This is a genomic window from Bordetella sp. 2513F2, from assembly GCF_054642735.1.
Window position 1 is genome coordinate 1 of sequence record NZ_CM137755.1, and the last position, 54,204, is coordinate 54,204.

53 protein-coding genes and 1 riboswitch (1 of these 54 only partly in view) are annotated in these 54,204 nt (G+C 69.6%); of the genes, 34 read left to right on the plus strand and 19 right to left on the minus strand.

The annotated features are described in order from the left end of the window. The 3 genes from dnaA to gyrB all read left to right on the plus strand — a co-directional run bounded on the left by dnaA (position 1) and on the right by gyrB (position 5,104). Positions 1-1,455: a chromosomal replication initiator protein DnaA gene (dnaA, locus tag ACYBYQ_RS00005; protein WP_459616322.1), complete on the plus strand. Its 1,455-nt coding sequence runs from the start codon at positions 1-3 to the stop codon at positions 1,453-1,455. Between the two features lie 2 nt (positions 1,456-1,457). After that, positions 1,458-2,567, plus strand: a complete 1,110-nt coding sequence (gene dnaN / locus ACYBYQ_RS00010; protein WP_459616323.1) for a DNA polymerase III subunit beta — start codon at positions 1,458-1,460, stop codon at positions 2,565-2,567. 83 nt (positions 2,568-2,650) lie between these two features. Beyond that, complete coding sequence (gene gyrB, locus ACYBYQ_RS00015; RefSeq protein ID WP_459616324.1) at positions 2,651-5,104, plus strand: DNA topoisomerase (ATP-hydrolyzing) subunit B; 2,454 nt, start codon at positions 2,651-2,653, stop codon at positions 5,102-5,104. Positions 5,105-5,170: 66 nt separating this feature from the next. On the opposite strand, the gene ACYBYQ_RS00020 is transcribed toward gyrB, so the two are convergent. Then, on the minus strand, positions 5,171-6,157 hold the full coding sequence (locus tag ACYBYQ_RS00020; RefSeq protein WP_459616325.1) for a Bug family tripartite tricarboxylate transporter substrate binding protein: 987 nt from the start codon (positions 6,155-6,157) through the stop codon (positions 5,171-5,173). Positions 6,158-6,246: 89 nt separating this feature from the next. Here ACYBYQ_RS00020 and ACYBYQ_RS00025 point away from each other — a divergent pair, with 89 nt between their 5' ends. Then, positions 6,247-6,423 carry a L,D-transpeptidase gene (locus ACYBYQ_RS00025; protein ID WP_459616326.1) on the plus strand — a complete coding sequence of 59 codons (177 nt, stop codon included), beginning with the start codon at positions 6,247-6,249 and terminating at the stop codon, positions 6,421-6,423. Between the two features lie 15 nt (positions 6,424-6,438). Here the strand turns inward: ACYBYQ_RS00025 and ACYBYQ_RS00030 are convergent, their stop codons facing one another. Next, positions 6,439-7,164 (minus strand): ribonuclease activity regulator RraA, encoded by a 726-nt coding sequence (locus ACYBYQ_RS00030; RefSeq protein WP_459616327.1) that lies wholly within the window; start codon positions 7,162-7,164, stop codon positions 6,439-6,441. Between the two features lie 82 nt (positions 7,165-7,246). Continuing rightward, a complete protein-coding gene (locus ACYBYQ_RS00035) occupies positions 7,247-8,224 on the minus strand; it encodes a tripartite tricarboxylate transporter substrate binding protein (protein WP_459616328.1) in 978 nt (325 codons plus the stop codon). Positions 8,225-8,363: 139 nt separating this feature from the next. Between ACYBYQ_RS00035 and ACYBYQ_RS00040 the strand changes: the two genes are divergently transcribed. The 5 genes from ACYBYQ_RS00040 (at position 8,364) to dctP (ending at position 13,691) form a co-directional block, all read left to right on the plus strand. Further along, on the plus strand, positions 8,364-9,329 hold the full coding sequence (locus ACYBYQ_RS00040; protein WP_459616329.1) for a LysR family transcriptional regulator: 966 nt from the start codon (positions 8,364-8,366) through the stop codon (positions 9,327-9,329). 26 nt (positions 9,330-9,355) lie between these two features. Continuing rightward, a complete protein-coding gene (locus tag ACYBYQ_RS00045) occupies positions 9,356-10,744 on the plus strand; it encodes an amidase (RefSeq protein WP_459616330.1) in 1,389 nt (462 codons plus the stop codon). An 89-nt stretch (positions 10,745-10,833) separates the two neighbouring features. Beyond that, positions 10,834-11,349, plus strand: coding sequence for a TRAP transporter small permease (locus ACYBYQ_RS00050; protein WP_459616331.1), 516 nt, complete (start codon positions 10,834-10,836; stop codon positions 11,347-11,349). A 1-nt stretch (position 11,350) separates the two neighbouring features. Then, entirely contained in the window at positions 11,351-12,670 is a 1,320-nt protein-coding gene (locus ACYBYQ_RS00055; RefSeq protein WP_459616332.1) for a TRAP transporter large permease, read from the plus strand. Positions 12,671-12,716: 46 nt separating this feature from the next. Further along, positions 12,717-13,691 (plus strand): TRAP transporter substrate-binding protein DctP, encoded by a 975-nt coding sequence (gene dctP, locus ACYBYQ_RS00060; RefSeq protein WP_459616333.1) that lies wholly within the window; start codon positions 12,717-12,719, stop codon positions 13,689-13,691. A 37-nt stretch (positions 13,692-13,728) separates the two neighbouring features. Here the strand turns inward: dctP and ACYBYQ_RS00065 are convergent, their stop codons facing one another. Then, positions 13,729-14,022 (minus strand): acylphosphatase, encoded by a 294-nt coding sequence (locus ACYBYQ_RS00065; RefSeq protein WP_459616334.1) that lies wholly within the window; start codon positions 14,020-14,022, stop codon positions 13,729-13,731. Between the two features lie 201 nt (positions 14,023-14,223). Here ACYBYQ_RS00065 and ACYBYQ_RS00070 point away from each other — a divergent pair, with 201 nt between their 5' ends. Next, complete coding sequence (locus ACYBYQ_RS00070; RefSeq protein WP_459616335.1) at positions 14,224-15,387, plus strand: alpha-hydroxy acid oxidase; 1,164 nt, start codon at positions 14,224-14,226, stop codon at positions 15,385-15,387. A gap of 84 nt (positions 15,388-15,471) precedes the next feature. Continuing rightward, positions 15,472-16,311, plus strand: coding sequence for an AraC family transcriptional regulator (locus tag ACYBYQ_RS00075; RefSeq protein WP_459616336.1), 840 nt, complete (start codon positions 15,472-15,474; stop codon positions 16,309-16,311). 16 nt (positions 16,312-16,327) lie between these two features. Here the strand turns inward: ACYBYQ_RS00075 and ACYBYQ_RS00080 are convergent, their stop codons facing one another. The 5 genes from ACYBYQ_RS00080 to ACYBYQ_RS00100 are packed head-to-tail and all read right to left on the minus strand — an operon-like array spanning position 16,328 to position 22,248. Continuing rightward, positions 16,328-17,599, minus strand: coding sequence for an amidohydrolase family protein (locus tag ACYBYQ_RS00080; RefSeq protein ID WP_459616337.1), 1,272 nt, complete (start codon positions 17,597-17,599; stop codon positions 16,328-16,330). Between the two features lie 51 nt (positions 17,600-17,650). After that, positions 17,651-18,601: an ABC transporter permease gene (locus ACYBYQ_RS00085; protein ID WP_459616338.1), complete on the minus strand. Its 951-nt coding sequence runs from the start codon at positions 18,599-18,601 to the stop codon at positions 17,651-17,653. Positions 18,602-18,611: 10 nt separating this feature from the next. Continuing rightward, positions 18,612-19,682: an ABC transporter permease gene (locus ACYBYQ_RS00090; RefSeq protein WP_459616339.1), complete on the minus strand. Its 1,071-nt coding sequence runs from the start codon at positions 19,680-19,682 to the stop codon at positions 18,612-18,614. Then, positions 19,679-21,220, minus strand: a complete 1,542-nt coding sequence (locus tag ACYBYQ_RS00095; RefSeq protein ID WP_459616340.1) for an ABC transporter ATP-binding protein — start codon at positions 21,218-21,220, stop codon at positions 19,679-19,681. Before ACYBYQ_RS00095 ends, ACYBYQ_RS00090 begins: the two co-directional genes overlap by 4 nt. Then, complete coding sequence (locus ACYBYQ_RS00100) at positions 21,217-22,248, minus strand: BMP family protein (protein WP_459616341.1); 1,032 nt, start codon at positions 22,246-22,248, stop codon at positions 21,217-21,219. The genes ACYBYQ_RS00095 and ACYBYQ_RS00100 overlap by 4 nt, the downstream gene beginning before the upstream one ends. Positions 22,249-22,554: 306 nt before the next feature. Between ACYBYQ_RS00100 and panE the strand changes: the two genes are divergently transcribed. The 3 genes from panE to ACYBYQ_RS00115 are packed head-to-tail and all read left to right on the plus strand — an operon-like array spanning position 22,555 to position 24,554. Next, entirely contained in the window at positions 22,555-23,484 is a 930-nt protein-coding gene (panE, locus tag ACYBYQ_RS00105; RefSeq protein WP_459616342.1) for a 2-dehydropantoate 2-reductase, read from the plus strand. Further along, complete coding sequence (locus tag ACYBYQ_RS00110) at positions 23,481-24,053, plus strand: flavin reductase family protein (RefSeq protein ID WP_459616343.1); 573 nt, start codon at positions 23,481-23,483, stop codon at positions 24,051-24,053. Before panE ends, ACYBYQ_RS00110 begins: the two co-directional genes overlap by 4 nt. Next, positions 24,054-24,554, plus strand: a complete 501-nt coding sequence (locus ACYBYQ_RS00115; RefSeq protein WP_459616344.1) for a nucleoside 2-deoxyribosyltransferase — start codon at positions 24,054-24,056, stop codon at positions 24,552-24,554. A 78-nt stretch (positions 24,555-24,632) separates the two neighbouring features. Here ACYBYQ_RS00115 and ribB read toward each other — a convergent pair whose 3' ends face one another. The 3 genes from ribB to ACYBYQ_RS00130 all read right to left on the minus strand — a co-directional run bounded on the left by ribB (position 24,633) and on the right by ACYBYQ_RS00130 (position 26,679). After that, positions 24,633-25,313, minus strand: coding sequence for a 3,4-dihydroxy-2-butanone-4-phosphate synthase (gene ribB / locus ACYBYQ_RS00120; RefSeq protein WP_459616345.1), 681 nt, complete (start codon positions 25,311-25,313; stop codon positions 24,633-24,635). A gap of 111 nt (positions 25,314-25,424) precedes the next feature. After that, a riboswitch (FMN riboswitch) is annotated at positions 25,425-25,575 on the minus strand. A 57-nt stretch (positions 25,576-25,632) separates the two neighbouring features. Beyond that, entirely contained in the window at positions 25,633-26,160 is a 528-nt protein-coding gene (locus ACYBYQ_RS00125; RefSeq protein ID WP_459616346.1) for an SET domain-containing protein, read from the minus strand. Positions 26,161-26,193: 33 nt separating this feature from the next. Further along, on the minus strand, positions 26,194-26,679 hold the full coding sequence (locus ACYBYQ_RS00130) for an Lrp/AsnC family transcriptional regulator (protein WP_459616347.1): 486 nt from the start codon (positions 26,677-26,679) through the stop codon (positions 26,194-26,196). Between the two features lie 94 nt (positions 26,680-26,773). On the opposite strand from ACYBYQ_RS00130, the gene ilvB reads away from it, so the two are divergent. Further along, entirely contained in the window at positions 26,774-28,600 is a 1,827-nt protein-coding gene (gene ilvB / locus ACYBYQ_RS00135; RefSeq protein ID WP_459618667.1) for a biosynthetic-type acetolactate synthase large subunit, read from the plus strand. A 46-nt stretch (positions 28,601-28,646) separates the two neighbouring features. Here ilvB and ACYBYQ_RS00140 read toward each other — a convergent pair whose 3' ends face one another. Then, positions 28,647-29,411, minus strand: coding sequence for an IclR family transcriptional regulator (locus tag ACYBYQ_RS00140; RefSeq protein WP_459616348.1), 765 nt, complete (start codon positions 29,409-29,411; stop codon positions 28,647-28,649). A gap of 224 nt (positions 29,412-29,635) precedes the next feature. Between ACYBYQ_RS00140 and ACYBYQ_RS00145 the strand changes: the two genes are divergently transcribed. From ACYBYQ_RS00145 to ACYBYQ_RS00165, 5 genes are all read left to right on the plus strand, one after another. Further along, complete coding sequence (locus ACYBYQ_RS00145) at positions 29,636-30,910, plus strand: NAD(P)/FAD-dependent oxidoreductase (protein ID WP_459616349.1); 1,275 nt, start codon at positions 29,636-29,638, stop codon at positions 30,908-30,910. Between the two features lie 37 nt (positions 30,911-30,947). Further along, positions 30,948-31,970 carry a dipeptidase gene (locus ACYBYQ_RS00150; protein ID WP_459616350.1) on the plus strand — a complete coding sequence of 341 codons (1,023 nt, stop codon included), beginning with the start codon at positions 30,948-30,950 and terminating at the stop codon, positions 31,968-31,970. A gap of 18 nt (positions 31,971-31,988) precedes the next feature. Next, the gene (locus tag ACYBYQ_RS00155) at positions 31,989-32,966 is read left to right on the plus strand and encodes a tripartite tricarboxylate transporter substrate binding protein (RefSeq protein ID WP_459616351.1); all 978 of its coding nucleotides are present in this window, start codon (positions 31,989-31,991) and stop codon (positions 32,964-32,966) included. Between the two features lie 82 nt (positions 32,967-33,048). Further along, complete coding sequence (locus tag ACYBYQ_RS00160; protein WP_459616352.1) at positions 33,049-34,050, plus strand: Bug family tripartite tricarboxylate transporter substrate binding protein; 1,002 nt, start codon at positions 33,049-33,051, stop codon at positions 34,048-34,050. Between the two features lie 13 nt (positions 34,051-34,063). After that, positions 34,064-35,821 carry a gamma-glutamyltransferase family protein gene (locus tag ACYBYQ_RS00165; protein ID WP_459616353.1) on the plus strand — a complete coding sequence of 586 codons (1,758 nt, stop codon included), beginning with the start codon at positions 34,064-34,066 and terminating at the stop codon, positions 35,819-35,821. An 11-nt stretch (positions 35,822-35,832) separates the two neighbouring features. Here ACYBYQ_RS00165 and ACYBYQ_RS00170 read toward each other — a convergent pair whose 3' ends face one another. Continuing rightward, positions 35,833-37,125: an amidase gene (locus ACYBYQ_RS00170; protein WP_459618668.1), complete on the minus strand. Its 1,293-nt coding sequence runs from the start codon at positions 37,123-37,125 to the stop codon at positions 35,833-35,835. A gap of 157 nt (positions 37,126-37,282) precedes the next feature. On the opposite strand from ACYBYQ_RS00170, the gene ACYBYQ_RS00175 reads away from it, so the two are divergent. From ACYBYQ_RS00175 to ACYBYQ_RS00220, 10 genes are all read left to right on the plus strand, one after another. After that, complete coding sequence (locus ACYBYQ_RS00175) at positions 37,283-38,356, plus strand: LacI family DNA-binding transcriptional regulator (protein WP_459616354.1); 1,074 nt, start codon at positions 37,283-37,285, stop codon at positions 38,354-38,356. Beyond that, entirely contained in the window at positions 38,353-39,363 is a 1,011-nt protein-coding gene (locus ACYBYQ_RS00180; RefSeq protein ID WP_459616355.1) for an ABC transporter substrate-binding protein, read from the plus strand. Before ACYBYQ_RS00175 ends, ACYBYQ_RS00180 begins: the two co-directional genes overlap by 4 nt. 1 nt (position 39,364) lies before the next feature. Next, a complete protein-coding gene (locus ACYBYQ_RS00185) occupies positions 39,365-40,180 on the plus strand; it encodes an ABC transporter permease (protein WP_459616356.1) in 816 nt (271 codons plus the stop codon). 10 nt (positions 40,181-40,190) lie between these two features. Then, the gene (locus ACYBYQ_RS00190; protein WP_459616357.1) at positions 40,191-41,024 is read left to right on the plus strand and encodes an ABC transporter permease; all 834 of its coding nucleotides are present in this window, start codon (positions 40,191-40,193) and stop codon (positions 41,022-41,024) included. Continuing rightward, on the plus strand, positions 41,021-42,007 hold the full coding sequence (locus ACYBYQ_RS00195) for an ABC transporter ATP-binding protein (protein WP_459616358.1): 987 nt from the start codon (positions 41,021-41,023) through the stop codon (positions 42,005-42,007). The genes ACYBYQ_RS00190 and ACYBYQ_RS00195 overlap by 4 nt, the downstream gene beginning before the upstream one ends. Before the next feature lie 9 nt (positions 42,008-42,016). Next, entirely contained in the window at positions 42,017-42,838 is an 822-nt protein-coding gene (locus ACYBYQ_RS00200) for a phosphodiesterase (RefSeq protein WP_459616359.1), read from the plus strand. 101 nt (positions 42,839-42,939) lie between these two features. Then, on the plus strand, positions 42,940-43,980 hold the full coding sequence (locus tag ACYBYQ_RS00205) for an ABC transporter ATP-binding protein (protein WP_459616360.1): 1,041 nt from the start codon (positions 42,940-42,942) through the stop codon (positions 43,978-43,980). A 55-nt stretch (positions 43,981-44,035) separates the two neighbouring features. Beyond that, positions 44,036-45,328: an ABC transporter substrate-binding protein gene (locus tag ACYBYQ_RS00210; RefSeq protein WP_459616361.1), complete on the plus strand. Its 1,293-nt coding sequence runs from the start codon at positions 44,036-44,038 to the stop codon at positions 45,326-45,328. A 15-nt stretch (positions 45,329-45,343) separates the two neighbouring features. Further along, on the plus strand, positions 45,344-46,219 hold the full coding sequence (locus tag ACYBYQ_RS00215) for a carbohydrate ABC transporter permease (protein ID WP_459616362.1): 876 nt from the start codon (positions 45,344-45,346) through the stop codon (positions 46,217-46,219). Continuing rightward, entirely contained in the window at positions 46,216-47,016 is an 801-nt protein-coding gene (locus ACYBYQ_RS00220) for a carbohydrate ABC transporter permease (protein ID WP_459616363.1), read from the plus strand. The genes ACYBYQ_RS00215 and ACYBYQ_RS00220 overlap by 4 nt, the downstream gene beginning before the upstream one ends. A 9-nt stretch (positions 47,017-47,025) precedes the next feature. Here ACYBYQ_RS00220 and ACYBYQ_RS00225 read toward each other — a convergent pair whose 3' ends face one another. Next, the gene (locus ACYBYQ_RS00225; protein WP_459616364.1) at positions 47,026-47,343 is read right to left on the minus strand and encodes a hypothetical protein; all 318 of its coding nucleotides are present in this window, start codon (positions 47,341-47,343) and stop codon (positions 47,026-47,028) included. 92 nt (positions 47,344-47,435) lie between these two features. Then, a complete protein-coding gene (locus ACYBYQ_RS00230) occupies positions 47,436-47,777 on the minus strand; it encodes a DUF1840 domain-containing protein (protein ID WP_459616365.1) in 342 nt (113 codons plus the stop codon). A 207-nt stretch (positions 47,778-47,984) separates the two neighbouring features. Here ACYBYQ_RS00230 and argS point away from each other — a divergent pair, with 207 nt between their 5' ends. From argS to ACYBYQ_RS00245, 3 genes are all read left to right on the plus strand, one after another. Next, positions 47,985-49,670 (plus strand): arginine--tRNA ligase, encoded by a 1,686-nt coding sequence (gene argS, locus ACYBYQ_RS00235; RefSeq protein ID WP_459616366.1) that lies wholly within the window; start codon positions 47,985-47,987, stop codon positions 49,668-49,670. A 17-nt stretch (positions 49,671-49,687) separates the two neighbouring features. Further along, complete coding sequence (locus tag ACYBYQ_RS00240; RefSeq protein WP_459616367.1) at positions 49,688-50,347, plus strand: SPOR domain-containing protein; 660 nt, start codon at positions 49,688-49,690, stop codon at positions 50,345-50,347. Positions 50,348-50,439: 92 nt separating this feature from the next. Next, complete coding sequence (locus ACYBYQ_RS00245; RefSeq protein ID WP_459616368.1) at positions 50,440-51,072, plus strand: thiol:disulfide interchange protein DsbA/DsbL; 633 nt, start codon at positions 50,440-50,442, stop codon at positions 51,070-51,072. Positions 51,073-51,147: 75 nt separating this feature from the next. Here ACYBYQ_RS00245 and metC read toward each other — a convergent pair whose 3' ends face one another. After that, positions 51,148-52,347, minus strand: coding sequence for a cystathionine beta-lyase (gene metC / locus ACYBYQ_RS00250; protein WP_459616369.1), 1,200 nt, complete (start codon positions 52,345-52,347; stop codon positions 51,148-51,150). 49 nt (positions 52,348-52,396) lie between these two features. Then, positions 52,397-53,095: a nitroreductase gene (locus ACYBYQ_RS00255; protein WP_459616370.1), complete on the minus strand. Its 699-nt coding sequence runs from the start codon at positions 53,093-53,095 to the stop codon at positions 52,397-52,399. 97 nt (positions 53,096-53,192) lie between these two features. On the opposite strand from ACYBYQ_RS00255, the gene ACYBYQ_RS00260 reads away from it, so the two are divergent. Further along, positions 53,193-53,819, plus strand: a complete 627-nt coding sequence (locus ACYBYQ_RS00260; RefSeq protein ID WP_459616371.1) for a LysE family translocator — start codon at positions 53,193-53,195, stop codon at positions 53,817-53,819. 27 nt (positions 53,820-53,846) lie between these two features. Here ACYBYQ_RS00260 and ACYBYQ_RS00265 read toward each other — a convergent pair whose 3' ends face one another. Continuing rightward, positions 53,847-54,204, minus strand: the final stretch of a protein-coding gene (locus ACYBYQ_RS00265; protein WP_459616372.1) for an MBL fold metallo-hydrolase. Its footprint extends 701 nt past the window's final position; 358 of the gene's 1,059 nt are visible here — the last part of the coding sequence; its start codon lies beyond the right edge, outside the window; it ends in the stop codon at positions 53,847-53,849.

Sequence of the window (54,204 nt, forward strand, 5' to 3'; positions counted from 1 at the left end):
ATGAAAGAATTCTGGCAGACCTGCGTCAGTCGTCTTGAGCAGGAACTCCCCCCTCAACAGATCAGTGCCTGGATACGGCCGCTGGTGCCGCTCGCCTACGACGAGGCGCAGGCGGTGTTGCGCGTCGCCGCGCCCAACCGCTTCAAGCTGGACTGGGTGCGCAAGAACTTCTCGCACCAGATCGAGGCCCTGGCCACCGAGTGGTTCCAGCGGCCGGTGCAGGTGATGTTCGAGCTTCCCGGAACCGCGGCCGCCCCGCGCATGCCGCAGGCGCCGCGCGCTGCTGCGCCGGCGGCGGCGCCCGTTGCCGCCGCTGTCCCGTCCGCCCCGGCTCCTGCGCCGGCAGCCGCGCCTGTGGCGGCGCCCCCTGCGCCGGCTGCCGCTGCGCCGGGCGCTGGCGCGGCCGTGGATGCGGCGAACATCGTATACGAGCGTTCCCGGCTCAACACCGATCTCACCTTCGACAACTTCGTCACCGGCAAGGCCAACCAGCTGGCCCGCGCGGCGGCACTGCAGGTGGCCGAGAATCCCGGCATCTCGTACAACCCGCTGTTCCTGTACGGCGGCGTGGGCCTGGGCAAGACCCACCTGATCCACGCCATCGGCAACGCCATGGTGGCGGCCGGCACGGGCGTGCGCGTGCGCTACGTGCATGCCGACCAGTACGTTTCCGATGTGGTGAAAGCCTACCAGCGCAAGGCGTTCGACGACTTCAAGCGCTACTACCACTCGCTCGACCTGCTGCTGATCGACGACATCCAGTTCTTCTCCGGCAAGAACCGTACCCAGGAAGAGTTCTTCTACGCGTTCGAGGCCATGGTGGCCCAGCGCAAGCAGATCATCATCACCAGCGACACCTATCCCAAGGAGCTCTCCGGCATCGACAGCCGCCTGATCTCGCGCTTCGATTCGGGCCTCACGGTGGCCATCGAGCCGCCCGAGCTGGAGATGCGCGTGGCCATCCTGCTGCGCAAGGCCGAATCCGAAGGCGTGCCCATGCCCGAGGAAGTGGCCTTCTTCATCGCCAAGCACCTGCGCAGCAACGTGCGCGAACTCGAAGGTGCGCTGCGCAAGGTGCTGGCCTACGCCCGCTTCCACGGCCGCGACGTGCTCACCGTGGATGTCTGCAAGGACGCCCTGAAGGATCTCCTGTCGGTGTCCAACGGCCAGATCACGGTCGAGAACATCCAGAAGACGGTCGCCGATTTCTACAAGATCAAGGTGGCCGACATGTACTCGAAACGGCGACCGGCCAATATTGCGCTGCCGCGCCAGGTGGCCATGTACCTGGCCAAGGAGTTGACCCAGAAAAGCCTGCCGGAGATCGGCGACCTGTTCGGCGGACGCGACCACACCACCGTGTTGCATGCCGTACGCAAGATTTCCGATGCCCGCGCCAAGCAAGCGGAACTCAACCATACCCTGCACGTGTTGGAACAAACTCTAAAAGGATGAACATGCAACTCGTACAAACCACACGCGATGCATTGCTGAAACCGCTGTCGACCGTGGCGGGCATCGTCGAAAGACGCCATACCCTGCCCATCCTGGCGAACATCCTTATGCGCAAAGAGGGCAACAAGGTCTCGTTCATTGCCACCGACCTCGAAGTCCAGATCACCACGCATGCCGATTTCGGCGTCGGCGCCGACGTCGAGTCCACCACCGTGGCGGCCCGCAAGCTGCTCGACATCCTCAAGGCGCTGCCCGACACCGGCGACGTCAAGCTGGCGCTGGCCAGCAACAAGCTGTCGGTGCAGTCCGGCAAGAGCCGTTTCGCGCTGCAGACGCTGGCGGCCAGCGAGTTCCCCACCGTGGCCCAGCCCGAACAATGGGACGTCTCGCTCACCATGCCCCAGCGCATGCTGCGCCATCTCTTCAACATGGTGCACTTCGCCATGGCCCAGCAGGACATCCGCTACTACCTGAACGGCATGCTGCTGGTCTTCGAACCGGGCCGGGTGCGCGCCGTGGCCACCGACGGCCACCGCCTGGCGCATTGCGCCACCGAGGCCGACGGCATTCCGCAGCGCCACGAAGTCATCGTGCCGCGCAAGACCGTGCTCGAGATGCAGCGCCTGCTCGAGGACTCCGACGAGCCGGTCTCGCTGGATGTGGCGCCGGGCCAGATCCGTTTCCGCTTCGGCGACGTCGAGCTGGTCTCCAAGCTGGTCGAGGGCAAGTTCCCCGACTTCTCGCGCGTGATCCCCACGAACTACACGCGTCATTTCAACGTGAGCCGCGAGGCCCTGCAGGGCAGCCTGCAGCGCGCGGCCATTCTCACCACCGACAAGTTCAAGGGCGTGCGCCTGCAGTTGGCGCAGAACCAGATGAAGATCTCGTCCTCGAACGCGGAGCAGGAAGAAGCCCAGGAAGAGATCGACATCGACTACGGGCACGAACCGCTCGACGTGGGCTTCAACGTGAGCTACCTGCTCGACGTGCTGGGCAACGTCAAGACCGAGAACGTGCAGTGGTCCGTGATGCCGGACGCCAACGCCTCGGCGCTCATCACCCTGCCCGACGACGACCAGTTCAAGTACGTCGTCATGCCCATGCGCATCTGATTCCGGTGCGCACACCGCCGCGGGCATCCGGCCCGCCGCGGCCCGGCCGAGAGGCCGCATTTTGAAGGCTTGAAGAATTCGATATGTCTGACCAACAGAACACCTCTGCCCAGAACGGCGACTACGGCGCCGACTCGATCAAGATGCTCAAGGGGCTGGAAGCCGTGCGCAAGCGCCCCGGGATGTACATCGGCGATACGTCCGACGGCACGGGCCTGCACCACATGGTGTTCGAAGTGGTCGACAACGCCATCGACGAGGCGCTGGCCGGTTACTGCGACGACATCGTCGTCACCATCCACACCGACAACTCGATCTCGGTCACCGACAACGGCCGCGGCATTCCCACCGACGTGCACAAGGACGACGAGTTCGGGCGCAGCGCCGCCGAGATCGTCATGACGGAGCTGCATGCCGGCGGCAAGTTCGACCAGAACTCGTACAAGGTGTCCGGCGGCCTGCACGGCGTGGGCGTGTCGTGCGTGAACGCCCTGTCCGAGTGGCTGCGCCTGACCATCCGCCGCGACGGCAAGGTGCACCAGATGGAGTTCCGCCAGGGCGAGCGCGTGGCGCCCCTCACCGTCACCGGCACGACCGACAAGCGCGGCACCGAAGTGCGCTTCCTGGCCGATCCGGTCATCTTCAACAACATCGAATACCACTACGAGATCCTCTCCAAGCGCCTGCGCGAGCTCTCGTTCCTGAACAACGGCGTGAAGATCCGCCTGGTCGACCAGCGCCAGGGCAAGGAAGAGAATTTCGCATTCTCCGGCGGCGTGAAGGGCTTCGTGGAGTTCATCAACCGCAGCAAGACGGTGCTGCACCCCAACGTCTTCGCGGTCGCCACCGAATCCGCCGCCGGCGGGGTGCCGGTGGGCGTCGAGGTGGCGATGCAGTGGAACGACACGTACTCCGAGAGCGTGCTGTGCTTCACCAACAACATCCCGCAGCGTGACGGCGGCACCCATCTCACGGGCCTGCGCGCCGCCATGACGCGGGTGCTGAACAAGTACATCGGCGACAACGAACTGGCCAAGAAGGCCAAGGTCGAGACCACCGGCGACGACATGCGCGAAGGGCTGGCCTGCGTGCTGTCGGTGAAGGTGCCGGAGCCCAAGTTCAGCAGCCAGACCAAGGACAAGCTGGTTTCCAGCGAGGTGCGCCCGGCCGTCGAGGACGCCGTGGCCCGCGCGCTGGAAACCTGGCTGCTCGAGCATCCCAACGACGCCAAGGCCCTGTGCGGCAAGATCGTCGAGGCAGCGCGCGCGCGCGAGGCGGCGCGCAAGGCGCGCGAAATGACGCGCCGCAAGAGCGTGCTGGAGGGCGCAGGCCTGCCCGGCAAGCTGGCCGACTGCCAGGAAAAGGATCCGGCGCTGTGTGAGCTGTACATCGTGGAGGGCGACTCGGCCGGCGGCTCGGCCAAGCAGGGCCGCGACCGCAAGTTCCAGGCCATCCTGCCGCTGCGCGGCAAGGTGCTCAACGTGGAAAAGGCGCGCTTCGACCGCCTCATCGCCAGCGAGCAGATCGCCACCCTGATCACCGCCCTGGGCACGGGCATCGGCCCGGACTTCAACGTCGACAAGCTGCGCTATCACCGCCTCATCATCATGACCGACGCCGACGTCGACGGCGCGCACATCCGCACCCTGCTGCTCACCCTGCTGTATCGCCAGATGCCGGAGCTGGTGGCGCGCGGCCACGTCTACATCGCCCAGCCGCCGCTGTACAAAGTGAAGGTGGGCCGCGAAGAGCGCTACCTGAAGGACGACATCGAGGAAGCCCAGTTCATGCTGCAGCTGGCGCTGAAGGATGCCGAGCTGATACCCAGCGAGGGCGCTGCCCCCATCAAGGGCGAGACGCTGGCCGAGCTGGCCCGCCAGTACGTGCTGGCCGACACGGTGATCTCGCGCCTGGCGCGCGTGTTCGACGTCACGGCGCTGTCGGTGCTGGCCGAAGGCGTGGAAGTCAATCTCGATGACGAGGCCTCGGCACGCGCCTCGGCCGAACGCCTCACGCAGGCCCTGGCCGGCGCCGAGCCCGGCAGCGCCGTCCAGGTCGTCGCGGAGTTCGACGAGGCGGCCGAGAAATACCGCCTGCTCGTCAAGCGCCTGCACCATGGCAACGTGCGCGTCAGCGTGATCGACGCCGACTTCGTGCGCGGCGCCGACTATGCCGTGCTGGCCAAGTCGGCCAAGACCTTCCTGGGCCTGATCGGCCCGGGCGCCATCGTGGCGCGCGGCGAGGGCGACAAGCGCAAGGAGCAGGCCGTGTCCGACTTCCGCGAGGTCATGCAGTGGCTGCGCAGCGAGGCCGAGCGCGGCATCAGCAAGCAGCGCTACAAGGGCCTGGGCGAGATGAACCCCGACCAGCTCTGGGAAACCACCATGGATCCCAAGGTGCGTCGCCTGCTGCGCGTGCAGATCGAGGATGCCATCGCCGCCGACGAGGTCTTCACCACCCTGATGGGCGACGACGTCGAGCCGCGCCGCGCCTTCATCGAGACCCACGCGCTGTCGGCCGGCAATATCGACGCCTGAGCGACGCTGCATGCGGCAACGGCCGACCCACCGGGTCGGCCGTTTTTGTCTGGGCGGGCCTACTGGCTATTGCACCGCGATCCCCGCCTGCCGTGCCAGGGTGTTCCAGGCCGGCACCTCGGTGCGCACGATGCGCTCGAGCTCCTCCGATGAACTGCCCACGGCAACGGCGCCCTGGGCCAGGAAAGCGGCCTGCACGGCTGGATCCCGCGCGGCGGCGGCGATGGCCGACTGCACGCGGGCCACGACGGCCGGCGGCGTTCCCGCGGGCGCGAATACCGCGTACCAGGAATCCACGTTGAAGTCCGGCACGGTCTCGCCCACGGCGGGCACGTCGGGCAGCACCGGCGTGCGCTGGCGGGTGGACACGGCCAGGGCCTTGAGCCGGCCCTGCCTGATGTGGCTGGTCACCGATGGCAGCGAGACCCACAGCAGCGGGATCTGGCCGCTCAGCACGTCGACGGTGGCCGGCCCGCCACCCCGGTACGGCACGTGCATCAGGGGCAGGCTGGTGCGCAGCCTGAGCAGTTCGCCGGCGATGTGGCTGGGCGAGCCCGTACCCGCGGAACCGTAGGGCACCTGGCCCTGGCTGCGGGCGTATGCGATCAGGCCCGGCAACGTGTCTGCAGGGAAGGCCGGATTGGCCACCAGCACCTGGGGGGCGGAGGCCACTAGCGACACGGGAGAGAAGTCGCGCAGCGTGTCGAACGGCAGGTCGCGATAGATGGCCGGATTGATGGTGTGCGACGACAGCGTGATGAGCAGGGTGTAGCCATCGGGGCTGGCCTCGGCGACGTGGCGGGTGGCGATCGTGCCGCCTGCGCCGCCGCGGTTCTCGATGACCAGGGGCTGGCCCAGGGAGCGCGACAGCGGCTCCTGCAGGATGCGCGCAGCCACGTCCACGCTGCCTCCGGGCGGATAGGACACGACCAGGGTGATGGGCCGGCTCGGGTAGTCGCCGGCGGCATGGCTTGCCGCCGCGATCCACGGCAGCGCAATGGCCGCGGCGATGCGCGCCAGCCGGGCCAGGCGGGAACGAAGGGAAGGCAGCATGCCGATGGGCTCCGGTATGGAAACGGCGGCGAGCCGCCAACCCGTCGATTCTGCGCAGCAATGTTCCTCCGGCTAAGTATTTGATGGTCATGTCCATATGCCGCGGGCGGGTGTCCTCGCGCTATGTTGGCCAGGACGCCGGCACGGCGCAGGAGTCCTTGCTGGGCACGCCGGCCTCGCATGGCTGCGTGCGCATGGGCAGCGCCGACCTGATCGAGCTGTTCGGCCAGGTCGGCGTCGGCACGCGCGTACACATCGCCGAATGACGTCGGCGAGCCGCCTCAGCGCTGCTGGCTGCGGCGCCAGGCTTCGTAGCGGGCCTTGTTCTCGTCGTTGGGCGGGTAGAGCCCGGGCAGGGGCTGGCCCTGCTCGACCTGTTCCATGATCCAGGCCTCCTGGCGTTCCTGCTCGACGGCGGCCTCGACGACCTCGGCGAGCAGGGCGTCGGGGATGAGCACGGCACCGTCGGCATCGGCCACGACCACGTCGTTGGGGTAGACGGCCACGCCGCCGCAGCCCACGGGCTCCTGCCAGCCGACGAAGGTGAGACCGGCCACGGAGGGCGGCGCGGCGGCGCCGCGGCACCAGACGGGCAGGCCGGTGCGCAGCACGCCTTCGAGGTCGCGCACGACGCCGTCGGTGATCAATCCGGCGACCTGGCGCCTGGCCATGCGGGCGCAGAGTATGTCGCCGAAGATGCCGGCGTCGGTGACGCCCATGGCGTCGACGACGACCAGGCAGCCCGGCGGCATGGCCTCGATGGCGGCGCGCGTGGAGATGGGCGAACTCCAGGAGGCGGGCGTGGCGAGGTCTTCGCGGGCGGGCACGAAGCGCAGGGTGAAGGCGCGTCCGACCAGGCGGGGCTGGTCGGGCCTCAAGGGGGCGGCGCCGCGCATCCAGACGTTGCGCAGGCCCTTCTTGAGCAGCACGGTGGTCAGCGTGGCGGTGGTGACGCCGGACAGGGCCTGCACGACGGCCGGGTCCAGTGGAACGGGGGCTATACCCATGATGGCTCCAGTAGCGGGGGCGGCAGCGCCGCCCGGAGCCTCATAGCATACGGCCGCGGACCGGCGCGGGAAACGCCGCCGGCTACTTCGCCGCCAGGCCCAGCCGCTCGATCAGGGCGCGGTCTTTCTCGAAGGTCTGGCTGGCCCAGGCGCGGAAATCGTCGCCGTTCATGTAGGCCGCCTCCTGGTTCAGCTGCTGCATGACGGCCAGGCTTTCGGGATCGAACAGCGCTTTCCTGAAGGCGTCGTGCAGGATGCGCACGACCTTGGGGTCCATGCCTTTGGGTCCGGCCAGGCCATAGGGCGAGGTGGACACCACGCCATAGCCCAGTTCCTTGGCGGTGGGAACGTCGGGCCAGCGCTTGGTGCGCGCCTCGCCGAAGGTCACGAGCAGCCGCATCTTGCCGCTGTCGACGAACTGGTCCCAGCCCGCCGCGTCGCTCTGGGCCATGATGTGGCCGCCCAGCAGCGCCTGCTGCATGTCGGCGTTGCCCTTGAACGGCACGTGGTTGAGCCTGACCCCGGCGTTGATGGCCAGCTCTTCCATGAGCAGGTGCGGCGAGGAGCCCACGCCGGTGGAGCCGTAGTCGACTGAACCGGGCTTGTCGCGCGCGGCCTGGATGTACTGGTCGAAGGTCTGGAAAGGCGAGTCGGACCGCACCGTGAGGCCGAAGGTATAGCCGGACAGGCCCATGATGAAGCTGAAGTCGTCGATGGGGTGCCAGGGCGTGCGCTGCATGTGCGGCACGCGCAGCAGCCCCAGCGGGAACTGGCTGATGGTGTAGCCGTCGGGCTTGGCCGACATGGCCATGTTGCTGGGGCCGAGCGTGCCGCCGGCGCCGGGCCGGTTCTCGACGACCACCGGCTGGCCCAGGTGCTGGCCGGCAATCTTGGCCAGCACGCGGAAATGGCGGTCGGTGGAGCCCCCGGCCGGAAACGGCACGATGAGCGTGATGGGCTTGCTGGGGAAAGCGTCCTGCGCCTGTGCGGCGGGGGCCAGGCCGGCGAAGGCCGCGACAGCCAGCAACAGCCCGGCGCAGCGGGATCGGAAGCGGATCATGGGGTTGTCTCCTGGGCGCCGCTCGCGTGGAACGGCGTCTTGTGTGATTATTCGAGGATTCTTTACCAGTAAGCCATGCTTGACAATTTCAGCTTCCATTGACAGGCTGTCTACAAATTTTTGACAAAGGCTGGGCTGCATGGACCTGAAGTCCCTCACGCTGCTGGTGGAGATCCTGGACGCCGGCAACCTCAGCGCCGCGGCGCGGCGGCTCAAGATGACGCGCGCCAACGTCAGCTATCACCTCAGCCAGCTCGAGCGCGCGGTCGGCATGCAGCTGGTGCGCCGCACCACCCGGCGGGTCGAGCCCACGGAACTGGGGCTGCGGCTGTATCGCCACGGGCGCAACATCCAGGAAGAGCTCGCCGCGGCGCAGGAGTCGGTGCAGACGCTAGGCAATACGCCGCAGGGGCGGGTGCGGCTGAGCGTGCCCAGCGGCTACGGCCACTTCGTCATGGCGCCATGGCTGCTGGCGTTCAAGCGCGCCTACCCGCGCATCGTGCTCGATGTGATGTTCAACAACAGCGTGGACGATCTGTTGCGCGACGAAGTCGACATCGCCGTGCGCATCATGTCCACGCCCCCGCCCACGCTGGTGGCGCGCGAGCTGGGCGCCATGCGCTACGTGGCCTGCGTGTCGCGCGAGTACGCGGCCACGCATCCCCTGCCGCAGCATCCCGACGACCTGGCCCGGGTGCCGCTGATATGCGCCACCGTGATCGGCAGGCCGTCCCGCGTCTCGGCCTACCAGGGCGATACGCGCCACCTGGTCACGCTGGAGCCCACCCTGATCTCGCGCGACTATCCCTTCCTGCGGCAGGCAGTGCTGGACGGCATGGGCGTGGGGCTGGTGCCCGACTATGTCGTGCAGCGCGACATTGCCGGCGGCGACGTGGTCACGGTGCTCGACGACTGGCGCCTCAGCATCTACGGCCGCGGCATGTACATGCTGTACATGCCCAACCAGAATCATCCGCGCGCGATCGCCATGCTCATCGAGTACATCCTCGCCTGCGCACGCGGCCAGGCGGGGCCCCAGCCGGCGCACGCGCCCTGGCCAACGCCGGCAGAGGGCGATATCGTGGCGGGCATGCAAGGGGAATGAACATGGAATCCATGTCGATTTGCTGCATGACGGCCCGCGAGATGCGCGCCGAGATCGCTGCCGGCCACCTCAGCGCGCGCGAGGTGGTGCAGGCGCACCTGGATTGCATCGCGCAGCGCAATCCCGTCGTCAACGCCATCGTCACGCTGGACGCCGAGCAGGCGCTGCGCCAGGCTGCCGAGGCCGATACGCTGCAGGCGTCGGGCGCTCCGCTGGGCCTGCTGCACGGGCTGCCCGTGGCGCACAAAGACACTTTCCTGACGGCCGGGATGCGCACCACCTATGGCTCGCCGGTGTTCCGCGATTTCGTGCCGGAGCGCGACAGCCTGGCCGTGGCGCGCCAGCGCGCCGCAGGCGCCATCCGGCTGGGCAAGACCAACATGCCGGAGTTCGGCGCGGGCTCGCAGACCTTCAATCCGGTGTTTGGCCCCACCCGCAATCCCTACGACCCGGCCATGACCGCCGGCGGCAGCAGCGGCGGGGCGGCCGCCGCGCTGGCCGCGCGCATGCTGCCGCTGGCCGACGGCACCGACATGGGCGGGTCGCTGCGCAATCCGGCCAGTTTCTGCAACGTGGTGGGGTTGCGCCCCTCGCCGGGACGCGTGCCGCAATGGCCCAGCGCCACCCCGTTCAGCCCCCTGGGCGTGGCCGGGCCGATGGCGCGCACCGTGGCCGATGCCGCCCTGCTGCTGGCCGCGCTCGCCGGCCCGGATCCGCGCGACCCGCTCAGCATCGACCAGGATCCGCACCTGTTCCTCGCCCCGCTGGAACGGGACTTCGCCGGCACCCGCGTGGCGTTTGCGTGGACCTGGGGCGGCCTGCCCGTGGAGCCCGCCGTGGTGCGCGCGCTGCAGGCGCAGCTGCCGGTATTCGAGCGCCTGGGCTGCCGGGTGGAAGAGGCCTGCCCCGATTTCGCCGGCGCCGACGCGGCTTTCCACGCGCTGCGTGCGCAGCAGTTCGCCATCTCCCAGGGCGAGACGGTGCGCCGCCATCGCGACCTGGTCAAGGCCACGGTGATCTGGAACACCGAACTGGGCCTGACCCAGTCCGCCGAGTCGGTCGTCCGCGCCGAGCGCGAGCGGGCCGCATTGTTCGGGCGCATGCATGCCTTCATGGCACGCCATGAATTCCTGATCGGGCCGGTGAGCCAGGTGCCGCCGTTCCCGGTCGACCAGGAGTACGTGCGCGAGATCGACGGTACGTCCATGCAGAACTACATCGACTGGATGCGCTCCGGCTATTACATTTCCCTTACCGGCCATCCCGCGATCTCGGTGCCCTGCGGCTTCACCGACGAAGGGCTGCCGGTCGGGCTGCAGATCGTCGGCCGCTACCGGGACGAGCGCGGCGTCCTGGAACTGGCCCATGCCTTCGAGCAGGCCACGCAGTTCTGGCGCCGCATGCCGCCGCTGTAGCCCCGTCCGGGCGGGCTATCCCGCGTAGACACGAAACTTCAGGCCTGATATTTTTAGATCTAAACAATTTGATCTGCGAGGGGTCTGCGATGTCCATGCAGGAAGCGGCTGCGCCGGAATGCCCGGGCAGCCGTTGGTACCGGGGCCTGATGGCTGCCTGCGGCGCTGCGTCCGCCGTGCTGTTCGGGGCCATGGCGCTGCTCGTTTGCGCCGACGTGCTCATGCGCAATACGGGGTTGGGCACGCTGCCCTGGGCCGTGGAAGGCACCGAATACATGCTCATGGTGGCCACTTTCCTGGGCGCCCCGTGGCTGCTGCACCAGAACGGCCACATCGGCATCGACATGCTGGTCAAGTCCCTGCCCGCGGCCGCCGCGCGGTGGCTGGACGCCGTCACCGATTTCCTGGGCCTGGCGATCTGCGCCGTGCTGGCCTGGCAGGCCGTGCGCGTGGCCCAGGATGCCGCCGAACAGGGCGGCCTGGTCTTCAAGGTGCTGGTGTTTCCCGAATGGTGGCTGAACCTGCCCATGCTGGCGGCATGCGTGCTGCTGGCCGTCGAATTTGCGCGGCGGCTGCGGCACAGTCTTGGTGCCGGAGCAGCCTGACATGCCCTGGGAATCGGCTCTCTTCCTCATGCTGGGGCTCATGGCCCTGCTCATGGTGTCCGGCCTGCCCGTGGCCTTCGCCTTCCTTGGCGTCAACCTGGTGGGCGCGTGGGTATTCCTCGGCGGCGAAGCCGGGCTGGGCCAGCTGGTGCGCAACTCGGTCAGCGCCGTGGGCAGCTTCTCGCTCACGCCGATTCCGCTCTTCGTGCTCATGGGCGAGGTGCTGTTCCAGTCGGGCCTGGCATTTCGCGCCATCGAGGCGATCGAGCGGCTGATCGCCCGGGTGCCGGGCCGGCTGGCCGTGGTATCGGTGCTGGGCGGCACGGCCTTCGCCACGCTGTCGGGTTCCACCATCGCCAACACCGCCATGATGGGCGGCACCCTGCTGCCCGAGATGCTGCGCCGCGGCTATGCGCCTTCGCTTTCCATGGGGCCCATCATGGCCGTGGGCGGCATTGCCATGCTGATTCCGCCGTCGGCCCTGGCGGTGATGCTGGGCTCGCTGGGCAACATCTCCATCGCGCAGCTGCTCATCGGCGGCATTGTGCCGGGGCTGCTGATGGCCGCGGGCTTCCTGGGCTACGTGGTGCTGCGCAGCCGGTTCGATCCAGTCGCGGCGCCTGCCGGCGACGATGCCGCAGGGCAGCTGCGCGGCTGGGCGCGCTGGAAGCCCTTCTTGCGCGACGTGGTGCCGCTGTTCGCGATTTTCGCCGCCGTGGTCGGCAGCATGCTGGCGGGCTGGGCCTCGCCCACCGAATCGGCGGCCATCGGCGCGCTGGCCTCGGTGATCGCCACGCTGTGCTATCGCACGCTCTCCTGGCGCGTGCTGTGCCGCTCGCTCACGGAAACCGCCCGCGTGTCGGTGGTGATCCTGTTCGTGCTGGTCGCGTCCACCACCTTCTCGCAGCTGCTCAGCTTTTCGGGGGCGACCTCGGGGCTGTTGTCGCTGATCGGCGGCATGTCGCTGTCGCCGCTCATGCTGGTGCTGGGCATGCTGCTCATCCTGCTGGCGCTGGGCTGCGTCGTCGACCAGGTCAGCATGATGATGATCACCCTGCCTTTCTTCATGCCGCTGGCCCATGCCGCGGGCATCGATCCGGTGTGGCTGGGCGTCATGATGCTGATCGCCATCGAGATGGGCCTGCTCACGCCGCCGTTCGGCCTGCTGCTCATGGTGATGCAGGGCGTCTGCCCGCCGCACATCCGGCTGCAGCAGATCTACGCCTCGGCGGCGCCCTACCTGCTGATCGAACTGGCGGTGCTGGGCGCCATCGTGGCCATTCCCACGCTGGCCGTCGGCCTGCCCCGATTGATGAACTGACCGGCGCACGATCCGGCGCTTCCGGCAACGACTCCGAGGAACATCCATGAACATCAAGCGACACGCCGCACACCTGGCAATGGGCCTGGCCGCGGCCCTGGCAGCCAGCGGTGCCCAGGCTGCCGAGATCACCCTGCGGGCGGTCACCGCTTTCGGCCAGGACACCTTCTTCAACCAGCGCTTCAAGGCCTTCGTGGAGAAGGTCAACGCCGAGGGCAAGGGCCTGATGAAGATCCAGGTGGTGGGCGGCCCGGAATCCATGCCGCCCATGGAGGTAGGCAATGCCGTGCGGGCCGGCGTGGTGGACCTGGCCAACAGCACCGGCGTGTTCCATGCCAACCTGGTGCCCGAGGCGCTGGCCATGACGCTGGCGCAGCGGCCCATGTCCGAGCTGCGCGCCAACCGCGGCTATGCGCTGCTGGACCAGATCCATCGCCAGAAGGCCAACATGGTGTGGCTGGCCCGCATGTCCGACGGCCTCGAATACCACATCTACACCACCAAGCCTGTGGACGGCGGCAATTTCTCCGGCATGAAGCTGCGCAGCGTGCCCGTGTACCGCTCGTTCTTCCAGGCGCTGGGCGCCGCGCCGCTGCAGGTGCCGCCCGGCGAGGTCTATACCGCGCTCGAGCGCGGCGTGGTCGACGGCTACGGCTGGCCTTCGCTGGGCGTGTTCGACCTGGGCTGGCAGGACAAGACGCGCTATCGCGTCGAGCCGGGTTTCTACAATGTGGAGGTCGGCCTCTTCATGAACCAGAACACCTGGAAGAAGCTGGACGACGCGCAGCGCGCCTTCCTGGAAAAACAGGTGGCGTGGGTCGAGGCCCAGAACGCCGGCGATGCCGCTCTGGCCCAGGCCGAGAAGAAGCGCCAGGCCGAGGCCGGCATCCAGACCGTCACGCTTGCGCCGGAGCAGGCCGCGACCTTCCGGGCCCAGGCCTACGAGGCGGGCTGGAAAGGCATCGAGGCCGCCAGCCCGCAGAACGCGGCCAAGCTGAAGCCGCTGTTCTCGGCGCCTTGAATGGCAGGCCCGCCGGGCCGCCCCCGGGTGGCAGGCGCTACAGCTGCTGGAAGCTGCCGTAGCGTTTGTCGGTGTATTCCACCTGCATGCTGATGTCGCGCACGACGGCCGCGGGCGGCCCCTGGCGCAGCCATTCCAGCATGCGGTCCACCTGGTCGGGGGTGCCCTGGACCAGCGCCTTGACCGTCCCGTCTTCCATGTTCTGCACCCAGCCCGTCACGCCCAGCAGGTGGGCGCGGCGCACCGCGGCATGGCGGTATCCCACGCCCTGCACCTTGCCCTCTATGGTGACGAGCAGGGTTTCGACGTGGCCATTGGGGTCTTGCGTCATGCGTAGTGTCCTCGATCCATGCAAACCTGGGCGCCCGCGGCCGGTGCGCCCACGGGCCATACCTTAACGCGTATCGCGGGCGCGCCCAACACGTACGCTGCAAAGCAGCATGGCCCGGCCCAGGCGGCTGCCGGGCTCGCGCGTATACTGGCGTCGCCCCGCCGCCGGCCCGGCGGCCAGGATCCTATCAATCACGCTGCCATGACATCGAATCTCGCCACGATCACCTGCATCGAAGACCTGCGCGTGCTGGCCAAGAAGCGCGTGCCCCGCATGTTCTACGACTACGCCGATTCCGGCGCCTGGACCGAAGGCACCTACCGCGCCAACGAGGCCGATTTCCACAAGATCAAGCTGCGCCAGCGCGTGGCCGTGGACATGGAGGGACGCTCCCTGCGCACCACGCTGGCAGGCGAGGACGCGACGATGCCGGTGGCGCTGGCGCCCACGGGGCTCACCGGCATGCAGCATGCCGACGGCGAGATCCTGGCGGCCAGGGCGGCTGCCGACTTCGGCGTGCCCTTCACCCTGTCCACGATGAGCATCTGCTCCATCGAAGACGTGGCGCAGGCCACGGGCAAGCCGTTCTGGTTCCAGCTGTACGTGATGCGCGACCGCGAGTTCGTCGCGAACCTGATCGACCGCGCCAAGGCCGCGGGCTGCTCGGCGCTGGTCCTCACGCTGGACCTGCAGATCCTCGGCCAGCGCCACAAGGACATCCGCAACGGGCTGTCGGCGCCCCCCAAGCCCACCCTGCGCAATCTCATCAACCTCGCCACCAAGCCCCGCTGGTGCCTGGGCATGCTGGGCACCAAGCGCCGCACGTTCGGCAATATCGTGGGCCACGCCAAGGGCGTCACGGACCTCTCCTCGCTGTCCTCCTGGACGGCGGAGCAGTTCGATCCGCGGCTGAGCTGGGCCGACGTCGAATGGATCAAGCAGCGCTGGGGCGGCAAGCTGATCCTCAAAGGCATCCTGGATCCGGAAGATGCCCGGCTGGCGGCCGACAGCGGCGCCGATGCGCTGATCGTGAGCAACCACGGCGGCCGGCAGCTCGACGGCGCGCAATCCGCCATCAGCGTGCTGCCCTCGGTGGTGCAGGCCGTGGACAAGCGCATCGAGGTCTGGATGGACGGCGGGGTCCGTTCGGGGCAGGACGTGCTCAAGGCGGTGGCCCTGGGCGCGCGCGGCGCCATGATAGGCCGCGCCTTCCTGTACGGCCTGGGGGCCTATGGCCAGGCGGGCGTGCGCCGCGTGCTGGAAATCCTCTACCGCGAGATGGACGTGACCATGGCCCTGTGCGGCCACAAGAACATCCACAACGTCGACCGCAGCATCCTGGTGCCGGGCACGTATCCGGAGTAGCCGTCGTTTCGGGGTGAAGGGGGGCCGCAAAATGCGCAAGAACGGCAAAGCCGGCCCCGCTACAGTGCGATCCGAGGAGACCGCATGAAGCCCACGACCCGACGCCATTACGTGCAACGGCTGCTGCCCGTGCTGGACTGGCTGGCGCAGCATCCCGATGCGTCGCCCGACCTGTACCGCCTGGCCGAGCTGGCCTGCCTGTCGCCGTACCACTTCCACCGCGTCTATCGCGCCCTCATGGGCGAGACGGTGGCGGCCACGGCCCAGCGCATGCGCATGGCTCGCGCCTCGGCAGCCCTGGCCCGCAACCAGGGCACGCTGGAACAGGTGGCCAGCCGTGCCGGCTACGCGTCGATCGCCGCCTTCAACCGGGCTTTCGGATCGGCATTCGGCGTTCCGCCGGGGCGCTATCGTGCGCAACGCTCCTCCCCTCGTGTCCTTCAGGAGCCTGCCATGTACCCCATCCATATCGAGCACTTTCCCGGCCTCACGCTGGCCGCCCTGCCGCATCGCGGCGATTACCAGGCCATCGGCCAGGCCTTCGACCGGCTGCTCATGCTCGCGGCCGCCGCAGGGCTGCAGCAACCGGGCATCGAAGCCCGCAGCATAGGTGTGTATTACGACGATCCGGCACAGGTGCCGGTGACGCAGCTGCGTGCGCATGCCGGCATGGCGATGCCGGCCGGCCAGACCGCCGCTGCGGGGCTGGAGACCTTGCACATCCCTGCAATGCGCTGCGCGGTGCTGGCCTACACCGGCCCGTACAGCGACCTGGAAAGCGCCTATGCCTGGCTCTTCGGCACCTGGCTCCCCGCCAGCGGCGAGACGCCGGGCGACTTCCCGGTATTCGAGGAGTATGTGGACGACCCCAGGCATACGCCGGCGGCCTCGCTCCGCACGCTGATACGGTTGCCGCTGGCGTAGTGCGCTACGGCCATGTCTAACGCCGGAAATCCACGCTGCCGGGCCGGCCTTCCAGGTGCAGGGTGGCCTGCGCCGCAGGATTGCTGGCTACCAGCTTGCCGCCCCGCCACACCATGAGGCGGGCGGCGCGCAGCCGGATCGCCTCGACGGGGTCGCCGGCCTGCAGCAGCACCAGGTCGGCGCGCTTGCCCACCTCCAGGCCCGTGTCGTCCAGCCCGAGGATGCGTGCGGGGGTGGTGGTGACGGCCTCGAAGCAGGCCTGCATGGCCTCGCGCCCGGTCATCTGCGCCACGTGCAGCCCCATGTGCGCCACGTCGAGCATGTCGCCCGAACCCAGGCCGTACCAGGGGTCCATCACACAATCGTGGCCGAAGGCCACCGGCACGCCGGCGGCGAGCAGTTCGGGCACGCGTGTCATGCCGCGGCGCTTGGGATAGGTGTCGTGCCGGCCCTGTATGGTGATGTTGATCAGCGGGTTGGCGATGGCCGACACGCCTGCTTCACGGATCAGCGGGATCAGCTTGGACACGTAGTAGTTGTCCATGGAGTGCATGGACGTGAGATGGGAGCCCGTCACGCGGCCCTGGAGCCCCAGGCGCTGCGCCTGGTACGCCAGGGATTCGATGTGGCGCGACAGCGGGTCGTCGGTCTCGTCGCAATGCATGTCCACGCGCAGGCCGCGCTCGGCGGCCAGTTCGCACAGGATGCGCACCGACTCGGCGCCGTCGGCCATGGTGCGCTCGAAGTGCGGGATGCCCCCCACCACGTCCACGCCCATGTCCAGGGCGCGCCGGACGTTGTCCAGCGCGCCCGGCGAGCGCAGCAGGCCGTCCTGCGGGAAGGCCACGAGCTGCAGGTCCAGGTAGGGCTTGACGCGCTCGCGCACGTGCAGCAGCGCCTCCACGGCCAGCAGGCGCGGATCGCACACGTCCACGTGGGAGCGGATGGCCAGCAGGCCCCGGCCCACGGCCCAGTCGCAGTAGGCCAGCGCGCGCTCGACCAGCGCTTCCTGCGTGAGCAGCGGCTTGAGTTCGCCCCATAGCGCAATGCCCTCGAGCAGCGTCCCGGACTGGTTCACGCGCGGCAGGCCGTAGGACAGCGTGGAGTCCATGTGGAAGTGCGCGTCGACGAATGGGGTGGAGACGAGCTGGCCGGCAGCGTCGACGACGGTGCCGGCGTTGCGGGGCAGCGCCGGCTCGATGGCGGCGATGCGGCCGCCGGCGACGCCGATGTCCACGGGGCCGCGGCCGTCGGGCAGCATGCAGCGGGTGATGAGCAGATCGAACATGTGTAAACCTCGGTGATCGGAATGGGGCCGCGCACGGCCCGTTGACACGCCCTAGCGTTCGCCCTTGCGATAGGGCTTCATCAGTGCCTGCGGATAGCTGGCGCGCCGGGCCACCACCACGAGGGCAAGGATGGAAAGCACGTACGGCAGCATCAGGTAGACCTGGTACGGCAGTGCCGGAAGGCCGGGCAGCGCGGCAGCGCCCTGCTGCAGGCGCAGCTGCAGGGCGTCGAAGAAGGCGAAGACCAGCGCGCCAGCCAGGGCCTTGCCGGGCCGCCAGGAGGCGAACACCACCAGCGCCACGCAGATCCAGCCGCGGCCGTTCACCATGTTGAAGAAGAAGGCGTTGAACGCGGCCAGCGTGAGAAAGCTGCCTGCCACGCCCATGAGGGCGGAGCCGGCCACCACGGCGCCGGTGCGCAGCCGCGCCACCGACAGCCCCTGGCCCTCGGCTGCGGCGGGATTCTCGCCGACCATGCGCACCGCCAGGCCCAGCGGGCTGCGGTTCAGCACCCAGGCGATCAGCGGCACGGCGGCGAGCGCCAGCAGCGTCATGGCGGTCTGGCCGGCCAGCACCGGCCCGATCAGCGGGATGTCGGCCAGCCCGCGCAGTTCGGCAAAGGGCTGGATGGTGGGCGGCGCGTTGACGCTGGGAAAAGTGACGCGGTACGCGTAGTAGCTGAGGCTGGTGGCCAGCATGGTGACGCCCAGCCCGGACACGTGCTGCGACAGGCCCAGGCCCACGGTGAGGCCTGCATGCAGCAGGCCGAAGGCCGCGCCGGCCGCGGCCGCGGCCAGCACGCCCACGGGCAGCGGCGCGCCCAGGTAGACGGCCAGCCAGCCGGTGAATGCGCCAGCCACCATGATGCCCTCGATGCCGAGGTTCAACACGCCGGCGCGCTCGCACAGCAGCACGCCCAGCGTGCCCAGGATGAGCGGCGTGGCCAGGCGCAGCACCGCCACCCAGAAAGCCGCCGAACTCAGGAGATCCATCCATTCCATGGTGTCGGCCTCAGGACTTGCGGCGCAGCCGGTACTGCGCGAACAGGGTTGCGACCAGCATGGCCAGCAGGGCCACGGCCACGATCACGTCGGCGATGTAGTTGGGCACGGCCACCGCGCGGCTCATGCTGTCGGCGCCGACCAGCATGCCGGCCACGAACACGCTGGCGGCGATCACCCCCAGCGGATGCAGGCCCGCCAGCATGGCGACCACCACGCCGCTGTAGCCGTAGCCCGGCGACATGTCGAGCGTGACGTAGCTGGTGCGGCCCGCCACTTCGATGGCGCCTGCCAGGCCGGCCAGCGCCCCGGACAGCATGGCGGTGCACAGCACCACGCGCTGCACCGGCAGGCCGAGGAAGCGCGCGGCATGCGCGTTGGCGCCCACCGAACGCATCTGGAAACCGAAGACGGTGTACCGGTTCACCAGCCACAGCGCCACGGCCAGGCCGACGGCCCACAGCAGCCCGGTGTGGGCGCGCGTGCGGGCGATGAGCTTGCCGAGTTCGAGCTCGCCATCGAGCGCCACGGACTGGGGCCAGCCCATGGCCATGGGATCCTTCATGGGCCCGTCCAGCATCATGGAGACGAACAGGAGCACGATGAAATTGCCCAGCAGCGTGGTGACCACCTCGTCCACGCCCAGGCGCGTCTTGAGCAGCGCCGGCACCAGCAGCAGCAGGGCGCCGGCCAGCGCGGCGGCGGCCATCATGCCGGCGAACAGCACCGGGGTGGGCAGGTCGAATGCCGCCCCGCCATGCATCCCGCCCACGGCCACGGCAGCCAGCGCGCCCAGGTAGAGCTGGCCTTCGGCGCCGATGTTGTAGAGGCGCGCACGGAACGCCACGGCGCAGGCCAGGCCGGTGAGCATCAGCGGCGTGGCGCGCGTGAGGGTCTCGGAAAGTGCGAAGCGCGAACCGAATGCGCCTTCGAACAGCAAGGCGTACGTGCGGCCGATTGGGGCGCCGGCCCAGGCCACCAGCAGCATGCCGGCCAGCAGGGTGGCGCCCACCGCGGCCAGCGGGGCGAGCGCCATGGCGAGCCGGCTCGGGTCGGCGCGGCGTTCCAGGATCAGTTTCATGCGGCAGGAGTATCGAGAGAAGCGCCCGTCATGGCCAGGCCCACCGTGGCGGGGGTCCATTGCGCGACGGGGCGGTCGGCCACCACGCGGCCGGCGCACAGCACAGCGATGCGGTCGGCCAGGGCGAAGATTTCTTCCAGGTCTTCGGAGACCAGCAGGATGCCGGCGCCGCGCGCCCGCGCCGCCAGCAGCTGTTCGCGCACGTAGGCCACCGCGCCGATGTCCAGGCCCCAGGTGGGCTGGTCGGCGATGATCAGCCTCGGATCGCGCGACAGCGCGCGGCCCAGGATGAGCTTCTGCATGTTGCCGCCCGACAGGCTGCGCGTGCGCACGTCGAGCGAGGCGGCGCGCACGTCGAACTGGCGGGCCAGCTGCGCGGCGTGGTCGCGGCCCGCGCGGCTGCGCACCACGCCCCAGCGGGCGAAGCGCGGGTCGGCCAGGTCTTCGACGATGGCGTTTTCCCAGACGGGGTTGTCGCCGATCATGCCTTCGTGGTGGCGGTCTTCGGGAATGCGGCCTACGCCGGCGCGCGTCCAGCCGGCCGGCGTGGACGGCGCGAGGGCGGCTTCGGCGCCCAGGCGTATGGCGCCGTCGGAAGGACGGCGCATCCCGGTGAGCACGGACACCAGCGCCTGCTGGCCGTTGCCGGCCACGCCGGCGATGGCCACGATCTCGTGGGCATGCACGGTGAGGTCCAGCGCGTCGAGCAGCGGCACGCCGCCGCGCGGATCGGCCAGGCTGACCTGGGCCAGGCGCAGCACGGGCGCGGCGCCCGGGCCGTGATGGTGTGCGGCCTGGGGCATGACGACCTTGCGGCCCACCATCAGCTCGGCCAGCTCGGCCGCATGGGTGCTTGCGGTGGCGCGCTCGGCCACCAGGCGGCCGGCGCGCAGCACGGCCACGCGGTGCGACACTGCCATGACCTCGTCGAGCTTGTGCGAGATGAAGATCACCGCCAGGCCCTGCGCGACGAACTCGCGCAGCGTGGCGAACAGCGCCTGCGCCTCCTGCGGCGTGAGCACCGCGGTGGGCTCGTCGAGGATCAGCACGCGGGCGCCGCGGTAGAGGGCCTTGAGTATTTCCACACGCTGCTTCTCGCCCACGGAGAGCGAACCCACGCGTGCGTCGGGATCCACCGCGAGGCCGAAGCGCCGGCCCAGCTCGAGCAGGCGCGCGCGCGCCTGGCGCCGGCGCGAGGCCGGCCGCCAGAGCGGTTCGGTGCCTACCATGACGTTGTCGAGCACGGTCATGTTGTCGGCCAGGGTGAAATGCTGGTGCACCATGCCGACGCCGGCGGCCAGCGCAGCGTCGGGCCGGCCCGGCGGCAGCGGTTCGCCGTGCACTTCGATGCTGCCCGCATCGGCGACGTAATGGCCGAACAGGATAGAGACCAGGGTGGACTTGCCCGCCCCGTTCTCGCCCAGCAGGGCCAGGACCTCGCCCTCGGCCAGCTGCAGCGAGATGTCGTCGTTGGCCGTCAGGCTGCCGAAGCGCTTGGTGATGCCCTGCAGGCGCAGGGCGACCCGGGGACCGCTCATTTGGCCGTGGACTTGGGTTCGCCGTTGTTCACGTCGACAGTGAAGCTGCCGTCCAGCATGGCCTGCCGCTTGGCCTGCACCTTGGCCATCACCTCGGCCGGCACCTTGCCCTCGAAGGTGCCGAGGGGGGCGAGGTCCGAGCCCTTGTGCTTCATCAGCGAATACTGGCCGTAGTCTTCGGCCTTGAAGCCGCCGGCGCGCACCTGGGCCAGCGCATGGTCGATGGTGGGCTGCATGTCCCAGAGGGCAGAGGCGACCACGGTTTCGGGGTACTGCTCCTGCGTGTTGACCACGTTGCCGATGGCGAGCTTGCCGCGCTCCTTGGCCGCATCGGACACGCCGAAGCGCTCGGCATACAGCACGTCGGCGCCCTGGTCGATCATGGCGAAGGCGGCCTCCTTGGCCTTGGGCGGATCGAACCACGAGCCGATGAAGCTCACGGTGAACTGCACCTGCGGGTCGATTTCGCGGGCGCCCGCCATGAAGGCGTGCATGAGCCGGTTGACCTCCGGGATGGGGTAGCCGCCCACCAGGCCGATGCGGTGGGTCTTGGTCATGCCGCCGGCGATCATGCCGGTGAGGTAGGCCGGCTCCTGGATGTAGTTGTCGAACACCGAGAAATTGGGCGCCTGCGGCTTGCCGGACGAACCCATCAGGAAGGCGGTGTCGGGATAGTCCTTGGCCACCTTGCGCGCGGCCGATTCCACCGCGAAGGCCTCTCCCACGATGAGCTTGTTGCCCTGCTCGGCGTACTGGCGCAGCACGCGCTCGTAGTCGGCGTTGGTGACGTTCTCCGAATAGGCGTATTCGATCTCGCCGCGGTCGCGGGCGGCGTTGAGCGCCTTGTGGATGCGCGAGACCCATTGTTGTTCCACCGGCACGGTGTAGACGGCGGCGACCTTGGTCTTGGCCGGGGCCTGTGCCTGCGCGGCGCCGCTGGCGGCAAGCAGCACGCCGGTGGCGACGCCCAGCTTCAGCAAGGCACGGCGCGCCAGTCCGGGCGCGGAATGGGGGAACCGGGATGTCATGGAGTAAGGCTCCTGGAAGAGAGTATCTGGAACGGCCGGAGTGGGCCTGTCCATTGAAAAGCAAGTTGCATGCCATCGTGCGCGGGCCGGCACGCTGCATGCGCCGCAAGAGTGCCGGCGCGGCTGCACCGCGGCGGTGAATCATACGACGGGATGGCACCATTGCTGTACGAGCGGCGCACCAATTGCGTGCGTTCTTGCGTGGCCGCGGCGTTCAGCGCGCTGGCGCAGACGTGGGGGCATAATGCCAGGCAGTCACGCCCGCCGATGCGGCGGGCGCTCTTCCCGAGTGGCATGGAGAAAGCAATGCGCATGTTGATTCTGGGCGCCGGCGGCACCGGCGGCTATTTTGGCGGGCGGGCGGCGCAGGCCGGCGTCGACGTCACTTTCCTGGTGCGCGAGGCGCGTGCCGACAAGCTGCGGCGCGAGGGCCTGCGCATCCGCAGCCCGCGGGGCGACGCCACCGTGCAGCCCCAGCTTGCCACCGCCGCCGAGCCGGGCGGCCCGTATGACGTGGTGGTGCTGAGCTGCAAGGCCTACGACCTGGACAGCGCCATCGAGGCGATACGGCCCGTGGTGGGCGAGCAGACCACGATCCTGCCCATCATGAACGGCGTGCGCCAGTACGACGTGCTCGACCAGGTTTTCGGCGCGCACCGCGTGCTGGGCGGCCTGTGCCAGATCATGGCCATGCTGGGTCCGGAGGGTGAAGTGCTCCACATGGGTTCGCATGCCAATTTCGTGTTCGGCGAGCGCGCCGGCGAACCGCGCAGCGAGCGCTGCGTGGCCATCGAGCAGGCCCTGGCGCCGGCGGATTTCACCAGCCGCCTGAGCGAGGACATCTACCAGGACATCTGGGAGAAGTACGTGTTCCTGACCTCGTTGGCCGCCGGGACCTGCCTGATGCGCGGCCCGGTGGGCCGCATCGTTTCCTCCGACCATGGCGAGGAGGTGCTGCGCGGCCTGCTGCACGAATCGCAGCAGGTGGCCGCCGCGCATGGCCACCCGGTACGACCCGAGGCAGACGCCGCGGCACTCAAGGTGCTCACCGATCCCGGCTCGCCTGCCACGGCCTCGATGTTCCGCGACCTGAGCCAGGGCGGCCGGATCGAGGCCGACCACCTCGTGGGCGACATGGTGCACCGCGCCGGGTCGGTCGGGCTCGACACCCCGTATCTGCGCGTGGCGTATGCGCACCTGCAGGTCTACCAGGCCCAGCTCGAGGACCGGCCATGACGGGTTTCGTCCCGGTAGACCTGCAGCGCGCCTACCTGCTGATGAACCACGGGCCCACCGTGCTGGTCACCAGCGCGCATGCCGGCCGGCGCAACGTGATGGCGGCGGCGTGGGCCATGCCGCTGGATTTCGACCCGCCCAAGGTGCTGGTGGTGATCGACAAATCCACGTATTCCCGCGGCCTGATCGAGGCCTCCGGCGAGTTCGTGCTCTGCATCCCGCCGCGCGAGCAGGCGGAGGCGGTGGTCAAGGTGGGCACCGATTCGGGCCGCGACGAAGACAAGTTCCAGGCTTCGGGCCTGCAGGCCCTGCCCGCCAGCATCGTCGGTGCTCCCCTGGTGGCCGGCAGCCTGGCCTGCGTGGAGTGCAGGGTGGTTCCCGAGCCGCACAATGAGCAGGCCTACGACCTGTTCATCGGCGAGGTGGTGGCCGCCTGGGCGGATCCTGAGGCGTTCTCCGGCAACCGCTGGCATTTCGAGAACGAGGCGCGCCGTTCGCTGCACTATGTGGCGGGCGGGTCGTTCTTTGCCACGGGCGAGGCGTTCTCCACCCGCAACGAGGGGCCCTGAATGGCGGCCCGGATATACCTGGCGGGCTTCGACGTGTTCCGTCCCGACGCCGTGGCGCGGGGGGAGTATCTGAAGCAGCTGTGTCTCGACCACGGCTATGCAGGCCTGTTTCCGCTGGACAACCGGATTCCGCCCGGGCTGGACCTGCGTGCCCAGGCCGAATGGATCTACCGCGAGAACACGGCGTTGATCCGCAGCGCCGACCTGGTGATGGCCAACCTGAATCCCTTCCGCGGCGCGGAGCCGGACTCCGGCACGGCGTTCGAAGTGGGTTATGCGGTGGCCCTGGGCATCCCGGTATGGGCCTACACCGGCCAGTCGCACGACCTCGTGGCCCAGGTAGGCGCCGGCAGCAATCCCGCCGTGCATGGCGGCATCGTGGACGCGCAGGGCTACATGGTCGAGAACTTCGGCCTCAACCTGAACCTGATGCTGGCGTGCAGCTGCACGGTGGTCGTGGGCGATGCGGCCGCATGCCTGGCGCGCATAGCGGCCGGGTGAGGCTGGGGCGGATGCCGGAACCACGATGCGCGCCGGCGGTATCCGCGCCGACGCGGGCGTGCGGTGCCGCCCCCCGCTTCAGGCCGCCGCCGCCAGCGGCGCGGCCGCGTCGTGCAGCGCGCGCAGGTGATCGGCCAGCTCCGCGATGGTGAGCGCAACCAGTCCGTGCGTCGCGGCGTAGCGCTCGAGCGCTGCGCCCCGCATCATGGTGCCGTCGGGATTCATCAGTTCGCACAGCACGCCGGCCGGGCTGAGGCCGGCGAGGCGGGCCAGGTCCACCGAGCCTTCGGTGTGGCCGCGCCGCGCCAGCACGCCGCCCGCGCGCGCGCGCAGGGGGAACACATGGCCAGGGCTCACCAGCTCTGCGGGATCCTGCGCCGAGAGCGCGGCGCGGATGGTGGTGACGCGGTCGGCCGCGCTCACGCCGGTGGACACGCCCGTGCGCGCCTCGATCGAGACGGTGAAGGCGGTGCCGTGCCGGCTGCCGTTGCTGGCCACCATGGGCGGCAGGCCGAGGCGGTCGAGCGCCTCGCCGGGCAGGCAGAGGCAGACGATGCCGCTGCCGTCGCGTATCAGCTGGGCCATCACGGGCACGGTGATCTTGTCGGCGGCCACGATCAGGTCGGCTTCGTTCTCGCGATCGAAGTCGTCCATGAGGATGATGGGCCGGCCCAGGCGCAACTGGTGCAGCGCGCGCGACAGGCGCGTGGCGAACGGCTGGGCGTAGAGGGGCGAAACGGAGGCTGGTTGTAGGGACATTGAAACGCTCTCGCAGGAAGTCGTGGCGAAGAACGTTCCAGGGCTGCTGACAGCCGGGCCCGCACAGGCGGCGCGGACGCATGCGTGCGCCCGCGGCGGCGGAACGGGCCGGCACATCTTCTCTCATCCGGACTATGACCGTCGGCCCTGGCTTCTCACCAGGTCTGCTGACCCTGCCTGCATGGTGCAGGCAGGCGCTCGCGGGCTCGCCGCATTGCGGCATACCGCCGGTGGGGAATTGCACCCCGCCCTGAAGACGTACTGCGGGGCGGCGGACCGCCCGCCACCCAGCAGGCATTGTACGCCCGTCCGCGCCGGTTCAGGCAGCGGCCTTGTCCTCGCCCGGGGCCTGCTTCTTGCCGCGGGCCTTTTTCTTCTTGGGCAGCGCGAGCATGGTGCCGCGGCACGAAGGCGAGCCGCAAAGGCAGGCGTAGCCCTGTCTGAGCGCCTTGGTGATGCGTCCGTCGAGCACCAGGCCGTAGTCGTAGAACAGTTCTTCGCCGCGGGCGATGTCGCGCAGCGCGACGATATAGACGCGCTTGCCGTGGCGCCCTTCCTGCGCTTCGCAGTTGGGCTCGCACGAATGATTGATCCAGCGGGCGTCGTTGCCGTGGTCGCCGCCGTCGATGACCTTGCCGGAGCTCAGCGCGAAGAAGAAGGTGTGGAACGGATCGTCGGGGTTGGTGGGATGGCGCCGGTCGGCTTCTTCCGGGCTGATGCGCCGGCCGCCGTATTCGATGATGCGCGTGCCTTCGGGAATCTTGCGGGCGGCGAAGACGCCATTGCCGTGCAGTTTGGAGCGGCGCACGACGTACCAGGGTTTGGCGGGGGCGTCTTCGATGGGCATGAGGCGTGGAGCGTGGGCGGATGAGACAGGCGATTATATCGATGCCCCGCGGTCCGCAGGGCCGGTGAGCGGCAGGCGCGCTTCCTTGAGGCTGCGCAGCACGAAGCCCGATTTGCTGTGGCGGATGCCGGGAATGCGGTAGAGGCGTTCGCGCAGCAGGCGCTCGTAGTCGCGGGTGTCGCGCACCGCGATGCGGATGTAGTAGTCGTAGTCGCCGGATACCAGGAAGGCTTCCAGCACTTCGGGTATCTCGGCCAGCGCGCGGCCGAATTCGTACAGGGTCTCTTCGCTGTGGCTCTCCAGGGTCACGTGCACGATCACGGTGTCCATGAAGCCGAGGCTGGCCGGATCGATGTCCACCGTATAGCCGCGGATCACGCCGGCCTGCTCCATGCGCTTGATGCGGTTCCAGCATGGGGTGGAGGACAGGCCCACCGCGGCGCCGATCTCGTTCAGGCTGGCCCGGGCGTTGTCCTGCAGTACCTTGAGGATGGCGAGGTCGAACTTGTCGAGTTGCATTTTTCTGCGCTTCCGTGAATATGAGGGAAAATTTACTGCAGAAACACGGCAAGTATGGAAAAGAAGATAAAAATTCCCGCGGAAGCCCGATAAGATAGGTGGCATGAACGACCGTCTGCATCCCCAGGCCCTTGCCGCCCTCGACCCCCCTGCATCCCCGGCCGCCAACGGCGCCCGGCTGTTGCTCGAAACCCTGATTGCGCGGGGGGTGGACACCATTTTCGGCTACCCGGGCGGCGCCGTGCTGCCGCTCTACGACGCCCTGTATGCCGAACCCCGGCTGCGCCACGTGCTGGTGCGCCATGAGCAGGCCGCGGTGCACGCGGCCGAAGGCTATGCCCGGACCACCGGCAAGCCTGGCGTGGTGCTCGTCACGTCGGGGCCAGGGATGGCCAACACCACATCGGGTCTGCTCGATGCGATGTGCGACTCGATCCCTGTGCTGTGCATCAGCGGGCAGGTGGCCACGTCGGCCATCGGCACCGACGCGTTCCAGGAGTGCGACGCCATCGGGATTTCCCGTCCGGTCACCAAGTGGAATACGCAGGTGCGCAGCGTGGACGACGTGGTGCAGGTGGTGGGCCGCGCCTATGACCTGACACGCCAGGGGCGGCCTGGTCCGGTGCTGGTGGACATGCCCAAGGATGTGCAGCTCGCCGCGCCCGGCCCCGCCGACGCCTCGTGCGAGGCGGCCGACCGGGCCGGCGTGGCCGCGCTGCGCGCGCGCCGCCAGGGCGCCAAGAGCGCGTTGCGCCTGCCGCAGGGCGCGCTGCGGCGTGCCGCGGCGCTGATCGCGCAGGCCCGCCGTCCGGTGTTCTATGGCGGTGGCGGCCTGGTGAACGCAGGCCCGCAGGCCTGCGCGGCCTTCTCCGGACTGGTGCGCGCCACCGGCGCACCATGCACGCTCACGCTCATGGGCCTGGGCGCCTTCCCCGCTTCCGACCCGCGGTTCGTCGGCATGCTGGGCATGCACGGCACGCTGGAGGCCAACCTCGCCATGCACGAGGCCGACCTGGTGGTGTGCGTGGGCGCGCGCTTCGACGACCGCATCACCGGCAAGCTGGCCGAGTTCTGCCCGGGGGCGCGCAAGATCCATATCGACATCGACCCGGCTTCGATCAACAAGGTGGTGCGCGTGGACGTTGCCCTGGTGGGCGACTGCCTGCCCATGGTGGAGGCCCTGCAGGCCGAACTCGCGGCCCTGGCGCCCCTGCCGCCGCAGCGCCTGGATTCCTGGTGGCGCCGCATAGACGCCTGGCGCGCGCAGCGCTGCCTCGACTACACGCCTTCCGTGGAAGAGATCCTGCCGCAGTACCTGATGCAGCGCCTGGACGCCGCCCTGGCGGACCGCGACGCCATTGTTTCCACCGACGTGGGACAGCACCAGATGTGGGCGGCGCAGTACCTGCGATTCGAGCGCCCCCACCGCTGGCTTACATCGGGCGGCGCGGGCACCATGGGCTACGGCCTGCCTGCGGCCATCGGCGCGCAGGTGGCGCATCCCGACCGCACCGTGGTCTGCGTGAGCGGCGACGCCTCGGTGATGATGAACATCCAGGAGCTCTCCACCGCCATGCAGCATCGCACGCCGGTCAAGCTGGTGTTGTGCAACAACGGCTACATGGGCATGGTGCGCCAATGGCAGGAGCTGATCCACGGCGGGCGCTACAGCCACAGCTACAACGCCTCGCTGCCGGATTTCGTGGCGCTGGCGCGCGCCTTCGGCTGGGGCGCGGCGCGGGTGGAGGACCCCGCTGGGCTGGACGCCGCACTGGCGCAATGCCTGGCGCATGACGGGCCCTATTTCCTCGACGTCGCGGTGGCGCCGCGCCAGAACTGCTTCCCCATGGTGCCCGCAGGCGAAGGCCACCACCGGGTGATGCTGGCCGAGGACGTCTGGTACGAAGACGATACGGCCTGAGGCGGCCCTGCCTGCGGCACGGACCCGACCGTGCCGCCAGCCGTTTTCAGAGCGGCTGCTGGCTCAGCGCCCGGGCAGTGCGGATCACCAGGGGGCCGAGGTCTGCCCGCGCCTGCTCCACGGTCCAGCGCGGCTTGGGCACCGAGATGTTCACGGCTGCCACCGGCTGGCCCTGCTCATCGAGCACGGCCGCGGCCACGTTGATGTCGCCGTCGTAGAACTCCTCGTCGGCATACGCATAGCGGTCGCTGCGCGCCTGTTCGACCAGCGCGCGCAGCGCCTGGATGTCGACGGTCGTGTGCGGCGTGTACTTGCGCAGGCGCAGGCCGGCCAGCCTGGCTTCCAGTGCCGGGGGCGCGAGCTGCGCCCACAGCGCGCGCCCGGAGGCCGAGGCAAAGCACGGAATGCGCGTGCCCAACGGCATGTAGACGGGGATGTGGCGGGCCGGCGCCACCCGCATCACGAACACCATGTTGCCGGCGTCGTCCGGCACCGACAGGTTGACGATCTCGCCGCAGGCCTGGTTGAGCTGGTGCAGCACGGCGTGGGCCCGCTGGAACAGCGGGGTGCGGTGCAGGTAGCTGTAGCCCAGGCCCACGGCCTTCACCGTGACGCGGTAGCGCTTGCTGCGGGGATCGCGGTGCAGGTACCCGGCATGTTCGAGCGTGAGCGCCACGCGCTGCGCGGATCCGGGCGTGATGCCGGCAGCACGCGCGATCTCCTGCAGATTCATCGATTCGACGTCGCGGAACGTCTCGAGCACCGCGAGCCCCTTCTCCAGCGATTGGATCAGCAAACCTGCATTGGCCATGGCATTGCGCGCGCACGCCGCGAGGCGGACGCCCTGTTCTCCCCGGTTGCGTGAAGGCCGAATAGTACTTGCCCCGCGGCCGGCCGGATGCCCGGGGGTGTCTGACACCGGATCCGAGGCGGGGCGTTCCCCGGTAAACCCGCATTGATCCGGCGCCGCCTTCGGGTTATATCTATCGCATATCAAAAACAGTCTATCGAATAGCGATAACAATGTCGAGTTTCATGTCTCCAGGGCCCGACGCCCCGCTGCCCGGCCCGGTCGACGTGGCGGTGATCGGCGGCGGCATCATCGGGGTCAGTGCCGCCTACGCCCTGGCGCGCGCCGGCGTGCGGGTGGCCGTGTTCGAGAAGGGCAGCGTGGGCGCGGAGCAATCGTCCCGCAATTGGGGCTGGGTACGCACCCTGGGGCGCGACCCGGCAGAGGTGCCGCTGGCGTTGCGCGCCAATGCCTTGTGGGCGGACATCCAGGCGCGCGTCGACGTGGGTTTCCGCCGCACCGGCATGCTGTACCTGCAGCAGAGCGCCGACGATGCCGCCGAACACCAGCGCTGGCTGGACAGCTGCCGGGATCATGGCGTGGACGCCGTCATGCTCGACCGCGAGGCCGCGCTGCGCCACCTTCCCCGCACGCCCCGTGGCTGGACCGGCGCCATGTACAGCGCCCATGACGGCGTGGCCGAACCGCGGCTGGCCCCGCATGCGATCGCCGCGCTGGCCCGGGATGCCGGCGCCCACATCGTCGAGGGCTGCGCGGTGCGCGGACTCGAACGCGCGGCGGGCCGCGTGGCGGGCGTGGTCACCGAACGCGGCCCGGTGGCCGCCCAGGCCGTGCTGCTGGCAGGAGGCGCCTGGTCGCGCCTCTTCTGCGGCAATACCGGCGTCGACTTCCCGCAGCTCAAGGTGCGGGGCTCGGTGCTGCGCACCGCGCCGTTCCAGGGCGCGTTGACGGCCGCCGTCAACGGCGGGGGCTTCACCTGCCGCAAGCGCGCCGACGGGGGCTACACCGTGGCGCAGTTCGGCGCGTCGATGGCCGACATCGTGCCCGACAGCTTCCGGCTGATGGGCCGGTTCCTGCGCGGCTGGCTGCAGAACAACGATTTCGTGCGCCTGCGTTTCGGCCGGCGTTTCTTCGAAGAACTGGCCATGCCCCGCAGATTCGGGCTGGACGCGCCCACGCCGTTCGAGCGGCACCGCGTGCTCGATCCGCGGCCGTCGGCCGCCGGCCTGCGCCAGGCATGGCAGCGCCTCACCGATGCGTTCCCCGAGTTCGCCGCCGCGCAGGTGGCTGAGTCCTGGGCCGGCTATATCGACGTGACGCCCGACGCCTTGCCGGTGATGTCCGAAGTGCCGGCGATGCCCGGCTTCTACCTGGCCTCGGGTTTCTCGGGGCACGGCTTCGGCATCGGCCCGGCCGCCGGCGAGGCCATGAAAGACCTGATCCTGGGCCATGCGCCGCAGGCCGACCTGAGCGCCTTCCGGCTCTCCCGGTTCGCCTGAGCGCCATGGGCCTCCATCCCTACGAGAGGAAAGCGCCATGAGTTCATCAGCAGCATTGCATCGCCAGTCCGTGGTCGTCGACGGGCTGGTGTTCTTCAGCGACGGCGACACGCGCGACATGCTGGCGGGCGGGGTCAGCGCCATCAATCTCACCGTGACGGAGATGGCTGCCGATTTCGAGGAAGCGCTGCGCGATGTCATGACCTGGCGCGAGCGCGCGCTGGATCCGGCCAGCTCCTGGCTGCTGGTGGAACGCATGGAGGACATCGCGCGCGCCAAGGCCGAGGGCAAGCTGGGCCTGATCATGGGCTGGCAGAACGCCAAGCCGCTGGGCGACCGGGTCGAGCGCGTCAAGCTGTTCCACACGCTCGGCATGCGCGTGATCCAGCTCACCTACAACGAGGCCAACCTCATCGGCGACGGCTGCCTCGAAAAGCGCAACGCCGGCCTGTCGAAACTGGGCCTGGAGATGGTGGCGGAAATGAATCGCGTCGGCATCGCCATCGACCTCAGCCATTGCGCGCCGCAGACCTGCCTGGACGCCGCGCGCCACAGCACGCGGCCGGTGCTGCTCACGCACGCCAACGCCAATGCGGTGATCACGCGGCCGCGCAACAAGTCCGACGACGTCATCCGGGCGGTGGCCGATACCGGGGGCGTGGTGGGCTGCAGCATCCACGCCTACCTGCTCTGGCGCGGCAAGGCCGGGCAGCAGCCCACGCTGGAGGATTTCGTGGCCAATGTGAAGCACATCGGCGGGCTGGTGGGATACGACCACGTCGGCATCGGCACGGACTTTCCCTCGGTGCAGACCTATGAGGCGGTGCGGCACGTGATGGTGATGTCGCGCACCAAGTATGCGGCATCGGGCGGCGATTTCTCCACGGCGTTCGGCGATGTGATGGAAGCGCGCTATCCCGTGGAGACGCCCACGCCGGCCCAGTTCCCGCGCCTGACCCAGGCCCTCGAGGAAGGCGGGCTCAGCGCCTCGCAGATCGAAGGCGTGCTGGGCGCGAATTTCCAACGCGCGTTCGGCGAGATCTGGTCGGCCGCGTCATAACCAGCAAGGGGAATGATCATGAAGTTCTTGTCCAGGTATCTGGCCGCGCTGGCCGTCGCGCTGGCCGTCGCGCTGGCGGCGGTCGCGCCGGCGGCTGCCGCCGACGCCTATCCGTCGCATCCCATACGCCTCATCGTGCCCTACAACCCGGGCGGCTCCACCGACATGGTGGCGCGGCGCCTGGCCGAGCTCGCCGAGTCCGAGCTGGGGCAGAGCATCGTCATCGAGAATCGCGGCGGCGCCGGCGCCACGCTGAGTTCGCGCGCCATGGTGGGCGCGCGTCCGGACGGCTATACCCTTGCGGTGATCCTCAGCCCGACGCTGCGCATGCCGCACATCACCAACGTCGGCTACGATCCGCTGAAGGACCTCACCTATGTGGTGGCGCTGGCCGGCTACACCGTGGGCGCGGCGGTGGTGGCCGACTCGCCGTTCAAGACCTTCATGGACCTGGTCGAATACGCCAAGGCCCATCCCGACGAGATTGCCTACGGCACGGCCAGCGTGGGCAGCTTTTCCAACGTGATGATGGAAGAGACTGCCGCGCGCCATGGCTTGAAGTGGCGCCACATTCCCTACAAGGGCGAGTCCGAGGTGATACCGGCCGTGATGAGCGGCCAGCTGCAGGTGTACGCGGGATCCAGCACCATCCTGCCCCTGGTGCAGGCCGGCAAGATGCGCATGCTCGTCACGTGGGGCGCGAGCCGTGCGCCGCAGTTCCCCGACACGCCCACGCTGGAGGAGATCGACGGCACGCCGCCGGTGTTCGGGCCTTTCGGCATCGTCGGCCCCAAGGGCCTGCCGCCCGAGATCGTGGCCAGGCTGCATGACGTCTTCAAGCGCGTTGCCGATACGGAGGAATTCCAGAAGGCGCTCTTCCAGTACGGCATGCAATCCGTCTACATGGACAGCGCAAAGTACGCCCAGTATGCCGTGGAGCAGTACGCGGCCGAGGCGGAGATCGTGCGCAAGCTGGGCCTGGCCCAGGGCAAGTGAACCCGCGGCGGCGGGCATGCGGAAGACGCTGGCGTCGCACATCCGCTGCCGCGCGCTGCAACGCAGACAGGAGGACAGCTCCATGGGTGTATCCGTTGCATTGCATCGTCGTCGCGCCCTGCTGGGCCTGGGCGGCGCGCTGGCGCTGGGCATGGGCCCGGCTCGCATGGCCCGGGCAGCCGAGGCGTGGCCGCAGAAGCCGATACGTCTGCTGGTGGGGTTTCCGCCGGGGGGCGGCACCGACACCGTGGCCCGCGCCATGGCGCAGCAGATGAGCGAGCGCCTGGGGCAGCAGGTCGTGGTGGAGAACCGGCCCGGCGCCAGCGGCACCATCGCCACCCAGCAGGTGGCGCGGGCCGATCCCGACGGCTATACGCTGCTGTTCGCCACGGCCTCGCCCCTGACCGGGGCGCCGCTCACCATGAAGAGCCTCAACTACGACCCCCGCAAGGATCTCGCGCCCATCTCGCTGCTGGGCAACGGCCCCTTCATCCTGGTCGCCAATCCGGCTTTCCCGCCCAACAGCCTGAAAGAGCTCGTCGCCTACGCGCGGCAGCATCCGGGAGAAGTGAACTATGCTTCGCCCGGCAACAGCACGGCGAACTACTTCTTCTGCGAGCTCCTCAACATGGAGGCTGGCATCCGCACGGTGAACGTGGCCTACAAGGGCAGCGCCGCGCTGATCAACGATCTCATCGGCGGCTATGTGCAGTACACGCTGGAGACGCCCGGCACCACGCTGCCCCTGATACGCCAGGGCAAGCTCAAGGCGCTGGCGCTGCTGCACGACCGCCGCCTGGAGAAGGCGCCGGACGTGCCCACGACGGTGGAGGAGGGATATCCGCAGCTCGTCGGCGGATCCTGGTACGGCATGCTGGCTCCCGGCGGCACGCCCGAGCCGGTGATACGCGCCATCCACGGCGCCGCGCTGGCCGCCCTGCACGCACCGGCCGTCGCGCAGGTGATGGACGAACGCGACGTGCTGGCCCGGGGCAGCACGCCGGAAGAGTTCCGCCGGTTCATCGACGCGGAATACATGAAATGGCAGGACGTGACCCGGCGGCTCGGCATCGTCCCGCAATGAGCGAGGTGAGCACATGGCAACGACTTCCGTTCCTGAAGACCTGACGCGCGGCAGTGCGCCCGCGTCCATGCGCCCCACGCTGGGCGGGGTTGCGCACATGATCTCGGCGGGGCACTACCTGGCCACCCAGGCCGGCATGGACATCCTGCAGGCCGGCGGCAACGCGGTGGACGCCGGCGTCGCCGCCGGCCTGGCGTTGGGTGTGGTGCAGAGCGACATCGTGAACATCGGCGGCGTGGCGCCCTGCCTGGTGTACGAGGCGGCCAGCCGCCGCGTCTGGAGCATCTCGGGCCTGGGCTGCTGGCCGCGCGAGGCCAGCCTGGAGCTGTTCATCGCGCGCCACGGCGGCAGCATCCCTGCCGGCGTGCTGCGTTCGGTGATCCCGGCAGCCCCGGATGCGTGGATCACCGCGCTGGAGCGCTTCGGCACACTGTCCTTCGGCGAGGTCAGCGCCGCGGCGATACGCTATGCCCGCGAGGGCTTCGTCATGTATCCGCTCATGGCCGAGGTGCTGGCCCAGCATGCCGACGACTACCGGCGCTGGCCCTCGAATGCCGCCATCTATCTGCCGGGCGGGATGCCGCCGGCCGCCGGCAGCATCTTCCGCCAGGACGACCTGGCCGGCACCCTGCAGTACATGGCCGACGAAGAAGCGGCGGCGGCCGGACGGGGACGGGCTGCCGGCCTGGCCGCGGCACGGCGCGCCTTCTACCAGGGCGACATCGCCCAGGCCATCGTCAAGTATCACCTCGAGCATGGCGGCCTCATCCGGCATGAAGACCTGGCCGGATTCCGGGTGGAGGTGGAGCCCGCCTTGTCCACGGATTTCCGCGGCACCACGGTATACAGCTGCGGCTTCTGGTGCCAGGGCCCCGCGCTGCTGCAGATGCTGAACATCCTCGAGCCGGCCGACCTGCATGCGCTGGGCCACAATTCGGCGCGCTACATCCACATGCTGGTGGAGGCCGTGAAGCTGGCGTTCGCCGACCGGGAATGGCGCTATGGGGATCCGCGGCACCAGGCCGTCGACGCCGGGCGGCTGCTGTCCAAGGACTATGCGCGCGCACGGCTTGCCCTGATCTCGCCCGACCGCGCCCTGCCCGACATGCCGCCGCCCGGCGACCTGGCGGCGGCATCGGAAGTGCGGTCCTTCCAGGAGGGCGATACGCGGCGCACCGACCCGCGGCTCGACACCTCGTACGTGGCCGTGGTGGACCGGCATGGCAACGCGTTCTCGGCCACGCCCAGCGACGGCTCCTACAACTCGCCGGTGATCCCGGGAACCGGCCTGTGCGCCTCCGGCCGCGGCAGCCAGTCGTGGGCGGTGGCCGGGCATCCCTATGCGATCGCGCCGGGGCGGCGTCCCCGGCTCACACCCAATCCGTCGCTGGCGATACGCCCGGGGCAGTACGTGATGCCGTTCGGCACACCCGGCGGCGACGTCCAGTGCCAGGCCATGCTGCAGACATTCCTGAACCTCGAGCTGTTCGGCATGGACCTGCAGCAGGCGATCGAGGCGCCGCGCTTCGCCACGTTCAGCTTCCCGTCCTCGTTCGAGCCGCACAGCATGCAGCCGGGGCGCCTGATGATCGAGGACCTGGTCGACGCGGCGGCGGGCGAGGCGCTGGCCCGGCTGGGCCATGACGTGCGCTGGTGGCAGGGGCGCAACTGGCGGGCCGGGGCGATGTGCGCGGTGCGCCACGACCTGGGGTCAGGCGTGCGCTGGGGCGGCGCGGATCCGCGCCGCCCGGCCTACGCGATGGGGGCCTGAGGCGGCCCGCTTCAGTGTGCCGGCGGGTCTGCCAGCAGCACGCGGTGGACCCAGCCCGCGGCAGCCAGCAGGACGTGGTCGTGGTGGATGCGGCCGATGGCCTGCAGGCCCACCGGCAGGCCTTGCGGGCCGTGGGTGAACGGCAGGTGCACGCAGGGCGTGCCGACGAGGGTCCAGCCCCGGCAGAACTGCGGATCGCCCGTGCCCTGGTCGAAGAAGGGCGGTTCGCCGCTGGCGCTCGGCGCCAGCACCACGTCGTATTCGTCGAACCAGGCATCCACCCGCCGGGCCACCTGGCGGGCGTATTCCCGCTTGGCCAGGTAGGCCTCGGCATCGATGCGCCCGCCGGCGTCCAGGATGGCCTGCAGCCGCGTGCTGAGCTGGTCGGCGTGGACCGTGCGCTCGAAGGCGAGCGATTGCGCCGATTCGTAGGCCATGATGTCGGCGTGCAGCTGGGCCAGCGCGCAGTCTTCCTCGGGCGTGGGCATTTCGGTTACCCGGGCGCCTGCGCGCGACAGCGCGCGGGCGGCGTGTTCGAAGGCGGTGCGGGTCTCGGGGAGCGTGTGACGCCATTGCTGCGTGCGGAACATGCCGACGCGCGGCGGGGTGTCGCAGTGCAGCGCGTCGAGGCGCTTGTCGCCGGTGAGTACCGAGGCCAGCAGGCCGACGTCCTCGACGCTGCGACCGAACCCGCCGATGGTGTCGAGGGAGTCGCACAGCGCCTTGGTGCCGGCGCGCGGCACCCGCCCGAAGCTGGGCTTGTATCCCACCACGCCGCAATAGGCGGCCGGCCGGATGATGGACCCGGCCGTCTGCGTGCCCAGCGCCAGCGGCACCATGGCGTCGGCGACCGCGGCGGCCGAGCCGCTGGATGAGCCGCCGGGGGTATAGGCCGGGTTGCGGGGATTGCGCGTGGGCCCGGGCTGGTAGGTGGCGAATTCGGTGGTGACGGTCTTGCCCAGCACCAGCGCGCCGGCCTCCCGGCACAGCGCCACGCAGGCGGCGTCGGCCGCGGGGCGATGATGCGCATAGATGCTCGAGCCGTAGCGGGTGGGGAAGTCGCGCGTATCGAAGATGTCCTTGATGCCCAGGGGCAGCCCGTGCAGCGGGCCGCGCACCGGGCCGCGGTCGAGCGCCCGGGCCTGGGCCAGGACGGCATCGGCGTCCAGCGCCACCCAGGCGCGGACCTCGTCCTCGCGCTGTTCGATGCGCGCCAGGCAGGCGCGCACCAGTTGCTCGGCAGTGAGCTCGCGGCGGCCCAGGCGCAGGGCGGCCTCGCGTGCGCTCAGTTCGTTCAGGATCATCGCCATCCGGTTTCCCCAGCCAGTGTTCTTGTGTCGCGGCGCGATGCGGTTTCGCCGCTGCTTCATCCAGTGTAGGCCAAGGTCCGCGGCGCGCAAAGACGGGATGACCCGCCGTGCCGTCATGCATGACATACCGCTGTCATGCGGCGCACGTAGGATGAAATCGATTTCAGGATTCGAGTTCGCCGTGAACCGCAAAATGCCCCAGCGTCCGTCCATCGTGGAGATCGCCCGCCAGGCCGGGGTGTCGCCCGCGACCGTGTCGCGCGCCTTCAACCAGCCAGGGCTGCTCAGGCCGGGCACGCTGGCGCGCATCGAGGCAGTGGCGCGCCAGCATGGCTTTCGCCCCAACCGCGTGGGCCGCAGCCTGCGTGCCGGCAGCACGCATACCGTGGGCCTGTTGCTGCCCACGCTTACCAATCCCGTGTTCGCCGACTGCTACGAAGGCGCGGAGCAGCACGCGCGCCAGGCAGGCTACAGCGTCATGGTGGCCACCACGGGCTACCAGCCCGAGGTGGAGGCGCAGGTGGTGCAGGCCCTGATCGACCATCAGGTCGACGGGCTCATCCTCACGGTGGGCGCGCCGTCGCGCAATGCCACGCTCGCGGCCCTGCGCGATGCGGGCATGCCGCACGTGCTGGCCTACAACGAATCTTCCAGCCATCCCTTCGTGTCGGTGGACAACCGTGCCGCCGCCCGCGAAATGGTCGACATGCTGGCGGGCCTGGGGCATCGCCGCATCGCCATCGTGAGCGGCCCGCTGGCCGCCTCCGACCGGGCCCGCCGGCGCCTGGAAGGGGCGCGCGACGCGGCGCGGCGCCATGGCCTGCCTGCCATCGCGCACCTGGTCATGCCGGCCCATACGGCCGCCGACGGCGCGGTCCTCGCCGCCGCACTGGCCGCCGACGACGCCCCGACCGCGCTGTTCTGCTCCAACGATCTGCTGGCCACGTCGGTGATCTCGCACCTGGTGGCGCTGGGCCTGCGGGTCCCGCGCGACGTATCGGTGTGCGGTTTCGACGGCGTGGCCATCGGCGCGCTGATGGTGCCGCCGCTGACCTCCGTGGCGCAGCCCAGCCGCGAGATCGGCGCAGCGGCCTGCGCAAGCCTGCTGGCCCTGATCGCCGGCGAGCCCGCCGATTCGGTGCGGCTGCCTCATCGCCTGTTCCCCGGGGGCACGGTTGCCGCCGCCCCCTCACCCACGCGTACCACGAGGAAGAAACGTCCATGAAACGCCTACTGAAATTCGCGCTGCGCGGCGCCATCGCCGCGCTGGCCATCGGCGCGGGCGCCGCCCAGGCGCAGAACGCCATCTGCTACAACTGCCCGCCCGAATGGGCCGACTGGGGCACGCAGCTCAAGGCCATCAAGCAGGCCACCGGCATCACCGTGCCGGCCGACAACAAGAACTCGGGCCAGTCGCTGGCCTCGCTGGCGGCCGAAAAGGCCAACCCGGTGGCCGACGTCGTGTACTACGGCGTGACCTTCGGCATCCAGGCCGCCAAGGATGGGCTGGTGCAGGCGTACAAGCCGGCGCACTGGGACGCGATCCCCGAGGGCATGAAGGATCCGGAAGGCAAGTGGTTCGCCATCCATTCGGGCACGCTGGGCTTCATGGTCAATGTCGACGCGCTGCGCGGCAAGCCCGTGCCCCGTTCGTGGGCCGACCTGCTCAAGCCCGACTACCGCGGCATGGTGGGCTACCTGGATCCTGCCTCCGCCTTCGTGGGCTATGTGGGCGCAGTGGCGCTGAACCGTGCGCTGGGCGGCTCGCTCGACAACTTCGATCCGGCCCTGGGCTGGTTCAAGAAGATGCAGGCCAACGATCCCATCGTTCCCAAGCAGACGGCCTATGCGCGCGTGCTGTCGGGCGAGATCCCCATCCTGATCGACTACGACTTCAACGCCTACCGTGCCAAGTACAAGGACGGGGCCAACGTGGCTTTCGTGATCCCCGCCGAGGGCACCATCGCCGTGCCCTACGTGATGAGCCTGGTGGCCGATGCGCCGCATGCCGACAACGGCCGCAAGGTGCTGGACTTCACCCTGTCGGACCAGGGCCAGGCCATCTGGGCCAATGCCTTCCTGCGCCCCGTGCGCGCCGAGGCGATCTCTGCGCAGGCCCAGGAGAAGTTCCTGCCGGCCTCCGAGTACGCCCGTGCCGGCACGGTGGACTACTCGCAGATGGCGGCCGTCCAGCGCGACTTCGCCGCGCGCTACGGCAAAGAGGTGAACTGAGATGGCGCGCCGCGGTTGGACCTGGTTTGCCGTGCCGGCCGCGGTGCTCTTCCTCGCCTTCTGGCTGCTGCCGATGGTCGGGCTGGCGCTGCGGGGCGCCGCCACGGTGGATGGCCAATCGGCCTATTTCACGGTGTTGGCCAGCCCGCAGTACTGGCGCAGCCTGTGGAACACGGTGGCCCTGTCGCTGGGGGCCACGCTGGCCACGCTGCTGGTGGCGCTGCCCGTGGGCCGTTTCCTGGCCTGGCATCGCCGGTTCCCGGGGCGCCGCGTGCTGGTGGCGCTGCTGATGTTCCCGCTGGCCTTCCCGGGCGTGGTCGTGGGCTTCCTGATCATCCTGCTGGCCGGACGCCAGGGCCTGCTGGGCACGCTCACGCAATGGCTGGGCGGGCCGCCGCTGGTGTTCGCCTACGGCATGGGCGGCCTGTTCCTGGGTTACCTGTATTTCTCGCTGCCGCGCGCCATCGGCATGGTGTCGGCCGCGGCCGAACAGATGGATGCAGGCCTGCTGGAAGCCGCGCGCACGCTGGGCGCATCGCCCTGGCGGCGCTTCGTGGACATCGAGGTGCCGGCGCTGGTGCCGGCCCTGATCGGGGCCGGCGCGATGAGTTTCGCCACCAGCATGGGCGCGTTCGGCACCGCCTTCACGCTGGCCACGCAGATCGACGTGCTGCCGCTGACGATCTATAACGAATTCACCAACTACGCCAACATTCCGGTGGCCGCGGCATTGTCCATCGTGCTGGGCCTGGCCACCTGGGCGGTGCTCTACGCGGCCCACAGCCTGGCCGGCACGCGCACGGGCGCCAGCGCATGAGGGCCGACGCATGAACGCATCGCTGCATTCCCGCACCGACACGCGCCTGGGCCTGACGGCCACGCTGGCGGTCGCCGCCTTCCTGATCGGGCCGGTGGTCCTGTCGGTGCTGGCGGGGCTGACCCGCAATTACTTCGTAGGCCTGTCTAGCGGCCTGACGCTGCGCTGGATTGCCGAAGTATGGGATCTCTACGCCGAGACCATCTGGCGTTCCTTTGCCGTGGCGCTGCTGACGCTGGTGGTGTGCACGGCAGTGGGCGTGCCGGCGGCCTGGGTGCTCACGCTCAAGCGCGGACGGGTGGCGCGCGCGCTGGAAGAGCTGCTCACCCTGCCCGTGGCGGTGCCGGGGCTGGCCTCGGCGCTGGCGCTGATCGTCTCCTGGGGCACGCTGCCCGGCCTGCGCGGCAGCGTGTGGTTCATCGTCATCGGCCATGTGCTGTTCACCCTGCCCTTCATGGTGCGCGCAGCGCGCGCCAGCATGGCGGGCGCCGGACTGGCGACGCTGGACGAGGCGGCCGCCACGTTGGGCGCGTCGCGCCTGCGACGCTTCCTTACCGTGGTGGTGCCCAATGCCGCGCCAGGCATCGTCACCGGCGCGCTCACGGTGCTGACCCTGTCGATCGGCGAATTCAATCTCACCTGGCTGCTGCATACGCCGCTCACCAAGACGCTGCCCGTGGGCCTGGCCGACAGCTATGCGTCGATGCGGCTGGAAATCGCCTCGGCCTACACCCTCGTCTTCCTGCTCATGCTCATGCCCCTGCTGGTCGGCCTGCAATGGCTGGCCGCGCGCGGCCAGCGGCGCGACGGCCGCGCGCGCCAAGACGGAGTCCTCCATCCATGAACCGTTCCGTATCCATCACGCTGCGCGGCTGCGCCAAGACCTGGCCCGACGGCAGCCGCGCGCTGCACCCATTGGACCTGGACGTGGCCGGGGGCGAGATCCTGGCCCTGCTGGGCCCCTCCGGTTGCGGCAAGACCACGCTGCTGCGCCTGATCTGCGGCCTGGAGCAGGCCGACGCGGGCGCCAGCATCCGCTACGGCGACGAGGACGTCACGGCGCAGCCGCCGGAGGCGCGCGGCGTGGGCGTGGTGTTCCAGAACTATGCCCTGTTTCCCAACATGACCGTGGCCGAGAACGTGGCCTACGGGTTGCGCGTGCGCGGCGTCGACGCGGCGCGTCGCAGCGCCCGGGCCCGCGACATGCTGGCGCTGGTGCGCATGGATGCCTACGCCGCACGCGACGTGTCGCAGCTCTCGGGCGGCCAGCGCCAGCGCGTGGCGCTGGCCCGCGCCCTGGCCATCGAGCCGCGCGTGCTGCTGCTGGACGAACCCTTGACGGCGCTGGATGCCAAGCTGCGCGAGCACCTGCGCGTGGAGCTGGCGCAGATGCTGCGCCAGCTCGGCATCACCACGCTCATCGTCACGCACGACCAGGACGAGGCCATGATGCTGGGCGACCGCATCGCCGTGATGTCGGCGGGCCGCATCGAGCAGATCGGCTCGCCCGAGTCCCTGTACCGCGCGCCCGGCACGCAGTTCGTGGCCGATTTCCTGGGCACGCTGTGCCGGGTGCGCGCGGCGCAGCGCGACGGGCTGCTGGTGCCGGGCCCGGGCGAGCTGGCATTCCGCCCGCACCAGGCCGTGCTGTGCGATCCGCACGCGGGGGCGCTGCGCGGCCAGGTGCTGGCACGCTTCTTCCTCGGCGCGTCGGTGCGCTACGAGATAGGTCTGGAAGACGGCCAGCGTTTCGCCGCCGTGGCGCCGCCCGACAGCGCCTACCGCCATGGCCAGGCCGTGAGCGTGCGGCTCGCACAATCCCTCTAGGAGATATTCATGCTCATTGCTCAGATCACCGACCTGCACATCCGCATGCCGGGCCAGAAGGCCTATCGCGTCGTCGAAACCGACACCTTCCTGCCGCCCGCCGTGCGCGCCCTCAACGCGCTGGATCCCGCGCCCGACGTGGTGCTGGTCAGCGGCGACCTGACCGACTTCGGCCGCGTGGCGGAGTACCGGCACCTGAAGCAGATGCTGGATGCGCTGCGCATGCCGTACTACCTGATGCCCGGCAACCACGACGCGCGCGCCGAGCTGGTCCAGGTGTTCAGCGATCACGCCTATCTGGAAGGACCGGACGGCTTCGTGCAGTACACGATCGAGGACCATCCGCTGCGCATCATCGCGCTCGACACGGTGGTCCCCATGCAGAGCCATGGCGAACTGTGCGAGCGTCGCATAGGCTGGCTCGAGGCGCGGCTGGCCGAGCAGCCCGGGCGCCCCACCGTGGTGGCGATGCATCACCCGCCGTTCCGTACCGGCATCGCGCACATGGACGAGATCGGCCTGCTGCGCGGCGCCGAGGCGCTGGAGGCCGTGATCGCCCGCCATCCGAACGTCGAGCGGGTGATGTGCGGGCACCTGCATCGCACCATTTTCCAGCGCTTCGGCGGCACTGTCGCCTCCACCTGCCCCAGCACCGCGCACCAGGTGGCGCTGGACCTGCGGCCGGACGGGCCCTCGGCCTTCGTCATGGAGCCCCCCGGCTTCCATCTGCACGCGTGGCGCGACGGTGCGCTGGTCACGCACCATGCCTATCTGGGCCAGTATGCCGGCCCGTATCCCTTTCACGAGGACGGCGCGCTGATAGACGAGTGAGCGGCAGGGCGCTGACATCGACGCGTCATGTTTGCAACGCAGAATGAAAAGGATTTCATTTGTGGCCAGCATGACGTTTCGCGGCCCGGGTACACAACGCCATGTCGATGCTCGTCCTGGACAATCTCACCAAGCAGTATGGCGATGCTGCCGCGATCGAGGGCGTGAGCCTTACCGCCGAGGCCGGCAGCTTCACCGTGCTCCTGGGGCCCTCGGGCTGCGGCAAGTCGACCACGCTGCGCATGATCGCGGGGCTGGACACGCCCACCTCGGGCCGCATCCACATCGGCGGGCGCGACGTCACCGCGCTGCCGCCGGCCAAGCGGCGCATCGCCATGGTGTTCCAGTCGTATGCGCTGTTCCCGCACCTGTCCGTGCGCGAGAACATCCTGTTCGGCCTGAAGGTGCGCCGCGAGCCGACGCGCGACCACGAACGCCGGCTGCAGCGCGTGGCGGCGCTGCTGGGCCTGCAGGCCCTGCTCGACCGCAAGCCGTCCCAGCTCTCGGGGGGCCAGCAGCAGCGCGTGGCCCTGGGCCGCGCGGTCATTTCCGAGGCGCCCGTGTGCCTCATGGACGAGCCGCTCTCCAACCTCGATGCGCAACTGCGCCACGACATGCGCCGCGAGATCCGCGCCCTGCAGCAGGAGCTCGGCATCACCATGGTCTACGTCACGCATGACCAGACCGAGGCCATGAGCATGGCCGACCAGGTGGTGCTGCTGCGCGCCGGCCGCATCGAGCAGCGCGACACCCCGGGCGGCCTGTATGCCCGTCCCGCCAGCATCTTCGCCGCCCGGTTCATCGGCACCCCGCCCATGAACGTGATCCCGCTGGCCCCGCTGAACGGCCAGATGGTCATTGCCGGCACCCATGGCCCTGCCATCGGCGGCGCGCCGCAGGGCGCCGCAGCCCTGGGCCTGCGCCCCGAGCACCTCGCGCTGGACGACGCCGGCGTGCCGGCGCGGATCGAGAGCGTGGAGTATTTCGGCGCCGACTCGATCGCCGTGTGCCGCGTGGGCCAGGCGGCGGGCGTGGCAGTGCGCGTGCCCGGCCATCTCGGCGCCGCCGCGGGAGACCGCGTGGGCCTGGCCTGGCAGGCGCATCGACAGCATTTCTTCTCCGCCGATTCGGCGGCCCTTTGACCGCATCACCCTTCGGCACCGGACGCGCCGAGATCCACCAGAGGACTTCCCCATCATGCGACGCACCGTACTGAAAACCCTGGCCGCCGGCCTGGCCGGCTCCTTCCTGGCGCTGCCCGCCTACGCGCAGCAGCCTGTGGAAGTGGAGTTCTATTACCCGGTCGCCGTGGGCGGCCCCATCACCAAGATCGTCGACGACATGGTGGCGGAGTTCAACAAGGAGAACCCGGACGTGCGCGTCAAGCCCGTCTACGCCGGCTCCTACCAGGACTCCGTCGCCAAGGCCCTGACGGCCCTGCGCGGCGGCACGCCGCCCCAGCTGGCCGTGCTGCTGTCCACCGACATGTACACCCTGATCGACGAGGATGCCATCGTGCCGATCGACGGCCTGGCCAAGTCGGAGGAAGACCGCAAGTGGCTGGGCGGCTTCTACGACGCCTTCATGCAGAACAGCCGCACCGGCGGCCATGTGTGGGGCGTGCCGTTCCAGCGCTCGACCATCGTCATGTACTACAACAAGGATCTGTTCAAGCAGGCCGGCCTGGATCCCGAGCGCGCGCCGGGCACCTGGGACGAGCTGGTCGACGCGGCCAGGAAGCTCACCAAGAAGGATGCTTCCGGCAACGTGACGCAGTGGGGCGTGGAGATTCCGTCGGGCGGCGCGTTCGCCTACTGGCTGTTCCAGGCCCTGACCACCCCCAATGACGCCATCCTCATGAACGAGGCGGGCAACGAGGTGTACCTGGACAAGCCCGCCGTGATCGAGGCCGCGGAGTTCTGGCGCGACCTCTCGGCCAAGCACGGGGTGATGCCCGCCGGCACGATCGACTGGGGCACCACGCCCAAGGACTTCCTCGAGAAGAAGGCCGCCATCATCTGGACCACCACGGGCAACCTGACGAACATCCGCAAGAATGCCGACTTCCCCTTCGGCGTGGCGATGATGCCCAAGAGCAAGCGCGGGGGCAGCCCCACGGGCGGCGGCAACTTCTACATCTTCAAGGACGCCACGCCCGCGCAGCAGCAGGCCGCGCTGCGGTTTGCCAAGTGGGCCACCACGCCCGAGCGCGCCGCCGACTGGAGCATCGCCACCGGCTACGTGGCCGTCTCGCCTGCCGCCTGGGAAACCGAGCGCATGAAGCAGTACGCCAAGGAGGTCCCCGCCGCCACCGTGGCGCGCGACCAGCTGGAGGTCAGCGTGGCCGAGTTCTCCACGCATGAGAACCAGCGCGTCACCAAAGTGCTGAACGATGCGCTGCAGGCCGCCCTCACCGGCGCCAAGACGCCCGCGCAGGCGCTTGCCGACGCGCAGCGCGAGGCGGACCGCATCCTGCGGGCCTACAGGTAAGGGCATAGTCCAGGCATGGCCCGCTCCCTGCAGGCGGTATACGGCTGGCTGCTCGTGCTGCCGGCCGTCGTGCTGCTCGCCGCCTTCACCCACTATCCGGCGGTGGCCACGGTGTGGCACAGTTTTTTCTCGACGCCGCGCGGCAGCCGGCCGGCGCGCTACGTGGGCTGGGAGAACTACGCCCTGATGCGCGACGACCCGGTGTTCTGGCAGGCGCTGTGGAACAACCTGTGGTTCGCATTGGGCACCATCCCGACGTCCATCGGCCTGGCGCTGGCCATGGCGCTGTGGGTGAACGGCAGGCTGGCGGGGCGGGGCCTGCTGCGCATGGCGTACTTCACCCCCACCGTGCTGCCCATGGTGGCCGTGGCCAACATCTGGCTGTTCTTCTACACGCCGCAATACGGCCTGGTGGCCCAGGCGATGCAGGTCTTCGGCATGGCGGGCCCGAACTGGCTGGGCAGCCGCGAAACCGCCTTGCCCGCGCTGATGGTGGTCACGGTCTGGAAGGAAGCCGGCTTCTTCATGATCTTCTACCTGGCGGCACTGCAGGGCATCTCGCCCACGCTGCGCGAGGCTGCGCTGCTGGAGGGCGCGTCGCGCTGGCAGTACTTCGGCCGGGTGCTGTGGCCCCTGCTGATGCCCACCACGCTGTTCGTGCTGGTCAATGCGCTGATCAATGCCTTCCGGCTGGTGGACCACGTGGTCGTGATGACGCGCGGCGGCCCGGACAATGCCAGCACCCTGCTGCTGTACTACATCTACCAGGTGGGATTCAGCTTCTGGGACACGGCCTACGCCGCAACCCTCTCGGTGGTGCTGCTGGCCGCGCTGGCCCTGATCGCGCTGGTCAAGTTCCGCTGGCTCGACCGCAGGACCCATTACCAATGACGCGCAAGCTCGACACCTTCGGCGCCTGGCTGCTCGGCCTGCTGTGGATCCTGCCGCTGGCCTATGCGATGTGGGCGGCATTCCACCCGCCGGCCTATGCCACGCGCTTCGACCTGTTCGCGCCGCTCACGCTGGAGAACTTCGCGCGGGCCTGGCAGGCGGCGCCCTTCCCGCGCTACATGCTCAACACCTTCCTGCTGGTGACCATGGTGCTGGCGGCGCAGCTGGTGCTCTCCACGCTGGCCGGCTACGCTTTCGCGCGCCTGGCGTTCCGCGGCCGCGACCTGCTCTTCATGCTGGTCCTGCTGCAGCTCATGGTGATGCCGGACGTGCTGCTGGTGGAGAACTACCGCACCATGAGCTGGCTGGGCGTGCGCGACACCGTGTTCGCGGTGGGCCTGCCTTATTTCGCCTCCGCCTTCGGCATCTTCCTGCTGCGCCAGACCTTCAAGACCGTGCCGCGGGAGCTGGAGGAGGCTGCGCGCGTGGAAGGGGCGAGCCCCATGCAGGTGCTGTGGAAGGTGTACGTGCCGCTGGCCCGGCCGGTCTACGTGGCGTATGGGCTGGTATCGGTGAGCCACCACTGGAACAATTTCCTGTGGCCGCTGATCATCACCAACTCGGTGGAGTCGCGCCCGCTCACCGTGGGACTGCAGGTGTTCTCGTCGACCGACCAGGGCATAGACTGGTCGGTGATCACCGCCGCCACGCTGCTGTCGGCGGCGCCGCTGCTGGTGGCCTTCCTGCTGTTCCAGCGGCAGTTCGTGCAGTCGTTCATGCGGGCCGGGATCCGCTAGGGCCGCGGGTCAATAACCCACCGTAAGTCCGGGCAGGTCTACGGTGATGCGCGCCTTGCCCAGCGCCAGGGCGGCGTGTTCGGCGAATTCGCGCGCCTCCTTGGCATCGCCGCTGAGCGTGTCGTAGCCGAGCGCGTCGGCCACCCCCATGATCTTGTCGAGCAGGAGCACCTTGCCGCTGGGCCGCAGCGGTTCGCAGCCCAGGGTTTCCCAGGCGCCGTCGAACCAGTCGCGGGCGTTGGCGGCCCGCTGGGGGCCGGGCTCCACGTCGACGCTGAGGTCTACGGAGCGGCGGGCATCGAAAATGACGGTGATGTCGCTGCGCATCGGGGTCTCCTTGGTGTGGCTGCCGCAGGCGGCTGCCACAGTATGCCGCGCCGGCGCGCGCCAGATTGTCAGGGCTGCGACAAATGCCGGCGCTACCAGGCGCTGGCGGTTTCCCAGGTGACGTCCGCGCCGGCGGCCTGGGACTTCTTCAGCATGTCGAGCAGCGGGAAGGCGCGCTGGTGCAGCGATACCCTTTCCTCGACGGGATGCACCGGGGCCTTGTCGGGATCCTGTTCGTCCGGCGGCGGGGCGTCTTCGGCGCGGATGGCGCGCTCCAGCCCCTCGATCGCCGCGGCCAGCTGGTCGTGCTTGAATACGCCGCGCTCGGGAACCTGGCCGGTATACGGCTTGCCGGCCGCGCTCAGCAGCGGCTTGGCATCGTCGGCACGCATGAGGACCTCGGCCGCGGCCTTGGAATGGAAGGTGATCAGCATGGCTTGTCTCCTGTGGGTCTGCATACACTAACGCAAGGGCCGGCCAAGTGCCAAGCCGTCTGCGCCGGCAGGGGCGCAGCAGCGATTCACGCTATGATCTAGGGGCTTTTCCACGCGGCTTCCCCGTGCGAGCCCGCTGCGGCCCGCGGGCCCGCCCTCCGTGCTGCCGCGCCCGGCCCCGATTACCGATACTGCTTCCGATAGCCCATGCTCCCCGAGCAACAACAACAACTCGTTTCCCTCATCCAGGCCGCGGTCGCGCGCTGCCTGCCGGACGCCCGGCCGAACGTCCAGCTCGAGCGTCCCAAGGTGGCCGCGCATGGCGACGTCGCCTCCAATGTGGCCATGCAGCTGGCCAAGCCGGCCGGCCGCAACCCGCGCGAACTGGCCCAGCAGGTGGTCGATGCGCTGATGGCCGAGCCGCAGGCGCAGGCCCTGCTCGAGAGCGCCGAGATTGCCGGCCCGGGCTTCATCAATTTCCGCCTCGCCCCCGCCGCCCGGCAGGCGGTGGTGGCCGCGGTGGAGCAGCAGGGCGGCCGCTATGGCCACGCAGCCCGCCGCAACGAGAAAGTGCTGGTGGAATTCGTCTCGGCCAACCCCACGGGCCCGCTGCATGTGGGCCACGCCCGCCAGGCGGCGCTGGGCGACGCCATCTGCAGGCTGTACGAGGCCAGCGGCTGGGACGTCACGCGCGAGTTCTACTACAACGACGCCGGCAACCAGATCCAGAACCTGGCGATCAGCGTGCAGGCGCGCGCCCGGGGCATCGGCACCGACGCGCCCGAGTGGCCGGCAGACGGCTACAAGGGCGACTACATCCTCGACATCGCCAACGACTACGTTGCCCGCAAGTCCGTGCAGGCGGCCGATGGCGAGCCGGTGCAGGCCAGCGGCAACCTCGACGACCTCGACGACATCCGCGCCTTCGCGGTGGCCTACCTGCGCCGCGAACAGGACCTGGACCTGCAGGCCTTCGGCCTGGCGTTCGACAACTTCTTCCTCGAGAGCTCGCTCTATACGTCGGGGCGTGTCGACGAAACCGTCCGGACCCTCATCGCCAAGGGCCACACCTACGAGAAGGACGGCGCCCTGTGGCTGCGCACCACCGAGCTCGGCACGGGCGACGACAAAGACCGCGTGATGCGCAAGAGCGAGGGCGGCTATACCTACTTCGTGCCCGACGTGGCGTATCACAAGGCCAAATGGGAGCGCGGCTTCCATCGCGCCGTGAACATCCAGGGCAGCGACCACCATGGCACCGTCGCGCGGGTGCGCGCCGGCCTGCAGGGCCTGGAAGCCGGGATCCCCAAGGATTTCCCGGCCTACGTGCTGCACAAGATGGTCAAGGTGATGCGCGGCGGCGAGGAGGTGAAGATCTCCAAGCGGGCCGGCAGCTACGTCACCATGCGCGACCTGATCGACTGGGTGGGCCGCGACGCGGTGCGCTACTTCCTGATCCAGCGGCGCGCCGATACCGAGTTCGTCTTCGACATCGACCTGGCGCTGTCCCGGAGCGACGAGAACCCGGTCTACTACATCCAGTACGCGCATGCCCGCATCTGCTCCATGATCGCCAACGCCGGCGCGCCGGACGCCGCCATCGCGGGCGCCGACGCGGCCCTGCTGGTGGCGCCTTCCGAATTCGCGCTGATGCAGCGCCTGGCGGAGTTCCCGCAGATGGTGGCGCAGGCCGCCCAGGAGCTGGCCCCGCACCAGGTGGCATTCTGGCTGCGCGACTGCGCCTCGGACTTCCATGCCTGGTACAACGCCGAGCGCGTGCTGGTCGACGACGAGGCGCTCAAGTTCGCGCGCCTGCGCCTGGCCTCGGCCACCCGCCAGGTGCTGGCCAATGGCCTGGCGCTGCTGGGCGTGTCGGCGCCCGAGCGCATGTAGACCCTGCATGGATCCGCATGGCCACCAAGCGTAAAACCTCCCGTAGTTCCAAAGAGCGCGGCAGCACCCTCTACGGCGTGCTGGCCGGACTGCTGATCGGCCTGGTCGTGGCGGCTGCCGTGGCGTTCTACGTCACCCAGGCGCCCATGCCGTTCGTCGACCGCGCCACGCGCACTCCCGACGAAGCGGCGCTGCCCGACCCGCGGCAGGCGCCCGATCCCAACCAGGGCCTGTACGGGCGCGACGGCCCCGCCGGCACGCCGCCGACCGGCCCCACTGCCACGGCGCCGACCCCGCTGCCCGACGGCCCGGGCAAGCCCGCCGGGCCGCCGGACGATCTCGGCGCCCTGATCGCCACCCTGCCCTCGGGCGACGCCCCGGCGCCGGTGGCGCCCGCCCCGCCCGCCGCCAAGCCGGCCGCTCCGGCGGTGCAGCCGCCGGCCGCCGGCGGCACGTATTTCCTGCAGGTCGGCGCCTACCGGGTGCTCAAGGACGCCGAGTCGCTGCGCGCCCGCATCATCCTGCTCGGCCTGCCCGTAACCGTGCAGCGCGCCGAGGTGAACGGCGTGCAGATCAACCGCGTGCGCGTCGGCCCCTACGCCCGCCTCGACGACATGAACCGCGCGCGCAGCAGGCTGGGCGAGAACAAGATCGAGTCCACGGTGGTCCGGCAATAGGCCGCGCCGGCCCCGGCCCAAGGAACTTCCATGCATGCCCTCGGGTCTGTAAACCCCGCGATCCGCAACCTCTTTCATTAGGAAAACGAACGATGTCGTCTACTCCGTTCCTCCGCCTGCTGGCCGCTGCCGCGCTCGCCGCCACGAGCCTTTTCGCGCCGCTCGGCCATGCCCAGGGCTCGCAGCAGTACCAGGCCATCAATCCGCCGCTGCCTTCGGACACCCCGGGCAAGATAGAGGTGCTGGAATTCTTTGCCTATACCTGCCCCCACTGCGCGGCCATCGAGCCCATGGTCGAAGAGTGGGCCAAGACCGCCCCGTCCGACGTGGTGCTCAAGCAGGTGCCGATCGCGTTCAATGCCGGCATGAAGCCCTTGCAGCAGCTGTACTATGCGCTGCACGCCATGGGCCGCGGCGACCTGCATCCCAAGGTGTTCGCCGCCATCCACACCGAGCGCAAGCGCCTTTTCACCAAGGATGCGATGATCGACTGGGTGGCCGAGCAGGGCGTGGACCGCGCCAAGTTCGAGGCGGTGTTCGATTCGTTCAGCGTGCAGAGCCAGGTCCAGCGCGCCGACCAGCTGGCGCAGGCCTACCGCATCGATGGCACGCCCGCCTTCACCGTGGGCGGCAAGTTCCTGACGTCGCCCGTGCTGGCCGGCAACAGCTACGAAGGCGCCATCAAGGAAGTGGACCGCCTGATCCCCATGGCGCGCCAGCAGTAGCCGCGCGGATCGGGGCCCGCCGCCAGCGCGGCGCCGGGGCAGGCCCTCCCTGGCGACCGTCAGGCCGTTCGCGGGTCAGGCGGATACCGTCCGGGCCCGCTCCAGCGCCTGGGCGAGGTCGGCGATCACGTCGTCGGGCGATTCCAGGCCGATGTGCAGGCGCACCAGGGCCAGGTCGCCTTCCTGCCAGTAGCGGTGGCGGCCCAGCTCTCCCGGGGTGACGAGCTGCACCAGGCTCTCGAAGCCGCCCCACGAGAAGCCGATGCCGAAAAGCGCCAGCGACTCCACGAAGCAGCGGGCTGCCGCGGGCGAAAGGCGCAGGGCCACGGCCAGCATGCCGTTGGAGCCGGTGCAGTCGCGCTGCCACAGCGCATGGCCCGGGTCCTGCGGCCAGGCGGGATGGTAGATGCGGGCCACCTCCGGACGCCGGGCCAGGAAATCGCACACCGCCTGCGCATGGCGCGCATGCTGGGCCATGCGGACCGGCATGGTGCGCACGCCGCGCAGCGCCAGCCAGGCATCGTCGGCGCTGACGGCATAGCCCATGGCGTAGTGGGTGCGGTTCAGGCGCTGCGCCACCTGGGCGTCGTTCGTCACCACCGCGCCCAGCATCAGGTCGGAGTGTCCGCCCACGTACTTGGTGCCCGCGATCACCGACACCTGGGCACCCAGCGCCAGCGGACGATAGATGTAGCCGGAGCCCCAGGTGTTGTCGGTGGCCAGCACCAGCCGGTGGCGCCGCGCGAAGTCGGCGAGGGCCGGGATGTCGAGCATCTGGAACAGCAGCGAGCCGGGCGATTCGACGTACAACAGGCGCGTATTGGGCCGCACCAGCGCGTCGAGGTCGTCGCCGGCCGAGAAATAGGTGATCTCGATGCCCATGCGCTCGAGCACCGCCGCCTGCAGCTCGTGCACCGGGCCGTAGACGCAGTCGGCCAGCAGGGCGTGATCGCCGGCGGAAAGCAGCGACAGCATCACCAGGGTGATGCCCGCCATGCCGGAAGGCGCCAGGTAGCAATGGGTGCCGCCCTCCAGTTGCTTGAACACGTCCTCCAGGGCTGCATGAGTGTCCATGCCGACCCGGCCATAGGTGACGCCGCGCTCGCCGGCGGCCTTGCGCCGCTGGGCATTCTCGAGCGCGGCGAGGTCGCGGAAGCGGACGGTGCTGGCGCGCTGCGAAGGCAGGTTCACCGGCGCGGCGCCGGTGTCGGGATGGTAGGGGGCGGTGCCCAGGTGCTGCAGCAGGGTGTCGATGTGCTTGGAAGTGTCGGCCATGGTCGGAGAGACGGGAACGGAAGGGGAAATCGGCGCCGCGGCGGCGGCCTCAACGGTCCACCCATTGCACCACGTCGGCGGGTGCCGCGCGGCGGGTGCGGTAGCGGTTGGCGGGATGGGCGGTGTCGGCGTATCCGAACGAGATGCCGCAGACGATGCGGCGGTCTGCGGGCAGGTCCAGTTCGCGGCGCAGCACCTCGGGGTACATCGCCAGGGAAGCCTGGGCCACGCTGTCGACGCCGCATGCGCGCGCGGCCAGCATGAAGCCGGACACGTAGGCGCCGCAATCGATGGCACCGTACACGCCCAGCGCCTCGTCGGTGCCGATGATGGCCACGTGCGGCGCGTCGAACAGCGCGAAATTGCGCAGCGCCTGCCGGCCGTAGGCGGCACGGTCGCCGCGCGCCACGCCCACGGCGTCGTACAGCTGGAAGCCCGATTCGCGGCGGCGCGCCAGATAGTCGCCGCGGTACTCGCGCGGGAACGGGAAGTCGGGCGTGGGCGGCTCGCCGCTCGTGGCGCGCCGGCACAGCGCCTCGCGCAGGCGCTGCGTGCCGGCGCCCGCGGTGATCGCCACTTCCCAGGGCTGGCAGTTGCACCACGAGGCCGTGCGCTGCGCCAGCGCCAGGATGCGCTCGATCACGGCGCGCTCCACGGGACGGGGCAGGAAGGCGCGGCAGCTGTAGCGGGCCTGCAGCAGCTCGGCGAGCAGCGCGGCCTCGCCGGGCGGGTGCGGATCGCGGGACATGGGCAGTCTCCGTTGCAGTGGCACCGGGGCGGCCCCGGCGGCGGTTTGAACGTATCATGCCATGTCGGCCCGTGCCGGGCCTCGCAAGCCGACCGTCATGCCGTCTTTCGATACGCTGCTCGCCTTCTTCGGAATCGCCGTCCTGCTGGCGCTCACGCCCGGCCCGGACAACCTCTTCGTGCTGATGCAGTCGGCCGTCTGGGGCCGGGGCGCGGGCATGCTGGTGGTGCTGGGCCTGTGCACCGGCCTGGTCGGGCACACCCTGGCCGTGGCGGTGGGCCTGGCGGCGGTGTTCGCCGCTTCGCCGGCGGCCTTCACCGTGCTCAAGCTGGCCGGCGCCGCCTACCTGGCCTGGCTGGCGTGGCAGGCCTGGCGGGCGCCCGCAACGGATGGCGCCGGCCAGGCGCCCGCGCCGCTGTCGCGCCTGGCGCTGTACCGGCGCGGCATCATCATGAACCTCACCAATCCCAAGGTGCTGCTGTTCTTCTTCGCGTTCCTGCCGCAGTTCACCCGGCCCGGCGCGGGCCCCCTGGGCCTGCAGATCGCCGTGCTGGGCCTGCTCTTCATCCTGGCCACGCTGCTGGTGTTCGGTGCCATCGCACTGGCTTCCGGCGCGGCCGGGCACCTGCTGCGGCGCTCGCCCGGCGCCCGCCTCTGGCTCAACCGCCTGTCGGCCCTGGTGTTCGTGGGCCTGGCCCTGCGCCTGGCCAGCGCCACACGCTGAGCCGCGCGCGCGGCCCCGCAGCGCGCTTCAGGCCGCCACGAAGCGCACCACGCCGTCGTCGCCGGTGCTGCGTGTGAGCTTGCCGTCGAAGTACAGCGCGTGCAGGTGGGCCAGGGCCTCGCCCATGGCGAAGGTGAGCTGGTGCAGGTCCAGCTGGCGCCGGAACAGCACCGGGACGATGTCGGTGGTGGAGCGGGGCTGGGCGCAGGCCGCCAGCACCTCAGCCAGGCGGTCGGCATGGTGCTGGTGCTGCTGGGCGATGCGTTCGTGCAGGCCGCGGAACGGCCGGCCATGGGACGGCAGCACCAGGGTCTCGGCGGGCAGGCCGGCGTAGCGGTCCAGCGAGCGCAGGTACAGGGGCAGCGGATTGGACTCGGGCTCGTAG

Excerpts from the sequence above, each read along its gene's own strand:
- ACYBYQ_RS00255 (WP_459616370.1), bottom strand. The coding sequence starts at position 53,095 with ATGTCCCGCGATCCGCACCCGCCCGGCGAGGCCGCGCTGCTCGCCGAG.
- ACYBYQ_RS00200 (WP_459616359.1), top strand. The coding sequence starts at position 42,017 with ATGCTCATTGCTCAGATCACCGACCTGCACATCCGCATGCCGGGCCAG.
- ACYBYQ_RS00100 (WP_459616341.1), bottom strand. The coding sequence starts at position 22,248 with ATGACATCCCGGTTCCCCCATTCCGCGCCCGGACTGGCGCGCCGTGCC.
- ACYBYQ_RS00050 (WP_459616331.1), top strand. The coding sequence starts at position 10,834 with ATGTCCATGCAGGAAGCGGCTGCGCCGGAATGCCCGGGCAGCCGTTGG.
- ACYBYQ_RS00090 (WP_459616339.1), bottom strand. The coding sequence starts at position 19,682 with ATGAAACTGATCCTGGAACGCCGCGCCGACCCGAGCCGGCTCGCCATG.
- ACYBYQ_RS00110 (WP_459616343.1), top strand. The coding sequence starts at position 23,481 with ATGACGGGTTTCGTCCCGGTAGACCTGCAGCGCGCCTACCTGCTGATG.
- ACYBYQ_RS00260 (WP_459616371.1), top strand. The coding sequence starts at position 53,193 with ATGCCGTCTTTCGATACGCTGCTCGCCTTCTTCGGAATCGCCGTCCTG.
- ACYBYQ_RS00075 (WP_459616336.1), top strand. The coding sequence starts at position 15,472 with ATGAAGCCCACGACCCGACGCCATTACGTGCAACGGCTGCTGCCCGTG.
- ACYBYQ_RS00220 (WP_459616363.1), top strand. The coding sequence starts at position 46,216 with ATGACGCGCAAGCTCGACACCTTCGGCGCCTGGCTGCTCGGCCTGCTG.
- ACYBYQ_RS00035 (WP_459616328.1), bottom strand. The coding sequence starts at position 8,224 with ATGATCCGCTTCCGATCCCGCTGCGCCGGGCTGTTGCTGGCTGTCGCG.
- ACYBYQ_RS00195 (WP_459616358.1), top strand. The coding sequence starts at position 41,021 with ATGAACCGTTCCGTATCCATCACGCTGCGCGGCTGCGCCAAGACCTGG.
- ACYBYQ_RS00020 (WP_459616325.1), bottom strand. The coding sequence starts at position 6,157 with ATGCTGCCTTCCCTTCGTTCCCGCCTGGCCCGGCTGGCGCGCATCGCC.
- ACYBYQ_RS00125 (WP_459616346.1), bottom strand. The coding sequence starts at position 26,160 with ATGCCCATCGAAGACGCCCCCGCCAAACCCTGGTACGTCGTGCGCCGC.
- ACYBYQ_RS00145 (WP_459616349.1), top strand. The coding sequence starts at position 29,636 with ATGTCTCCAGGGCCCGACGCCCCGCTGCCCGGCCCGGTCGACGTGGCG.
- ACYBYQ_RS00205 (WP_459616360.1), top strand. The coding sequence starts at position 42,940 with ATGTCGATGCTCGTCCTGGACAATCTCACCAAGCAGTATGGCGATGCT.
- ACYBYQ_RS00190 (WP_459616357.1), top strand. The coding sequence starts at position 40,191 with ATGAACGCATCGCTGCATTCCCGCACCGACACGCGCCTGGGCCTGACG.
- ACYBYQ_RS00025 (WP_459616326.1), top strand. The coding sequence starts at position 6,247 with ATGTCCATATGCCGCGGGCGGGTGTCCTCGCGCTATGTTGGCCAGGAC.
- ACYBYQ_RS00030 (WP_459616327.1), bottom strand. The coding sequence starts at position 7,164 with ATGGGTATAGCCCCCGTTCCACTGGACCCGGCCGTCGTGCAGGCCCTG.
- ACYBYQ_RS00140 (WP_459616348.1), bottom strand. The coding sequence starts at position 29,411 with ATGGCCAATGCAGGTTTGCTGATCCAATCGCTGGAGAAGGGGCTCGCG.
- ACYBYQ_RS00155 (WP_459616351.1), top strand. The coding sequence starts at position 31,989 with ATGAAGTTCTTGTCCAGGTATCTGGCCGCGCTGGCCGTCGCGCTGGCC.
- dctP (WP_459616333.1), top strand. The coding sequence starts at position 12,717 with ATGAACATCAAGCGACACGCCGCACACCTGGCAATGGGCCTGGCCGCG.
- ACYBYQ_RS00045 (WP_459616330.1), top strand. The coding sequence starts at position 9,356 with ATGACGGCCCGCGAGATGCGCGCCGAGATCGCTGCCGGCCACCTCAGC.
- gyrB (WP_459616324.1), top strand. The coding sequence starts at position 2,651 with ATGTCTGACCAACAGAACACCTCTGCCCAGAACGGCGACTACGGCGCC.
- ACYBYQ_RS00115 (WP_459616344.1), top strand. The coding sequence starts at position 24,054 with ATGGCGGCCCGGATATACCTGGCGGGCTTCGACGTGTTCCGTCCCGAC.
- metC (WP_459616369.1), bottom strand. The coding sequence starts at position 52,347 with ATGGCCGACACTTCCAAGCACATCGACACCCTGCTGCAGCACCTGGGC.
- dnaN (WP_459616323.1), top strand. The coding sequence starts at position 1,458 with ATGCAACTCGTACAAACCACACGCGATGCATTGCTGAAACCGCTGTCG.
- ACYBYQ_RS00165 (WP_459616353.1), top strand. The coding sequence starts at position 34,064 with ATGGCAACGACTTCCGTTCCTGAAGACCTGACGCGCGGCAGTGCGCCC.
- ACYBYQ_RS00080 (WP_459616337.1), bottom strand. The coding sequence starts at position 17,599 with ATGTTCGATCTGCTCATCACCCGCTGCATGCTGCCCGACGGCCGCGGC.
- ACYBYQ_RS00095 (WP_459616340.1), bottom strand. The coding sequence starts at position 21,220 with ATGAGCGGTCCCCGGGTCGCCCTGCGCCTGCAGGGCATCACCAAGCGC.
- ribB (WP_459616345.1), bottom strand. The coding sequence starts at position 25,313 with ATGTCCCTACAACCAGCCTCCGTTTCGCCCCTCTACGCCCAGCCGTTC.
- ACYBYQ_RS00055 (WP_459616332.1), top strand. The coding sequence starts at position 11,351 with ATGCCCTGGGAATCGGCTCTCTTCCTCATGCTGGGGCTCATGGCCCTG.
- argS (WP_459616366.1), top strand. The coding sequence starts at position 47,985 with ATGCTCCCCGAGCAACAACAACAACTCGTTTCCCTCATCCAGGCCGCG.
- ACYBYQ_RS00225 (WP_459616364.1), bottom strand. The coding sequence starts at position 47,343 with ATGCGCAGCGACATCACCGTCATTTTCGATGCCCGCCGCTCCGTAGAC.
- panE (WP_459616342.1), top strand. The coding sequence starts at position 22,555 with ATGCGCATGTTGATTCTGGGCGCCGGCGGCACCGGCGGCTATTTTGGC.
- ACYBYQ_RS00245 (WP_459616368.1), top strand. The coding sequence starts at position 50,440 with ATGTCGTCTACTCCGTTCCTCCGCCTGCTGGCCGCTGCCGCGCTCGCC.
- ACYBYQ_RS00160 (WP_459616352.1), top strand. The coding sequence starts at position 33,049 with ATGGGTGTATCCGTTGCATTGCATCGTCGTCGCGCCCTGCTGGGCCTG.
- ACYBYQ_RS00065 (WP_459616334.1), bottom strand. The coding sequence starts at position 14,022 with ATGACGCAAGACCCCAATGGCCACGTCGAAACCCTGCTCGTCACCATA.
- ACYBYQ_RS00085 (WP_459616338.1), bottom strand. The coding sequence starts at position 18,601 with ATGGAATGGATGGATCTCCTGAGTTCGGCGGCTTTCTGGGTGGCGGTG.
- ACYBYQ_RS00215 (WP_459616362.1), top strand. The coding sequence starts at position 45,344 with ATGGCCCGCTCCCTGCAGGCGGTATACGGCTGGCTGCTCGTGCTGCCG.
- ACYBYQ_RS00240 (WP_459616367.1), top strand. The coding sequence starts at position 49,688 with ATGGCCACCAAGCGTAAAACCTCCCGTAGTTCCAAAGAGCGCGGCAGC.
- dnaA (WP_459616322.1), top strand. The coding sequence starts at position 1 with ATGAAAGAATTCTGGCAGACCTGCGTCAGTCGTCTTGAGCAGGAACTC.
- ACYBYQ_RS00070 (WP_459616335.1), top strand. The coding sequence starts at position 14,224 with ATGACATCGAATCTCGCCACGATCACCTGCATCGAAGACCTGCGCGTG.
- ACYBYQ_RS00230 (WP_459616365.1), bottom strand. The coding sequence starts at position 47,777 with ATGCTGATCACCTTCCATTCCAAGGCCGCGGCCGAGGTCCTCATGCGT.
- ACYBYQ_RS00180 (WP_459616355.1), top strand. The coding sequence starts at position 38,353 with ATGAAACGCCTACTGAAATTCGCGCTGCGCGGCGCCATCGCCGCGCTG.
- ACYBYQ_RS00175 (WP_459616354.1), top strand. The coding sequence starts at position 37,283 with ATGAAATCGATTTCAGGATTCGAGTTCGCCGTGAACCGCAAAATGCCC.
- ACYBYQ_RS00185 (WP_459616356.1), top strand. The coding sequence starts at position 39,365 with ATGGCGCGCCGCGGTTGGACCTGGTTTGCCGTGCCGGCCGCGGTGCTC.
- ACYBYQ_RS00170 (WP_459618668.1), bottom strand. The coding sequence starts at position 37,125 with ATGATCCTGAACGAACTGAGCGCACGCGAGGCCGCCCTGCGCCTGGGC.
- ACYBYQ_RS00150 (WP_459616350.1), top strand. The coding sequence starts at position 30,948 with ATGAGTTCATCAGCAGCATTGCATCGCCAGTCCGTGGTCGTCGACGGG.
- ACYBYQ_RS00040 (WP_459616329.1), top strand. The coding sequence starts at position 8,364 with ATGGACCTGAAGTCCCTCACGCTGCTGGTGGAGATCCTGGACGCCGGC.
- ACYBYQ_RS00130 (WP_459616347.1), bottom strand. The coding sequence starts at position 26,679 with ATGCAACTCGACAAGTTCGACCTCGCCATCCTCAAGGTACTGCAGGAC.
- ACYBYQ_RS00210 (WP_459616361.1), top strand. The coding sequence starts at position 44,036 with ATGCGACGCACCGTACTGAAAACCCTGGCCGCCGGCCTGGCCGGCTCC.